Annotated in this window: 47 protein-coding genes (2 of these 47 only partly in view); 16 read left to right on the top strand and 31 right to left on the bottom strand. The window is 34.0% G+C overall.

Annotated features, from left to right (window positions below; genetic code table 11):
- The 7 genes from GBH57_RS03525 to GBH57_RS03495 form a co-directional block, all read right to left on the bottom strand.
- Positions 1-1,556 carry the 5' portion of an FG-GAP-like repeat-containing protein gene (locus tag GBH57_RS03525; protein WP_151672668.1) on the bottom strand. 55 nt of this gene lie to the left of the window's left edge, so 1,556 of the gene's 1,611 nt are visible here — the first part of the coding sequence; the start codon lies at positions 1,554-1,556; the stop codon falls past the left edge of the window.
- A gap of 20 nt (positions 1,557-1,576) precedes the next feature.
- Positions 1,577-2,983: an Ig-like domain-containing protein gene (locus tag GBH57_RS03520; protein WP_151672667.1), complete on the bottom strand. Its 1,407-nt coding sequence runs from the start codon at positions 2,981-2,983 to the stop codon at positions 1,577-1,579.
- Between the two features lie 95 nt (positions 2,984-3,078).
- Positions 3,079-3,492, bottom strand: coding sequence for a DoxX family membrane protein (locus GBH57_RS03515; RefSeq protein WP_151672666.1), 414 nt, complete (start codon positions 3,490-3,492; stop codon positions 3,079-3,081).
- Between the two features lie 64 nt (positions 3,493-3,556).
- Positions 3,557-4,546, bottom strand: coding sequence for an aspartate-semialdehyde dehydrogenase (locus tag GBH57_RS03510; protein ID WP_151672665.1), 990 nt, complete (start codon positions 4,544-4,546; stop codon positions 3,557-3,559).
- Between the two features lie 215 nt (positions 4,547-4,761).
- Entirely contained in the window at positions 4,762-5,163 is a 402-nt protein-coding gene (mscL, locus tag GBH57_RS03505; protein WP_151672664.1) for a large conductance mechanosensitive channel protein MscL, read from the bottom strand.
- Between the two features lie 80 nt (positions 5,164-5,243).
- Positions 5,244-6,353 carry an alanine racemase gene (alr, locus tag GBH57_RS03500; RefSeq protein WP_151672663.1) on the bottom strand — a complete coding sequence of 370 codons (1,110 nt, stop codon included), beginning with the start codon at positions 6,351-6,353 and terminating at the stop codon, positions 5,244-5,246.
- 4 nt (positions 6,354-6,357) lie between these two features.
- Entirely contained in the window at positions 6,358-7,017 is a 660-nt protein-coding gene (locus tag GBH57_RS03495) for a thymidine kinase (protein ID WP_151672662.1), read from the bottom strand.
- 145 nt (positions 7,018-7,162) lie between these two features.
- Between GBH57_RS03495 and GBH57_RS03490 the strand changes: the two genes are divergently transcribed.
- From GBH57_RS03490 to rsmI, 4 genes are read left to right on the top strand one after another with little or no spacing between them, the layout of a single operon-like run.
- Positions 7,163-7,960, top strand: a complete 798-nt coding sequence (locus GBH57_RS03490; RefSeq protein WP_151672661.1) for a DUF8457 domain-containing protein — start codon at positions 7,163-7,165, stop codon at positions 7,958-7,960.
- Positions 7,961-7,964: 4 nt separating this feature from the next.
- Complete coding sequence (locus tag GBH57_RS03485; RefSeq protein WP_151672660.1) at positions 7,965-8,321, top strand: DoxX family protein; 357 nt, start codon at positions 7,965-7,967, stop codon at positions 8,319-8,321.
- Complete coding sequence (locus tag GBH57_RS03480) at positions 8,321-8,554, top strand: hypothetical protein (protein WP_151672659.1); 234 nt, start codon at positions 8,321-8,323, stop codon at positions 8,552-8,554. The genes GBH57_RS03485 and GBH57_RS03480 overlap by 1 nt, the downstream gene beginning before the upstream one ends.
- A gap of 60 nt (positions 8,555-8,614) precedes the next feature.
- Positions 8,615-9,286 (top strand): 16S rRNA (cytidine(1402)-2'-O)-methyltransferase, encoded by a 672-nt coding sequence (gene rsmI, locus GBH57_RS03475; RefSeq protein ID WP_151672658.1) that lies wholly within the window; start codon positions 8,615-8,617, stop codon positions 9,284-9,286.
- Between the two features lie 8 nt (positions 9,287-9,294).
- On the opposite strand, the gene GBH57_RS03470 is transcribed toward rsmI, so the two are convergent.
- The 3 genes from GBH57_RS03470 to GBH57_RS03460 are packed head-to-tail and all read right to left on the bottom strand — an operon-like array spanning position 9,295 to position 13,033.
- Positions 9,295-11,598, bottom strand: coding sequence for a TonB-dependent receptor plug domain-containing protein (locus tag GBH57_RS03470; RefSeq protein ID WP_151672657.1), 2,304 nt, complete (start codon positions 11,596-11,598; stop codon positions 9,295-9,297).
- Positions 11,585-12,475 carry a FecR family protein gene (locus GBH57_RS03465; protein ID WP_151672656.1) on the bottom strand — a complete coding sequence of 297 codons (891 nt, stop codon included), beginning with the start codon at positions 12,473-12,475 and terminating at the stop codon, positions 11,585-11,587. Before GBH57_RS03465 ends, GBH57_RS03470 begins: the two co-directional genes overlap by 14 nt.
- Before the next feature lie 42 nt (positions 12,476-12,517).
- A complete protein-coding gene (locus GBH57_RS03460; RefSeq protein ID WP_151672655.1) occupies positions 12,518-13,033 on the bottom strand; it encodes an RNA polymerase sigma factor in 516 nt (171 codons plus the stop codon).
- 160 nt (positions 13,034-13,193) lie between these two features.
- On the opposite strand from GBH57_RS03460, the gene GBH57_RS03455 reads away from it, so the two are divergent.
- Positions 13,194-15,206, top strand: a complete 2,013-nt coding sequence (locus GBH57_RS03455) for a LamG domain-containing protein (RefSeq protein WP_151672654.1) — start codon at positions 13,194-13,196, stop codon at positions 15,204-15,206.
- A gap of 115 nt (positions 15,207-15,321) precedes the next feature.
- The gene (locus GBH57_RS03450) at positions 15,322-15,894 is read left to right on the top strand and encodes a uracil-DNA glycosylase family protein (RefSeq protein ID WP_151672653.1); all 573 of its coding nucleotides are present in this window, start codon (positions 15,322-15,324) and stop codon (positions 15,892-15,894) included.
- 90 nt (positions 15,895-15,984) lie between these two features.
- On the opposite strand, the gene GBH57_RS03445 is transcribed toward GBH57_RS03450, so the two are convergent.
- Positions 15,985-16,575: a carboxymuconolactone decarboxylase family protein gene (locus GBH57_RS03445; protein WP_151672652.1), complete on the bottom strand. Its 591-nt coding sequence runs from the start codon at positions 16,573-16,575 to the stop codon at positions 15,985-15,987.
- Positions 16,576-16,766: 191 nt separating this feature from the next.
- Between GBH57_RS03445 and recJ the strand changes: the two genes are divergently transcribed.
- A complete protein-coding gene (gene recJ / locus GBH57_RS03440; protein ID WP_151672651.1) occupies positions 16,767-18,458 on the top strand; it encodes a single-stranded-DNA-specific exonuclease RecJ in 1,692 nt (563 codons plus the stop codon).
- An 11-nt stretch (positions 18,459-18,469) separates the two neighbouring features.
- Here the strand turns inward: recJ and GBH57_RS03435 are convergent, their stop codons facing one another.
- Positions 18,470-19,228: a UDP-2,3-diacylglucosamine diphosphatase gene (locus tag GBH57_RS03435; protein ID WP_151672650.1), complete on the bottom strand. Its 759-nt coding sequence runs from the start codon at positions 19,226-19,228 to the stop codon at positions 18,470-18,472.
- A 215-nt stretch (positions 19,229-19,443) separates the two neighbouring features.
- On the opposite strand from GBH57_RS03435, the gene GBH57_RS03430 reads away from it, so the two are divergent.
- Complete coding sequence (locus tag GBH57_RS03430) at positions 19,444-22,368, top strand: GEVED domain-containing protein (protein WP_235904633.1); 2,925 nt, start codon at positions 19,444-19,446, stop codon at positions 22,366-22,368.
- Positions 22,369-22,430: 62 nt separating this feature from the next.
- On the opposite strand, the gene GBH57_RS03425 is transcribed toward GBH57_RS03430, so the two are convergent.
- The 5 genes from GBH57_RS03425 to GBH57_RS03405 form a co-directional block, all read right to left on the bottom strand.
- A complete protein-coding gene (locus tag GBH57_RS03425; RefSeq protein WP_151672649.1) occupies positions 22,431-22,880 on the bottom strand; it encodes a 6-pyruvoyl trahydropterin synthase family protein in 450 nt (149 codons plus the stop codon).
- A 379-nt stretch (positions 22,881-23,259) separates the two neighbouring features.
- Positions 23,260-23,637 carry a pyruvate kinase gene (locus tag GBH57_RS03420; protein WP_151672648.1) on the bottom strand — a complete coding sequence of 126 codons (378 nt, stop codon included), beginning with the start codon at positions 23,635-23,637 and terminating at the stop codon, positions 23,260-23,262.
- Between the two features lie 176 nt (positions 23,638-23,813).
- Entirely contained in the window at positions 23,814-25,970 is a 2,157-nt protein-coding gene (locus tag GBH57_RS03415) for a T9SS type A sorting domain-containing protein (protein WP_151672647.1), read from the bottom strand.
- 244 nt (positions 25,971-26,214) lie between these two features.
- Positions 26,215-27,558: an MATE family efflux transporter gene (locus GBH57_RS03410; protein WP_151672646.1), complete on the bottom strand. Its 1,344-nt coding sequence runs from the start codon at positions 27,556-27,558 to the stop codon at positions 26,215-26,217.
- 71 nt (positions 27,559-27,629) lie between these two features.
- Complete coding sequence (locus GBH57_RS03405) at positions 27,630-28,148, bottom strand: GNAT family N-acetyltransferase (RefSeq protein ID WP_151672645.1); 519 nt, start codon at positions 28,146-28,148, stop codon at positions 27,630-27,632.
- 44 nt (positions 28,149-28,192) lie between these two features.
- On the opposite strand from GBH57_RS03405, the gene GBH57_RS03400 reads away from it, so the two are divergent.
- Positions 28,193-28,990, top strand: coding sequence for a universal stress protein (locus GBH57_RS03400; protein WP_151672644.1), 798 nt, complete (start codon positions 28,193-28,195; stop codon positions 28,988-28,990).
- Positions 28,991-29,078: 88 nt separating this feature from the next.
- On the opposite strand, the gene GBH57_RS03395 is transcribed toward GBH57_RS03400, so the two are convergent.
- From GBH57_RS03395 to GBH57_RS03375, 5 genes are all read right to left on the bottom strand, one after another.
- The gene (locus tag GBH57_RS03395) at positions 29,079-29,921 is read right to left on the bottom strand and encodes an alpha/beta hydrolase family protein (RefSeq protein WP_151672643.1); all 843 of its coding nucleotides are present in this window, start codon (positions 29,919-29,921) and stop codon (positions 29,079-29,081) included.
- Positions 29,918-32,638, bottom strand: coding sequence for a PD-(D/E)XK nuclease family protein (locus GBH57_RS03390; RefSeq protein ID WP_151672642.1), 2,721 nt, complete (start codon positions 32,636-32,638; stop codon positions 29,918-29,920). Before GBH57_RS03390 ends, GBH57_RS03395 begins: the two co-directional genes overlap by 4 nt.
- 62 nt (positions 32,639-32,700) lie before the next feature.
- Positions 32,701-34,167, bottom strand: coding sequence for an OmpA family protein (locus tag GBH57_RS03385; protein ID WP_151672641.1), 1,467 nt, complete (start codon positions 34,165-34,167; stop codon positions 32,701-32,703).
- A 128-nt stretch (positions 34,168-34,295) separates the two neighbouring features.
- On the bottom strand, positions 34,296-35,489 hold the full coding sequence (gene kbl / locus GBH57_RS03380; protein ID WP_151672640.1) for a glycine C-acetyltransferase: 1,194 nt from the start codon (positions 35,487-35,489) through the stop codon (positions 34,296-34,298).
- A 32-nt stretch (positions 35,490-35,521) separates the two neighbouring features.
- Positions 35,522-38,680 carry a UvrD-helicase domain-containing protein gene (locus GBH57_RS03375; RefSeq protein WP_151672639.1) on the bottom strand — a complete coding sequence of 1,053 codons (3,159 nt, stop codon included), beginning with the start codon at positions 38,678-38,680 and terminating at the stop codon, positions 35,522-35,524.
- 152 nt (positions 38,681-38,832) lie between these two features.
- Here GBH57_RS03375 and GBH57_RS03370 point away from each other — a divergent pair, with 152 nt between their 5' ends.
- Positions 38,833-39,441: a superoxide dismutase gene (locus tag GBH57_RS03370; protein WP_151672638.1), complete on the top strand. Its 609-nt coding sequence runs from the start codon at positions 38,833-38,835 to the stop codon at positions 39,439-39,441.
- A gap of 479 nt (positions 39,442-39,920) precedes the next feature.
- Here the strand turns inward: GBH57_RS03370 and GBH57_RS03365 are convergent, their stop codons facing one another.
- Positions 39,921-41,819: an amidophosphoribosyltransferase gene (locus GBH57_RS03365; protein ID WP_151672637.1), complete on the bottom strand. Its 1,899-nt coding sequence runs from the start codon at positions 41,817-41,819 to the stop codon at positions 39,921-39,923.
- Positions 41,820-41,892: 73 nt separating this feature from the next.
- A complete protein-coding gene (locus GBH57_RS03360) occupies positions 41,893-42,816 on the bottom strand; it encodes a PfkB family carbohydrate kinase (protein ID WP_151672636.1) in 924 nt (307 codons plus the stop codon).
- 177 nt (positions 42,817-42,993) lie between these two features.
- On the opposite strand from GBH57_RS03360, the gene GBH57_RS03355 reads away from it, so the two are divergent.
- On the top strand, positions 42,994-44,643 hold the full coding sequence (locus GBH57_RS03355) for a hypothetical protein (RefSeq protein WP_151672635.1): 1,650 nt from the start codon (positions 42,994-42,996) through the stop codon (positions 44,641-44,643).
- 125 nt (positions 44,644-44,768) lie between these two features.
- Here GBH57_RS03355 and GBH57_RS03350 read toward each other — a convergent pair whose 3' ends face one another.
- From GBH57_RS03350 to purN, 4 genes are all read right to left on the bottom strand, one after another.
- On the bottom strand, positions 44,769-45,320 hold the full coding sequence (locus GBH57_RS03350; RefSeq protein ID WP_151672634.1) for a hypothetical protein: 552 nt from the start codon (positions 45,318-45,320) through the stop codon (positions 44,769-44,771).
- Between the two features lie 5 nt (positions 45,321-45,325).
- On the bottom strand, positions 45,326-47,125 hold the full coding sequence (locus GBH57_RS03345) for a PKD-like domain-containing protein (protein ID WP_151672633.1): 1,800 nt from the start codon (positions 47,123-47,125) through the stop codon (positions 45,326-45,328).
- Positions 47,126-47,303: 178 nt separating this feature from the next.
- Positions 47,304-47,948, bottom strand: a complete 645-nt coding sequence (locus GBH57_RS03340; RefSeq protein WP_151672632.1) for a ribonuclease H1 domain-containing protein — start codon at positions 47,946-47,948, stop codon at positions 47,304-47,306.
- Positions 47,949-47,950: 2 nt separating this feature from the next.
- Positions 47,951-48,523: a phosphoribosylglycinamide formyltransferase gene (gene purN, locus GBH57_RS03335; RefSeq protein ID WP_151672631.1), complete on the bottom strand. Its 573-nt coding sequence runs from the start codon at positions 48,521-48,523 to the stop codon at positions 47,951-47,953.
- 175 nt (positions 48,524-48,698) lie between these two features.
- On the opposite strand from purN, the gene GBH57_RS03330 reads away from it, so the two are divergent.
- The 5 genes from GBH57_RS03330 to pyk all read left to right on the top strand — a co-directional run bounded on the left by GBH57_RS03330 (position 48,699) and on the right by pyk (position 53,050).
- Positions 48,699-48,932: an acyl carrier protein gene (locus GBH57_RS03330; RefSeq protein ID WP_151672630.1), complete on the top strand. Its 234-nt coding sequence runs from the start codon at positions 48,699-48,701 to the stop codon at positions 48,930-48,932.
- A 12-nt stretch (positions 48,933-48,944) separates the two neighbouring features.
- A complete protein-coding gene (fabF, locus tag GBH57_RS03325; protein WP_151672629.1) occupies positions 48,945-50,198 on the top strand; it encodes a beta-ketoacyl-ACP synthase II in 1,254 nt (417 codons plus the stop codon).
- 9 nt (positions 50,199-50,207) lie between these two features.
- Entirely contained in the window at positions 50,208-50,948 is a 741-nt protein-coding gene (gene rnc / locus GBH57_RS03320; RefSeq protein ID WP_151672628.1) for a ribonuclease III, read from the top strand.
- A gap of 179 nt (positions 50,949-51,127) precedes the next feature.
- A complete protein-coding gene (locus GBH57_RS03315) occupies positions 51,128-51,619 on the top strand; it encodes an IPExxxVDY family protein (RefSeq protein ID WP_151672627.1) in 492 nt (163 codons plus the stop codon).
- Positions 51,620-53,050 (top strand): pyruvate kinase, encoded by a 1,431-nt coding sequence (gene pyk, locus GBH57_RS03310; RefSeq protein WP_151672626.1) that lies wholly within the window; start codon positions 51,620-51,622, stop codon positions 53,048-53,050. It begins immediately after the preceding gene.
- Positions 53,051-53,255: 205 nt separating this feature from the next.
- Here the strand turns inward: pyk and GBH57_RS03305 are convergent, their stop codons facing one another.
- From GBH57_RS03305 to GBH57_RS03295, 3 genes are all read right to left on the bottom strand, one after another.
- A complete protein-coding gene (locus tag GBH57_RS03305) occupies positions 53,256-54,905 on the bottom strand; it encodes a beta/gamma crystallin-related protein (protein ID WP_151672625.1) in 1,650 nt (549 codons plus the stop codon).
- Positions 54,906-55,050: 145 nt separating this feature from the next.
- Positions 55,051-55,794: a LytR/AlgR family response regulator transcription factor gene (locus GBH57_RS03300; protein WP_151672624.1), complete on the bottom strand. Its 744-nt coding sequence runs from the start codon at positions 55,792-55,794 to the stop codon at positions 55,051-55,053.
- A protein-coding gene (locus GBH57_RS03295) for a tetratricopeptide repeat-containing sensor histidine kinase (RefSeq protein WP_151672623.1) crosses the window boundary here: on the bottom strand, positions 55,794-57,671 show its 3' portion. Its footprint extends 69 nt past the window's final position; the window shows 1,878 of its 1,947 coding nt (coding positions 70-1,947); its start codon lies beyond the right edge, outside the window; its stop codon occupies positions 55,794-55,796. The genes GBH57_RS03300 and GBH57_RS03295 overlap by 1 nt, the downstream gene beginning before the upstream one ends.

Here is a 57,671-nt window from a genome sequence, read left to right as displayed (position 1 = left end):
ATAATTCTTAAAAGATATTGTCCAGATGCAAGTTGCGATACGTTAATTGAACCTCCATTAGAGATTTCACCGTGCATTACACGTCTTCCAGATAAGTCAAAAATGGTATAAATAGGATCAATATTATCTTCAATGTTAGTAATATTTAATTGGTCAACTGCAGGGTTAGGATAGATAATTACATCAACAGTTTGATTTTCATTAATACCTAAAATGCTTTCGCCTTCAGTAAAAGTGTGTGTTGTATTAGCTTCAACATCTTCAAATACATCAATTATTCCTGATGGCCAGTATATTGTAACTGTGTTTGCTTGTGTGTCTGCTCCTAATCCAAAGTGAGTATTTAATGTACTCATGTTACGAAATCCTTCACCGCTACGTACATCTCTAATTTGGTTGCCTGAGTCTGTAGTAATTTCAATTCTCGCCCCTATTCCGTCTAAATTACTTTGAACACCTTTTGTGTTTATTTTTAACCAGTTATTAGAGTTAGCGTTGTTAATACGGTAGAAACTGTTACCCATTGAGTCAATAAATCCATCATTGTTTAAATCTCCAAAACCACCATTTCCTATGTTTTCAGTTCCAATAGTAAAAGTTAAATCTCCATTTCCGTAAAGAATATATCCTCCCGAAACGATATCAGCATTACCATCGTTATCAAAGTCATATGTTTGGTTTTCGATATCAGTTGTATTAAAACCTGTTAGTCCAGAATCAGCAATTACGTTAGTGAAAGTACCATCACCATTGTTTTCCATAAGTCTGTGGAAACCATTGTTGAATGTGCTCGCTCCTATCCAAGCATCCATATCTCCATCATTATCATAATCTGCCCAAGCACTAGACCAAGTTTGCATATCATCTTCAAGATTCATAGAAGCACCCATTTCAGTAAATGTGCCATCACCATTATTTACGTGCATTTCATTGTCACGTCTAGCAGATTCTCCACCACATTTAGCGATAAATAAATCTACATCACGATCATTGTCAAAATCAACCCAAACAGAACCATAATGTCCTCCTGAAGGATAATCACCTAACCCACCTTGATTGTATGTGAAATTACCATCGCCGTCATTAATGTAATAAACGCTAGGTTCAACATCGTGACACACATAGGCATCTAAATGTCCGTCATTATTAATATCTACAAAATTTGAACGTTGTGAAAATACATATTCAGGCCCAGAAACTTCAGTAAAAGCTGTTCCTTCAGCATTCGCTCTCATAAATGTTACACCACTACCTCCACCGTAAAGTAGGTCTGTAAATCCATTACGATCATAATCTGCTGCTGCAAGACTCCAAGAAGGTGTATTGTTAGCATTTGTAGTTGTTACTTCACGTTCTTCAAAAGTCCCATCAGTTTGTTGAATAAACATTTGGATTTTATTTGTAGAAATTGAAATAATATCGTCTAAATTATCACCATTCATATCTACAATTCCACGATCTGTATAGTTTGTACCAATGGATTGTGTTGAAAAGGAAACTTGTGCACTGGCAGTAAATCCTGCTGTCATTGCCAGTAAAAATAGTAGTTTTTTCATTTTTTTTTGGTTTTAGTTAGTTAGTCGCAATCTTCGGTTAGTGAATTAATCCAGTCCTCCATTAAGGCAAGGCCTTCTGGATGAGCTAAACTTTGCCCAAATTGAGGCATTTTATATTGACCATCGCCTTCGACAGCCATTCTAAAGTAAATTATTGAATTATCTATATCCATAGGAGCAATTAGTTTTTGCCCTGTCAATCCTGGAATTGGAGTGTCTGCGTCAATACAAACGCCTAAGTTGTCTAAGTTGTTTGTGTCTGTATATGACAATCTAATACCTCTGTAATCTCCTTGACCACCATCTTGATGACAATTACCACAATTGATATCTATATAAGCTCTCATTCTTTCTTCTAAAGGAGCCGACATATCTGTCCAGTCTGCAACTGTTGTTATTGTTGATGGTAATGAATTTTCAAGGTATCCAAAATCAATCATTTTTTGTAATTGATTTTGGATACCATCTTCATAAACAATTTCCGAATTTATACTTTCAGGTTTGATCCCTAAAGGGGTAAAACTTCCTGTATTATGGCAAATAGTACATTGGCTCATTGCGGGAAATCTATAATTTACAAATCGAGTTTCACCGTTTCTAATCCATTCTGTTTCTTTAAAACCTCCATCTCCTGTTTTGTCTAAAAAAGCTTCAGTTTGATCGTCATTCCAAATGTATTCAGCAAATTCCCATCCGGAATCCATTTTTACCATAACTCTAGTTTCCATTATTCTAGTAGAATTATTTGGAAGAACAGCATCGTTAACTACGTTGTTGTAATAGAAAACTTTGATTAAAGCACTTCCTGTTGGAAAATCTAAAGATTTATTATCTGCAATATATGATGCTTTTTGTCCAGGCGGAATCCACAGATATCTGTCCTTTTCTGCGTAATCCGTAAAAAGAGGGGTGATAGGCTCGTATTTTAAAACACCATAGGCAGCTTGAACATCTGTAATATTTCCGCTAAAAAAATTATATTCTGAAAGGGTGTTATATGGAAAAGAACCCAAATCTAAAGTAACTGGAGTTTCATTAAAAACATCAATACTTACAGTTGCTGTTTTGCAATTTGTACCATCATTTAGGCAAATAGTATATTGAAAGCTATCTTGTCCAGTGAAATTTTGAGATGGATCGTAAGTAACAACGTCATCTCTTACATCATTTGTACTTTGGTTATTGTTTATTGTTGCAGCTCCATTTGTTGGTGCTGTAATAGTTAATATTCCATCTTGAGGAATATTAGTGTCATTGTTAAAAATATCAATTTCAACTGTAGATAATGTTGAAACCTGTACTACATCTTGTTGAGTTGTAATTTCTAACGGAACATATACTTCTCCACCGTTATCGTCTTCACTACAAGAGATAATTACACTTAAAAGTGCAATACTAGACAACAATAAAGAAAACTTATTTTTCATAATAATTTAAGAAAGAACATCAAATATAACATAAACGCTAAAAAACTAACACAATATACAGTTATTTAACAGCTATTGTGGTTTGAATGAGTGAATTATGAGAAAATTGACTTGTAAGAATCCCAATTTATGTAGATTAAATAGCCATTAACAATAGCAACTAGTAACGCAGGACCTATATTAGGCAGATTTACAAATAAATGGAATAGTACAATGTTTACAGAAATAGGCACTAACATAAGTAATGCTAAACGAGTCCATTTGTTTAAAATTAAGAGTAGACCAATTATTATTTCCGAGAGTCCTACTAAACCCATAATATATCCTTTTCCAGTTGACTCGCTTGCAGATGAAGCATGGTCTGAAAAACGTAAAGTGCTAAATAAATGTTCTGCCTCTGGATATCCAGTGAAATCAAAATCTGGCATAAACCAAAAAAACTTGTTTAAACCAAAGGCTAGTAACATTAGTCCTAAACCACTTCGAAGTGCTATATGAATTTTTTTCATCTATTTATTTTTGGGTTGTATGCCAAATTTAGACGAAAAAATGAAAACACCTTACATTGTTGATTTACAGTAACCTATTAACCAGTAAGTATTCTGCTATTTGAATGGCATTTGTAGCGGCTCCTTTACGAAGGTTATCACTCACAATCCACATATTTAGAGTATTAGGTTGAGTCATATCTCTACGAAGCCTACCTACAAAAACGTCATCTTTACCTTTCGCATAAATAGGCATTGGGTAAGTATTGGTATCTGGATTATCTTGAAGAACAATTCCTGGAGTATTATGTAATATGGTTCTAACCTCCTTTAGGTCGTAGTCATTTTCAAACTCCACATTTACAGATTCACTATGTCCACCAGCGGTAGGTATTCTAACTGCTGTTGCGGTAATTGAGAATGTACGATCGTCAAGTATTTTTTGTGGTTCCTGAGCTAGCTTTAATTCTTCTTTTGTATAACCATTTTCCATAAAAACATCGCAATGCGGGATGGCATTTCTGTTGATAGGATAAGGATACGCCATAGCCCCTTTTATGCCTTTAGTTTCGTTATCTAATTGACGAACTGCATGAACACCAGTTCCTGAAACAGACTGATAGGTAGAAACAATAACCCTTTTCATTTTATATTTATCGTGTAATGGAGATAATGCCATCACTAACTGTATAGTTGAGCAATTTGGGTTTGCTATAATTTTATCATCCTTCGTTAAAATTTTAGCGTTAATTTCTGGAACAATCAATTTGTATCCCTCTTTCATTCTCCAAGCAGAAGAGTTATCGATAACAGTTGTACCGTTTTCAGCAAACTTAGGAGCCCATTCTAATGAAGTTTCTCCACCAGCAGAAAAAATAGCAATATCAGGTTTAGCCGCAACAGCTTCTTTCATTCCTAAAATTTTATGCATCTTCCCTTTAAATACTAACTCACGCCCAATAGAACGCTTAGAGGCTACGGGAAGTAGTTCGGTTAAAGGAAAGTTACGCTCCTCAAGTATTTTCAACATTACTGTGCCAACCATTCCAGTGGCACCAATTACAGCTATCTTCATAGTACAACAATTATTTTTGTATAAAAATACTCCCATTTTTTGAAACCCCATTTGACTTGAACTCAAAAAAAGACCCCACTATCGAAAACGATAGTGGGGTTTAATTAATTAGGTAGTGTAGCGGTCCTAAGTATTATTTACTTTAGAGCTTCACTTTCTCAAAAAAACACTATCACACTTACATAGAGGAGTGTGATAGAGATTGACAATGTCAATTATTTTTTAAGTGAATCTCTAATTTCTTTAAGGATATCTAACTCACTTGGTCCTGCAGGTGCTGCCGGAGCTGGAGGAGTTTTTGTTTTGTTGTATGCTTTAACGATCATAAACAATACAAATCCTACAATGATTAAGTTGATGATAGCGTTTATCCACTTACCATACATAATTGCATTTTCAGCTTTAATTACTGCACCATCTGCGCCTACAACAGCATCATCTAATACTACTTTTAATTCAGCGAAATCAACACCGCCAGTGAAATGACCTACAATAGGCATCATAATATCACTAACAAATCCACCTACTACTAGACCTAGAGCTCCTGCAAGTAATACAGCTACTGCTAAATCGATGACGTTACCCGTCATTATAAAATCTTTAAATTCTTTTAACATTATTATTTGGTTTTATGATTATTGGACGGCAAGATAGTAATTTTTTGTTTTCTTTAACATATAAAGCCTGTCAGCAGAAACTATATTCGATGAACCACACGTTTTATCCGCTGAGAAATTGCAGTGATTAACTCATAAGGAATAGAGTTTATCTCATTAGATAGATTTTCGGCAGTTGAAACTGTTCCAAAAACAATAACTTCATCTCCTTCCTTACAATCAATATTAGTAACATCAACCATTATCATGTCCATACATACATTACCTTGAATAGGTGCTTTTTTATTATTTATGGTAACCCAACCAACACCATTCCCATAAGCCCTTGATATACCATCAGCATGACCTATTGGTAAAGTAGCTGTTCTCGTTTTAGACACAACTTTAAAGGCTCTGTTATAACCTAATGTATCACCAGGTTGAAGTTCGTGAATTTGCGAAATAACAGTTTTCAATGTTGCAACTGGTTGTAATTGCGCAGTAATAGTTTTATCATTACCAAAACCATATAACCCAATTCCAGATCGAACCAAATCGTATTGCGCTTCAGGATAATTGATAATTCCCGATGTATTTAACGTATGACGAAAAGGTTTATAAGGCAAAGCCGAAATAATAGTTTCCGAAATATTGCTAAACAATTTAAGTTGTCGCTCTGTAAATTCTTTCTCATTAGGATCCTCACTTGCGGCAAGATGAGAGAAAATAGAACGAACCTTAATATATGATTGAGAAGTAATTATTTTTAAAGCTTCAGATATTTCATTTTCCGAAAAGCCCAATCTATTTAAACCAGTATTAATTTTTAAATGTACAGGATAATCTGTTTGATTTTTTTGCTTTGCAAAAGACAAAAAACCTTCTAACATTTTCAATGAATATATACTAGGTTCTAGGCAACGCTCAATAATTACATTAAAGTTTGTAGGGAGTGGATGCAAAACTAAAATAGGACTTTTAATTCCGGCATTCCTTAATTCTACTCCTTCATTAGCATAGGCAACAGCAAAATATGCAACACCAAGTTTTTCAAGTTCTTTTGAAACCTCAACGGCATCACTTCCATAACCAAAAGCTTTAACCACAGCCATCATTTTAGTGGCAGCATGTAGCTTACTTTTTAAAAAATGGTAATTATGTGCAAGAGCACTTAAGTTAATTTCAAGTTGAGTTTCAAGCGCTTTAGACATCTTTTTATTGTGCTTGTTTTCCTAGAGAATCTTCTGTTTTACTGTTTAACTCTTCGTGAGATTGAACGTCTAATTTACGCACTTTTTCACGGAGCATTGCTTTATAAAATGCAGCACGACTTAATGGTTCGTATTCTTCAGTTTCTCCTAAAAGAACAAGGTCATCACTAGTAGATTTTCTGAAACTATAATTTGCAAGATTTCCTGTACGTGGGCAAACAGCGTGTACTTTTGTTACATATTCTGCAGTAGCCATTAAGGCTGGCATTGGTCCAAAAGGATTTCCTTTAAAATCCATATCTAAACCTGCGACAATTACACGAACACCTCTATTTGCAAGATCATTACAAACCTTTACTATTTCGGCATCAAAGAATTGTGCCTCATCGATACCAACAACGTCACATCCATCAGCTAAAATTGGAATATTAGCAGCAGCAGGAACAGGTGTTGATCTAATTTTATTTTTATCGTGAGAAACCACTTCTTCTTCATCATAACGCGTGTCTACAGATGGTTTAAAGATTTCTACTTTTTGGCGTGCAAACTTAGCACGTTTTAAACGTCTAAGTAATTCTTCAGTCTTACCTGAAAACATAGAACCACAAATCACTTCGATCCATCCGAATTGTTCTTTTTGGTTTACTGTATTTTCTAAAAACATATGGGATATTTTAGACGAAAATGTACTAACTTTCCGTTTTACTTCTGAATGCGTAAATTTATAAAAACAAATTTGCCCAACACTCATAAACTTTGATTTTATGAGGTACTAAAATTTAAAAGCCAATAAAAAAAAAGGAATTCTAATGAGACAAGCTATTGCAAAAGAAATCGATAAACTAGCAAAACAACTATTAATTGCAGATGGCGACTTTGATATCGCTAATCATAAAAAAACTATAGTCACTCTCTTTGAAAAACTTACTGTACTTGAATATTTAGAGAAGGACACTACCCAACAAGCAATAAAACAAGCTGCTGCTCTAGATTCAAAAAGTTACCGTGAGGAAAATTGGTTTAAAGAACCAGAAGCGGTTCCTGCACCAGAACATAAAGATGCACTTGTTGAACCTGTAATGGAAAAAATTAAAGATCTTGTGGCACAAATGCCTAAGGAATCACAAAAAGTTGATGACCTTTTAGAAGAAATACTTCCAGAAAAGAAATACATTAAAAATGATCTTGAAGAATTTGCTGCTCGATACCAAGAAACACCAACCTTTGAGCGTAAAGTACAAGAGGTAAAACCAAAAGAAGAGCCTATTCTAGAAAAAAGAGAACCAGCAAAGGGTATTGAGGCTCCATCATCAGAGCAAGATTTAGTAAAAGATAAGGGTATATCAGACAAACCAAAATCTCTTAATGATGCTATAAGTGGTTCGTTAAAACTAGGTTTAAATGACCGTATAGCATTTACAAAACATCTTTTTACAGGTAGTGCAGACGATTTACAACGTGTTCTCTCGCAAATAAACACTTTTACATCTTACAATGAAGCTAATAACTTTATCCAAAATCAAGTAAAACCAGACTATAATAATTGGGTTGATAAAGAGGAGTTTGAAGAGCGGTTTATGTTGTTGCTTGAAAAACGTTTCAATTAAGATTATGAAAACACAAAAAAGCATTTATTGGATAGCTACGGCATTTATGTGTGCGATGTTTTTATATTCCGCAGGAATGTATTTAACAAAACCAGAAATGGTTGCTGGCTTTTTTGAAGCGCTACATTACCCAACGTATTTAGTATACCCATTAGCGATTGCTAAAATACTTGGAGTGATTATGGTACTTTGGCGAAAAAGTAATTGGTTAACGGAGTGGGCATATGCAGGGTTCTTCTTTGATGTTGTTCTTGCTTTTTTTGCGCATCAACAAGCAGGGCATGATGTTACGCAAACCCTCGTAACAATGATATTAATTTTAGTTTCCTATTTCTTTGGAAAAATAGTGAGGTTCAATTAATGGTTAAACAATTTTCTAGGTTTTTAAATAAATTAATTGAACAAGTTCCCTTTGAAATAGGAGTTGTAATTATTGGTTTAGGTTTTATTTCTCTTGCATTAAGAATATTTTTCAAAGAATCTTGGAGAATGAAAAATCATAGTGTTTTATCTTGGAAAACGTTCGTTGACTCTTGGGCAGTAATAGTAATGCTGTTTATGATGGGATTTTCCATTTTATTTAAGGAATTTTGACAATGAATATTTAGACAAGAAAGAGTTCAAATTATAAATCACAAACTGATAGTATATTCTATGTCAAAACTATACCTAGTACCAACACCTATTGGAAACTTAAAAGACATGACTTTTCGTGCAGTTGAGGTTTTACAAGAAGTAGATTTAATTCTTGCAGAAGATACCCGAACTAGCGGGAAACTTTTAAAGCATTTTGAAATTACCACCCAAATGCATTCACATCATATGCATAATGAGCACAAAACTACAGAAGGAATTGTTGCTCGTATTAAAGGAGGGGAAACTGTCGCACTAATTAGTGATGCCGGAACTCCCGCAATTAGCGACCCTGGGTTTTTACTAACGCGTGCTTGCGTAGAAGCAGGTATTGAAGTAGATTGTCTTCCTGGAGCAACCGCATTTGTACCAGCTTTGGTCAACAGTGGTTTGCCAAATGACAAGTTTGTGTTTGAAGGATTTTTACCAGTTAAAAAAGGTCGTCAAACGCGCTTTTTAGCTTTAGCTGAAGAAACTAGAACGATAATTTTCTATGAGTCTCCTCATAAGTTGATAAAAACATTGGGGCAATTTGTGGAATATTTTGGGGAGGAACGCCAAGTTTCTGTTTCAAGAGAAATTACAAAACTGCATGAAGAAACAAAACGCGGTACAGCTGCTGAAGTTTTAGCGCACTACACTAACAAACCACCTAAAGGAGAAATTGTAATAATTGTTGCGGGAAAAAAATAGCGTAAAAGTTAAAAGTATAATCGCACACTTACATTTGGGGTTAAACCCAAAGATTCTTGTTCAAATTGAGATGCTACACCATCAATATTTGCGTAATATCTGTCTATAGTTTGTTTTTGATTTAAAACATTCCATATAGATAATCCTATAGTACTTTTTAAACTTTTTGAGATCTTTAAAGAATAATGTAAAGCTACATCGGTTCTAAAAAAAGAAGCTAATCGATCCCCGTTAGGACTATTAAATTGTAATTCGCTTGTAGAAACAGGACTTTGATTTTCAGATAAAACAGTTGTAGTTGGTATTCCTGTATGCCAATTAAAGCCTATTGCTACACTAAGTTTGTTGAAAGTGTAACTGTTATTAAATGTAATTGCATGACGCATATCTACACTGTTGTCAAATGCTTCACCGTTATTAAGTTCATCAAAAGTATAGGTGTTTTTACTTACTGAATACCCTAGCCAAGAGCGTAATGATTTGTAGCGTTTCTGAATTAAAAAATCAATTCCTTTTACTTGGTATTCTCCATTTGTATTTACAAACTGAAACTGATTTCTAAAGCCTTGAGATCTTGAGTTAATCCCTTTAACATTTTTAAAATAGCCCTCCACACTTATAAGCCATTTGTTGTAATTATAGGTGCTTCCTAATGATACTTGTTGGCTTTGTAGAATTGCAACATCGTCATTATTAGCAATAACCCACCTGCGTTTAATAATGCCTAAAAAATCATTTGATTGTTGAATAATTTGAGAAGTAGATTGGTGTTTTAATTCCCCTAAAAGATGTAATCTAAAGTTATCTAATAGTTGCCAACTTGCATTTAATCTAGGTTCTATAAACGTTTCAGAAAGTTTAGGATAAGTTGTAGCTCGAAACCCTACAGCAATATTTGTAGTTTCATTTTTACGGCTATACTCAGCATATATAGCGTGTACTCTTAAAACCGACTTAATAAAATTAAATAGAGGAGGAGCATTTACATTTACGGCATTTGTTACACCCGTTTCATTAAATTGATATCCAGCAAGTAGTTTTTGAGAAGTGGATAATGAGTAGGTGCCATCAAGTTTCAAACCCATGTCTAAAACTTCATTAAACTGGTCTAAACGCTGGTTGTTGTTGATGTCAAAATTAATTCCGCTTAATTTATAATTAGATAAATAGCCCGATATTTTTGTTTGAAATGAATTGTTCCATTGCCTTTTATATATCAAATTTCCAGCATTGTTTTGTTGCTTTAAACCACTCTCTAGTGTTTGATTTAACGTGCTATTTTCGGCTTGTTCTAAAAAGTTGAATTCATTGTTAATAGTAATAAACGAAGCGCTTATTTTATCTTTATCTGAAATATTATACAACAATTTTCCGCTAATGTCATAGAAGTAAAACTTTTGGTTGTCCATAACCGAACGATCTAAAGTATTTGTTTTATTAGTTACTTCAGTGTCTTGAAAAACACGATCAAAATAGCTTTTATAGGTAGCAGTTTCTAATACATCAGTTATTGAGCGTCTAGCCGAAAGATGAACTCCTAGTTTTTTAGTTATTGGTATTTCTAATTGTGAACTTCCTTGAAGTAAGTTAAAACCAGCGCTTCCTTTTAAAATGCTTGCAGGGTTTTGATCCAAAATCATATCAATAGTACCAGAAACACCATCTCCCATACTTGCTGAGGTTCCGTTTTTTGTTATGTTTATTTTGTTGATGTTGTAAGGGTCAAAAGCTGAAATCATTCCAAAGAAATGACCAGATTGGTACATTTTTATACCATCCCAAAGAATGAGGTTTTGATCGTTTGTTCCTCCTCTAATATTTAAGTTAGTTACAGACTCGTCTGTACTGCTAATTCCCGGGAGTGATTTTACACTTGCAAGAACATCGGGTTCACTTAGGCCAGGTATGATTTCAAATTCTCTAGGCTTAATGTCAACAGTTCCATTAGTTTTAAGGGTGATTCCTCTTGCTAAATATTGTGTAATCAAAACCTCGTCTAGTGCTTGGTTAGCAATTGGAGTGTCGCTTCTCTTTTGAATAGCAATGGTATTTTTAAGCACTAAAAAGGTAAGGGGAAGTTGTAATTCTAAATCAATTAACGACTCTTCGAGTTTTAAAGTTTCCGAAGGTATTTTAGCTTTTAGATCGCTAACATCGTCAACCATATATGAGAACGTTACGTTGTAACGGTTTTCTATAATTGCTAATACTTGGGGTAACGTAAAACGTTCCGTATTAACCTGTCCTGTAGCAGTCCAGGTTAATATGAAAAGCTGAAAAATAAAAAGTAGTTTGCTTTTATTTACGTTCAATTATTACATTTTTACCTGTTATTTTATAATCTAACTTTAAAGGTGTTGTTACAGCTTTTAATGCCTCTTCAAGATTATCGTTATTAAAGGCTCCTGTAAAAAGACGCTTACTTGCATCAACTTCATTTGTAATTGTAACACCATACTGGCGAGACAATTCGTCTAACACTTCGTTGTAAGGCACACCTCTAAAAACGTTTCTTCCTTCTGTCCAAGATGGCGCTTTTACTATTGGTAAATTACCAGAAGTAACTTGTTTTTGATAAATAGAAATATATTCACCTGGCTTTAAAATTACTTTTTTTAATGGATGTTCAACCTCAACAGATCCTTCGTAACAATGTACTTCGAAAAATTCGTTACGTTGTTTTACGTTGAACTGAGTACCTAAAACAGTAACCTTACCTTGAGTGGTATTTACTGTAAATTTTGAACCTTTTGACACACTAAAAAATGCTTCTCCTTCTAGCTGTGTAATTCTATTTTCATCCCAAGAACCTTCGTCAAAAATTAATGTTGAAGCTGCATTTAAAGTAACTTTAGTTTCGTCTGGCAAATTTACTTTTGCCATTTCTCCTATTTTAGTAGCAGTATTAATTGTTGAATCTGAATTAAAAAAATAGGTAATCCCTAAGGCAATTACTATTAGTGCTGCAAAGGGTAATAAGCGTTTTAACATTATATTGGGGTTTTTATTAGTTTTTAAATTAATATTATTTTTAAGGTTATTTGTTTCTAGTTTTGGTGCTTTAAAATTAGGCATTGCATTAGAAATTCGCTTTAATTCGGCGCTATCTTCTAAGGCTTCAAAAGCAATTTTCTCTTCGGAATTTAGTGTTCCTTCAAGCCATTTTTTTATTAAAATCTCTCTGTTCATACTATTAAAACAAGTTACTGAGGAAAATCCACAGGTAAGGGTTTAAATCTCTTTTATTTCTTTTCTTAATTTTAGAAGCGCACTGTAAATTCGTTTTTCAACGGCACTTACACTAATGTCTAATAGTGCTGCTATTTCTTTGTATCTTTTTCCTTCTGTTCTATTTAGCATAAACGCTACTCGTTCATTTTCAGTCAATGATGTTAATGCTTTTTGTAGTTTTTCTAAATATTGCGCTTCTTCTAAAAGAAATTCAGGGTTTATATTTGTGTGATTTTTTGGTTTAGTATCTACATAATTAAGAACTACTTTTTGATGTTTTACCTCATTAAGCATTAAATTATTTGCTGTGGTAAAGAGAAAACTTTTAGCTTTATCTGGTGGCACAGATTTACAGTTTTGCCATAATTTAATAAATGCATCCTGTACTTTATCTTGTGGATTAAGTAAAGAGCCATACCTATAGTGTAAAAACTTATGAATGTTTTCAGCATGTTTTCTGAAAATTGAATCAAATATAGTCTTCTCGCAACAGTGATTCGATAGGTTTTTTTTCATTGAGGGTAATTTACACCGCAAAGTTGTCATAAAACTTTTAAAATGTCAACTTGTGGATTTTTTAAAGTTAGTTGTTCTATAACTGAAGCGCTAAAAAAAATTGCTGATTTCGACAAAAAGATCAGTACTAACGAGAAAATATAATTAATAACTAACTGATATGAAAAAAATGACCCAACTACTAAAAAATAGTGCAGCCCTAGTTGCACTTCTAATAACAGTTTCACTCTTTTCGGTCTCTTGCCAGGAGGATAAAGTTATCGTACAAAATCCACCCCCAGAACAATCTATTGAACCAGGATCAGATCTTGTTAATCTAATGAGAAATGTATCTGAAAATGATGTTTCAGTAGATAATATTATTGACGGAACTGATTGTTCTTCAATTCAATTTCCATTTACAGTAATTGCAGGTGGAATAGAAGTAACAATAGATTCAATTGAAGATTTACTAATTATTCAACAATTAATAGATGATAATCAAGGTAACGGTAACATTGAAATACTATTTCCTATTACTATAATTTTACCTGATTACACAACAATAGTTATTGAAAGTCAAGAAGAATTTGATGTATTTATTGCCTCTTGTGACCCAAGTCCAAATGAGTGTGTAGATTTTGTATATCCTATTTCATTTTCAGTTTTTAACCTAGAGTTTGAACTTATTGAAACTGTAGTAATCACAAATGATTTTGAGCTATATTTCTTTTTACAAGATTTAGATGATAATAATGGAAATATAGTTAGTTTGAATTTTCCAGTTTCATTAGTATATGGAAACGGAAACACTATTGAAGTAACTACAAATGCTGAATTAGCAGTCGCTATAGAAGCAGGGCCAGATAATTGTGAAGTAATTGTAGACCCAGAAAACCCTTGCCCTGCAGCGGTTGTTGAAGCATATTTACTAGAGTGTTTCTGGTACCCAAGCTCTTATGGAGGTGTTACTGATAATGCATATGAATATTACCATTTTACTTTTTCTGAAAGCAACAATTTAGAAATGACTACTTCTAGTGCTTATAACATTGATGCACTTTGGAATGTATCTGAAGTTGATGGTAAAACCATAGTTCTTTTAGAAGCTGTTTTTCCAATTTTCGAACCATTTTTAGGAAATTGGGAGGTTTTAGAATGCTCTGAAGAACAACTTCTTTTAGAAAGAGAAGATGGTTTACAAATGGTGTTTTCAAGAGATTGTGATTATGACTTAGCACAATGTACAGGAAGTGGTTTAGGTATTTGTGATACCGATGGAGATGGATTTGTTTCAGTAGATTTTAACGAAATTATAGACCTTCATTTTACTTGTAATGATGCATTAGAATACTCTATTACTTTTCACGAAACCTATGCAGATGCTAATGCACTTCAAAATCAATTACCATCACCATATCAAACAACAGTACCTAACTCGCAAACATTTTATTATGCTATTACTGAAGTAGGTTCTCAAGAAGTACGCTATGTGGCGTCATTTCAAATCGATGCGGAAGATTGTGGTACAAGCTGTGAAAACCCGGGTGAATTAACTGATGGTCTAATAGTGTATATGCCTTTTGGGAACGAAATACACGAACTTGTGAGTGACGAAATATTAGGAATTGGTGGTCAATTTGTAGAAGATAGAGCAGGAAATGAAAATTGTGCAATTGGTTTTTCTCAAGGAGATGATCCAATATTTATTCCGGGAACACCAGAAAATGAAATCACAGGCGATTTTGCAATAAGCTTATGGTTTAAAATGCAAAATGATGCAGTTGGAGATTACGAGATTATATTCAGTACACAACAACATCAATCTGATGGATTAGAACTTGGAGTTTATGATTTGAACACACCATTATTTGTTACTCATAACCCTGAAATTAATTTATGGGATAATGATTGGAATCAAGAAGTGGACGTTGTGTGGACAAATACAGATTGGCATCACTTATTAATTACTCACGAAGGTGATGTAACAAAGATGTACAGAGACGGTATCCTTAGAAATGAAACAAATGAAGATGTTAACCTTGGTGGAGCTACTGACACAGGCTATATGATAAATGCCCAAAACTTTAGAGGGCACGTAGATGACCTTAGAGTTTATAACAGAGCACTAAGCCCTAACGAAGTATTTGTATTATTCAATTTAGAAGCAGAGTGTTATACCTGCTTAGATTAAGGTAGTTTTTGTTTAAGTTTTTTGAAAGAGAGGGTCGTTTTTAGGTTAGCGGCTCTCTTTTTTATTCTGAAATATTACAGTTTTACTATATTGTGATACATTAAAATAATTTCCACTGAAAAAGCTTTTATCCGAAATAAGAAACTGTGAAGTATGTTCAGACCATCTTCCATTTGGTCCAAGACCGATAATTGAAGCAGTACCTAATTCCAAAATAGTAATTATTGGGCAAGCACCCGGAACAAAAGTTCACGAAAGTGGAATCCCTTGGAACGATCAAAGCGGTAAAAAACTACGCGAGTGGTTAGGGGTAGATGAGGTTACTTTTTACAATCCTAAAAACTTTGCGCAACTCCCTATGGGGTTTTGTTATCCCGGAAAAGCTAAAACAGGCGACCTTCCTCCCCGAAAAGAGTGTGCACCATTATGGCACCCATCGGTATTATCAAGACTAAAGCATGTTGAACTCATATTACTAATAGGCTCCTATGCTTCAAATCAATACCTACCTAAAGACGGAAAAAAGCTAACACAAAGAGTCGAAAATTTTGAAGCCTATTTGCCTAAATTTTGGCCTTTGCCACACCCTTCGCCAACAAATAGATTTTGGCGCGCTAAAAACCCTTGGTTTGAGCAAAGTGTGGTTCCTTTAATACAGGAAAAGGTAGCGGCAATTTTAACGAAATAAAACACACTTAATTTCTAAATACAGCAATACAAAAAAACCTCTCTAGTTTTAAAGCTAAAGAGGTTTTTTTATAAGAATCGTGTTTGCTTTCTAAACGTGTTTCCCTTTTTCCCAACCGTGTTTTCCTAAATATTGGTCGCCACTCTCAACTGCACCTTCTTCTATTGAAGTCCCCATGGAGTCATTCCATCTATTTAAATATCCGAAAAGAGAAATAACGCCTAGCATTTCTACAATTTCACCTTCATCCCAGTATTTGTAAAGACGTTCTTTAATTTCTGCATCAACTGCATTTGGGACCATAGAGGCTTGTAAAGAAAAATCTAAAGCTGCACGTTCTGCTTCGTTAAATGCTGGGTGTGTGCGGTATTCCCAAATGTTGTCTAATTGCTCTTGTTCAGCACCATAACGTTCTGCAGCTCTAATGGCGTGAGCTTGGCAATAACGGCAGCCAGTTGCGTTACTACTTACCCAAGCAATCATTCTTTTTAAAGCGGAAGTTACACGGCCTTCATTTGCCATAACTGCTTTATTTAAGTTGATAAAAGCACGGCTAATAGCTGGCCTGCGTTGCATCGTTAAAACACTATTAGGACAAAACCCTAAAGTCTCATTAAAAAAATCTGCAAGTTCTTGAGTTGTTTCGTCGTGATCTGCGGAGAGTGGTGTTACTAATGGCATAAAGAGTTTATTGTATGTGATTTATTTTTTTAAGTCTAGATTTATGTAGAAAACTTACTTGATAAAGTATAAGAATGAGCTTTCGAAATTACATATTTGCAACTACTTACACTATTTCCTTTGTAAAGTTTCTAAAATAATTATGTAATCGACTTCAACATTGGATCTACTTTTTGTATTTTTCACCATCTATGCGCTGGAACCTTGCCCCTAAAATTTCCGAAGAAAAAATAAATGCTTTAGTCAATGAGTTAACTGTTGACAAAACGATTGCCACGTTGTTAGTGCAACGAGGTGTTGAAACCTTTCAACAAGCGAAAGACTTTTTTAGACCATCGCTTGACGATCTTCACGATCCTTTTTTAATGAAGGATATGGAACTTGCTGTTCAACGAATTGAAAAGGCAGTTTCTGAAGGGGAGAATATTCTTGTATATGGTGATTATGATGTTGATGGAACAACAAGTGTAGCTTTAATGTCTAGCTATTTAAAATCGTTTTACCCTAATGTAGCTACGTATATTCCAGATCGTTATGCTGAGGGTTATGGCGTTTCGTATAAAGGAATTGACTTTGCTGAGGATAATGATTTCAGTTTAATTATTGCACTCGATTGCGGTGTTAAAGCGATTGAAAAAGTTGCTTATGCTAGTGAAAAAGGTATCGATTTTATAATTTGTGATCACCACCGTCCAGGGGCTGAATTGCCTAAAGCAGTTGCTGTTTTAGACCCTAAAAGAGATGACTGTGAATATCCATTTAAGGAGCTTTGTGGTTGTGGAGTGGGATTTAAATTAATACAAGCTCTTGCTTCAAAAAAAGGACAAACTATTGACGACTTACTGTTGTATTTGGATTTAGTAGCGACAGCCATTGGTGCAGATATTGTTCCTATTACGGGTGAAAATAGAATTCTAGCATATTTCGGCTTAAAAGTAATAAATAGTAATCCTAGAACAGGCTACAAAGCTATTTTGAGACAAGTGAAAAAAGAAGTGTTGACCATTACGGATGTTGTTTTTATCATTGGCCCACGTATAAATGCTGCGGGAAGAATGAAACACGGAAACCACGCAGTAACACTTTTAGTTGAGACGGATATTAATAAAGCAGCTATTTGGGCTGCCGAAATTGAACAATTTAATCAAGATCGTCGCGAAGCAGACAAGCGCATTACAATTGAAGCTTTAAAACAAATTGAAACTAATAATGAGCAAGATTGCAAAACAACTGTTGTATTTCAAGAAGACTGGCACAAAGGTGTAATAGGTATTGTAGCTTCTAGATTGACAGAAACGTATTATAGACCCACGTTGGTCTTTACAAAAAGTGGTGATAAACTTGCCGCTTCTGCAAGGTCTGTGACAGGCTTTGATGTTTATAATGCACTAGAGGAGTGCAGTGAGTTTATTGAGCAATTTGGTGGTCATAAATATGCAGCAGGACTTACTTTAGACGAATCTAATTTTGAGAATTTTAAAAATAAGTTTGAGGAAGTTGTAGCAAATAGCATCGACCCTAAACTATTACAACCGGAACTAAATATCTCACTACAATTAGATTTAGCTGATATTACTCCGAAATTTTATAGAATTTTAAAACAGTTCGCGCCATTTGGACCAGGGAATGCAACTCCTGTTTTTATGACAAGTAATTTAACCGAAACTGGCTACGGAAAATGTGTAGGAGAAGACAAAACTCACTTGCGTATTACTGTTAAACAAGGGATACAACAGTTTGTGTGTATAGGTTTTGGTATGGGTGATAAAAAGGACATTGCCTGTTCAGGACAACCCTTCAAGGCTGCTTACGTAATTGATGAAAACGAATGGCAAGGAAATGTTAGTTTACAGCTTAGATTGAAAGATATCGCAGAACAATAAGCTTTTGAATATTATTCCTCAAACGTTTTAAGTTCAAAATCGCTTCCGTCAAAAACTCCGTAGGTATATTGAGTAATCCAATCACCAAGGTTATAATATGTTGCGTTTTCGCCTACTTCAATTTTCATGTTTAAATGACGGTGACCAAAAACAAAGTAGTCGTAGTGTTTTTTTTCTAATTTACGTTTTGCATATAAAGCTAGCCACTCATTAGCTTCTCCAAGAAATTTTTTGTCATCATCTCCAGAAATTAATTTGTTTTTTACAGAGAGGTATTGTGCAAGGCGCATCCCCATTTCTGGGTGAAACCATCTAAAAAGCCATTTAAAAACAGGATTTGTAAACACTTTTTTCATGCGTTTGTATCCTTTGTCTCCAGGTCCTTTTCCGTCACCGTGGCCTATTAAAAACACTTTGTTATTAAACGTAAATTCCTTTACATCACGAAAAGTACTAATACCTAATTCTGTTTCGAAATAGTCTTTCATCCACAGGTCATGGTTCCCTACAAAAAAGTAAATCGGAATTCCGCTGTCACTAATTTCAGCTAGTTTACCAAGAGCTCTTACAAACCCTTTAGGCACTACGGTTTTATATTCAAACCAAAAGTCGAATAAATCTCCAAGTAAAAAAATAGCTGCTGCATCTTCTTTAATTTCATCGAGCCAGCGCACAAACTTTTTTTCACGCGGCAAACTCAATTCCGAAGTAGGAGCACCTAGGTGATTGTCACTTGAAAAATATATTTTTTTTCCTTGAGGGATTTGCATTGTGTAAAGATAGTAATTCTAGTTTTCAGTTAGAGATTGGAGTACTATAAAACTACATGATAGTTTTAGTTTCTATCTTAGTAACGTACTGCTTTTTCAGATGTGTAATACCAATGAATCCTACTCATGTAGTAGATTTTTATGAGTTTTTTATAGTATAAACTCTTTGTAAAACCTTGTAGATTAACCTTATATTGCAGTAAAATATTATAACTATGAAACTGAATCAACTTTTATTATTAGGGATTGCATTAGTTGTAAGCAATGTGTTTGCACAACAATCATTCCCGCCTGACCAAGTAATTACGGGTACTCTGTTAGGGAAAACAGGTGCTCTTAGAGATTTTGCAACTATGGGGCCAGATGAGTTTAATGACCCAAAAACTCATACAATGATTCCTAATATATCAACTACGCAGCCACAATTAAACCCAACAAGTACGGTAATCCAAAACTTGCAAACGGAACAAGGTAGAGTTGTAACAATGCCGCCATTACAAAACTTTGTGGGAGCATCTGCATCTGAGTCTGGAGCTTTTCCACCAGATCCTACGGGAGCAGTGGGGCCTAATCATTATGTACACTCGGTAAATTCATTAGTTAAAATTTTCGATAAAACAGGAGGGTTATTAGTTGGTCCTGTAAATTTAGGGGCATTTTTAGGTAGCACAAGTTTTGGAGACCCTATTGTACTTTATGATCAATTAGCAGATAGATGGATTGTGAGTGGTTTTGGAAATCTTCAAGTTAGTAACGACTTACTTTTTGGAGTTTCAGAAACTAGTGATCCAACGGGAGCTTATAATGTATATTCTTACACATTTAGTTCTTTGCCAGATTACCCACACTACTCAGTATGGCACGATGGGTATTATGGTACAATTAATTTAGGTGGTTTTAGCTCATTAGGAGTTGTAATGGAAAGAGATGTAATGATAGCGGGTGGTCCAGACCCTCAAATATTGATGTTTTCTTTACCAGGAATTGTAGATAATCCTAACCAAGTTAAAAGTCCTGCTGCAGCTAATTTATTAGGTACAACAGTAGATACATCTTTACCAGGTTATATTACGTACTTACAAGATGATGCTTGGGGTGGTATTGGTTTTGACCATTTAAAAGTATGGGAAATTTCAGTAGACTGGGATGATATTAATAACTCAGTAATTTCATCTCCTCAAGAAATACCAACAGATCCATTTGATGCAGGAGAGCTTTTTGGTGATGGAAACGGTGCAATTAGACAACCAGGTACGAGTCAACGTTTAGCAGGTCATGGAGGTATTATATCTTATGCAGCTAACTATCGTCCATTTGATGATCATAATTCATGGCTTGTAACATTCAACACATTTATTGATAATAATGAAACTGGAGGAATTAGATGGATTGAACTAAGAAATGATGATACTACTACTGACTGGAGTATTTTTCAAGAAGGTACGTTTTCAATTGCAGATGGACATAGTCGTTTAATGAGTAGTGCTGCTATTGATGCCGCAGGAAACATTGGGATGGCCTATACAACAGCAAGTGAAACACTGCCGGTATCTTTACGCTATACAGGTCGTTTTAATGATGACCCACTTGGGCAAATGACAGTAGCCGAAACAGTAATTATTGATGGTCCAGGAATTAGAAATAATGCTAACCGTTATGGTGATTATTCGCATATGACAATGGACCCTGATAATTTTACTTTTTGGTTTACGTCAGATTACTTTTCATCAACCAACCAATGGAGAACTCAAATTGCTTCTTTTCAATTATCAGGAGGTTTTGGTGTAGATGTTGGACCTAACAATATCACAACTCCAGTAAATGGAGCATTAACAGCTACTGAAACAGTAACGGTATCTATAAGAAACTTTGGATTAGATGTACAAAACACAATTCCTTTAGAGCTTAGGTTAGATGGAGTTTTAGTTGCTTCAGAAACATTTACAGGAACAATTAATTCAAACGAATTAGGGATCTATACTTTTGCTCAAACAGTTGATTTGTCAACACCGGGACAAACGTATACTCTTGAAGTAACTACTGGACTATTAGCAGATGAGTTTCTTCCAAACAATGTTTTTTCTAAAGAAGTAACGCACCTGTTTTCAAATGATATAGGGGCAATCGAAATCACTGCGCCAGAAAATGGCTCTAGTTTAGGTACTGAAGTTATATCTGTAAATCTTAGAAATTTTGGAGTAGCTCCACAAACTGGATTTGATGTTCAGTATAGTGTAAATGGCGCTACAGCAGTAACAGAAACTTTTGTAGGAACTATTAATTCAGAAGAAGAAGTTATCTATGATTTTACAACACCTTTTGATTTTTCAACTCTTGGAACGTATAATATTGTTGTAAGAACGTTATTGGCTGGAGATCTAGATGCAACCAATGATGAAACATCTCTTGATGTAGAAAATGTTCTTTGTTCACCAAGTTCAGATTGTACTTTAGGTGATGGGTTTAGACTTGTTCAAATTGCTGAAATTAACAATCCTTCAGATTGTGAGGGATACGGAGATTTCACAACTCAAATTGCAAACTTAGGTGAAGGATCAAGTAACAGTATTACTTTTACAACTGAATACGGAGATCAAAATGTAAAAGTTTGGATTGATTTCAATGATGATTTAGATTTTACTACAGATGAAATAGTTGTTCCTAATTTTGTAATTGCAGCTGGCCAAGCCGCAGGTTCATATACAGAAACAACTACATTGACTGTACCAGCAGGAGCTGCATTTGGCGAACACAGAATGCGTGTTAAAAGTAACTGGCAAGCAGAAGTAGATGATGATCCATGTGTTGAATCACAATATGGTGAAACAGAAGATTACACTGCAAATATTGGCGTATTAGGGACTGAAGACTTTGAGGTTGCTAATGGAGACCTTGTTATTACAACACTTGTTAATAAGCAATTTGAGGTGACTTTAAACACTCAATTTGACGGAAGTGTATTTTTAGGAGTTTACAATATTTTAGGTCAAGAAATGGGCTTTAATAAAAGAATACCTAAAGAGAATGGTATCTATAAGTTAAACCTTGACATGTCAAGCGTTTCTAGTGGAGTATATCTTCTTAAAGTAGGAGGGCAAACTACTACTAGTTATAAAACTGCAAGGATTATAGTTCAATAGTCTGAGCAAATAAATTAAATAAAAAAGAGCAGGTATTACCTGCTCTTTTTTTGTTTTATATTTTAGTTATCGCTAGCATACCATTCGGCAAAACTAGTTGCGGTTTCTTGTAGACGTAGTGAATGTAAGTTGATGTTTTGTGGTAAGCGTTGTTTTATTTTTTCGGCAAAATCAATCACCATCATTTCGCTGGTGGGTTGATAGTTTACTAATAAAACTTGATGACCACGGTCACTTAACTCTTTAGCAAGTTCAACGTGCGGAGTGTTTTTATTAAATACTGTAGCGTGGTCAAAAACGTCGACAATTTCTTCTTTTACAATCTTTTTCAGATCGCTAAAATCTATAACCATTCCATATTTTGCATTATCTTTTTCAGAAATAGGAGTTCCTATTACTGTTACGGATAACTTATAACTATGCCCATGTACATTACGGCATTTTCCGTCATAGCCATATAAGGCGTGTCCGGTTTCAAATGAAAATTGTTTGGTGATGCGTATGTTACTCATAGCGCAAAGATAGCTTACTTATCTTTATTTTTTCTACGCTTTTCCATATCCTTGAAATAACGATAGTTTTTATATTTTTTTACAAGAAGTACAATAATGACAATAAGGCCAAGAATCATTATGCCTCCTTGACCGTTGAGGTATTCGAAAAGCTTCATTTGTAGTATTCGCTATGCGATAGTGTTATTAATAATAAAGGTTTGGGTGATTTTTGACGAAAGAAGTTTTAAGTACTTTCAAAACTATCTTATTTTCGATTTTTAAATTTATTGTAAATGACCACAACCACCACTAAAATTGCCAAAATCAAAAATAATCCGGGTCCTCCAATAAACTCTAATACTTCCATAGTTTTTTATTTTATAGGATAATAATATAATTATTTAATGGCTTCAAGAGCTGCTATTTGTTGTGTTTCTGAAACTTTATAGGCATTGTAAATTGCTCTTTTTTCTTCTAGGCTAAATTCTTTTTGTTCAAACCAATCGTGAATAGCAATTTTTTCATTTTCTATTTGAGCTTTTCTAATAACATCAACAGTCATTAAATGCCAATGATTGCTTTTGTCCCTATTTACAGAATAACCTATAGGCTCAATAAAAGATGTTTTTGGTTGATTAATAAGTTTCACTCCATTTTTTAAAACTGCAAGCGTAATTGTTAGTTCTACCACTTCGGAAAAACTGTAGCGCATAAAATCGTCAAAACCTTGTTGCTTGACATTGTACATTTTATCGCCTATTTCAAGTTGTCTCATATCTGAACCCAAATTTCAAAAAAAATATAAGTTTAACAAGTACTTTTTTATAATGTTATCAACGTGGCTATGTGCAGTTTTTTAAACCGATTAGAATGCTGTAAATTAACTATTATTGTATAGAAAAGCCCCAACTTTCGTCGAGGCCTTCAAAACTTAACTTAAAACCAATAAACTTACTTTTTAATAAATCTTGTTGTCGATTTATTTCCTTCTATGTCAATAATGTTAACAAGGTACATTCCACTTGTAAGATCTTCGATATTTAAAATTTCAGAATTTGTAGTTAGTACTTCTTGTCCTAATAAGTTATAAATTACAACTGAAGCGATATCAAATGTTCCTTCAATATTGATTTGAGAAGTTGCTGGGTTTGGGTATAATTTAAATGTAGCTTCATTAAAATTATTTGTCCCTAAAATTTCGTCAACTGTAAGTTCAAAAGAACAACTAGCTGTATTTCCACTAGCATCTGTAACATCAATCTCAATAGTATAAGTACCCACAGCAACCATTGAACCAGGGAGTGGATCTTGCACAACTGAATAAGTACAGTTATCTGATACAGTTGCATCTCCAGTTGCAATATAATCTGGAACTGTAAACATTTCTCCTTGATTAATCATTACTGTTATTGGAGCTGGGCACACAATTGTTGGATCTTCAGCATCTACCACAGTTACTATTGCAGAACAAGTATCTACAGCACCATCATCATCAGTTACTGTTAGAGTTACTGTGTTGTCACCTAGCTCGTTACAAGTAAATGTAGTAACATCAATAGAAAGGGTTATTGTTCCATCAGTATCTAGAGAGCCATTATCAATATCTGCAGCAGTAATAGTTGCATTTCCATTGCTATCTAATGTTGCCGTGAATGCTTGACATTGTGCCGTTGGAGCACTATTTGTATCTATAGATAATAACCAACTAATAGCGTTTGTAATGATTAAAGCACCATCAGAAGTAGTATCCCAAAAGTCATCACGTGCATCAATAGATGGTGGATAGAAATTTAGAAAAGCTCTTTTTACTAATGATGGTCCCATGTCTTCATTAACAATTATTAATGGAGCACCATTTGTATATTCTGCAATTACAGTTGCTCCAGCAGCTATTGTTCCTCCGGTATTATGAAATGAAGCAGTACCACCATCAAACGTATTTACACCACTAAGAGTAGGGTGACTAGGGTTGTTAATAGTTCCAATTCCTAAATTAGCTCCATTAGCTTGTCCAGATACAGAGTATAATTCATATGAAGTGAAGCCTCCAGTAATAGGAACATTAGGAGTAAATGTTGCATCAAGAATAGCACCACCACCATCAGCATATTGAGCTAAAACATTTCCAAACGCTACAGGGTCTGCTGCTCCAGCATCTGTAAAGATAAATACAGCATCATAGTTTTGTAATTCAGCAAGTGTTGGAGTTCCTGCACTTGTTAGAAAAGTATCTGCTTGAAAATCTCCAGAAGATTCAACTTTAAGTTCAACATCTAATAACCAATCTGGATTTCCTGGAGCACCAGCGATTAGCACATTAGCACCTCCAGCAAAAGCAGTCCAATTTAAAGCGTTTGCCATAAGAATATCTCCATCTGAAGTTATATTCCAAAAATCATCACGTGCATCAAATGACGGAGGATAAAAATTTAAGAAAGCAGTTCTAGTTAATGCTGGGCCAACATTTTCTTTAACGATAATTAAAGGAGCTCCAGTTGTGTATTCTGCAACTACAGATGCTCCAGCGGCGATAGTTCCACCAGTGTTATGAAATGAAGCTGTACCACCATCAAATGACGAAACACCATTAAGAGTAGGGTGGCTAGGTTCATATATAGTACCTATTCCAAGATTGGTTCCATTTCCTTGACCAGAATTAGTATATAAGTCATAGGCTGTGAAATTTCCTGTAATAGGAACATTAGCTGTAAATGTAGCATTAACTACTCCACCACCAGCTTCAATATATGATGCAAGATTATTTCCAAGTCCTACAGGATCTAAAGCACTAGCATCTGTAAAAACCAATACAGAATCATATGCCAATAATTGAGCTAATGTTGGTGTAGCACCTGTTGTTAAAAATGTGTCTGCATTAACTAGACCTGTGTTGTCTAATTTAGCTTCAACATCGTCTAGCCAAGCTGGATTTCCAGGAGCTCCTAATACTAGAACAGAAGAAACACTGCTAGTACTTGAGACTACTTTGTTTTGAATTCCTTGATTGGATTGATTGTTTGATAAATTTACTCCTGTGCCTTGGGCAAACATAGAGGTACAAAAAAGTGTTGTAATGAGGTAGAGACCTTTTAGGGTAATAGTTTTCATAATTTAATTTGTTTAGTTAATTTGAGGCAAATATAACGCACTATAAGCTAGTTGTTTGTGAGTTATTTACCCTAAATAATAGGGGTAAACACCCCTTTTTTAAACTTTTGAAAGCTTTAAAAAATTATATGAATCAATTATAACAAATGAATAGTTGAATATACTCTTCCAACTAAAATATGAATGAGATTTATGCGAATTATAGTTTTAGAGTATCTACGTTTAAGTAGTTGAAGGCACCTACTTATTTTTGATTTGAGGAAATTAACGGAATATATTTATTTCTATACTTAATTACTAAAGCAAGACCTCTCCAAGCAACCCAAACAATTAGGGCAGTCCAGATCCCGTATAATTCCCATCCTAAATATTTAGTGATAAATAGAACAGGAACGAATCCTAAAAATGTAGAAGCCAGTAGGACATTACGTAAATAGCCCATTTCCCCTAACCCTTTAAAAATAGAATCTAATGTAAAAGCAATTGCATTGAAGGGTAACGATACTAAGACTAAGAAAAATATACTAGAATAAATACCTAAAACTTTAGGGTCTTTGTTATAAATCCATCCTAATTGTTCGTAGAATATTACTCCAATTATAATGAGACCAGTTGCAACAATTAGATTGTATTTTAAAACTCGTTTAGTCAATTGCCATAGCGAGTTGAAATTATTTTCTCCCATGAGTTTTCCACCTAGAATATTTCCGGCTGCGCCGTAGCCATCCAAAAAGAATGCTGTAAATAACCAAATATTTAAAGCAATAGTATGAGCCGCAACGACTTCTGTTCCTAAACCGGCTGCTTCTCTTGTAGATAAAATTAATGCAACATTTAAAGCAACTGACCTTAAAAATAAATTTGCACTCATAGAAACTAATCTCTTTATTTCGGGATGTAGCGGAAATTTTAATCGGAGAGATACTGCTGTCTTTTTCAATAATAGTACAAGCGATAGTAAGGCCATTACACCTTGTGCAATTAAACTCGCCCAAGCAGCACCAACCACTCCCATTGCTTCTACATAACCATTTAACCCATAAACAAAAAGAAAATCAAGTCCTATATTTACAGCCGCACCTATTGCAGCAATAATCATAGGCCAAAAAGTATTTTGCAAACCTCTGAAAATTCCAAATACTGCAAATGTGAATAACGTTAAAGGAAACCCCCAAACTCTAATATCGTAGTAAGCAATACTAAAATCTAGTATTAAACCTTTAGCATTTAAAAGGGAGAATATTTCTTCTACAAAAAAATATGTGGAGATTAAAACAACAATGCTAATTATTACATTAAAATATACGGCTTGAGCAGGAAAGCTTTTTAAGTCTTCAATTTTACCTGCGCCTAAATTTTGAGAGATAATTGCAGAAATGGCACTTCGAGTTTGTCCTAATATCCATATTAGTGCAGATAAAAAAGCTCCCACAATTCCTACTGATGCTAATGCTTCTGTACCATACCCAGGGATATTTCCCACAACGGCAGCATCTGTACTAGATAAAACAGGCTCAGCAATACCTGCTATTATTGCTGGAATTGCTAATTGTTGAATACGTTTAAAGGAGATATCAGTAGCTGTCATTGGTGTTGCAAAGCTACACTTTGAAAAATTAATTATAGCTTAATAAAACCATTATTGACTTCTGAATTCTATTATAATATTAGCTCATAACAGTAAAATGGAGCCTCACTTTGTTTTGGAAAATAAATAGTTCCCAAACGTTTGTAACTACGTTTTTCATAAAATTTTTGATTAGCAGTATTTAAACTAAAGGTGTCTAGCCTAAGGGATGTAGCTTTTTGTTGCTTAGCGAAATTTTCAGCAAAATCCATCAACTGCTTTGCGTGTCCTTTTCGTTGGTTTTTTGGGTGTATAGCTAAACGATGAATGTAGTAGTTAAGACCATCCTCAGTTAGCCAATCAATTTCATTGTATTCGTTATCTTTAATTGTAGAAATAGTTATACAACCTATTAAAGTTTCGGCTTTGCCTAATTCTTCATCAGCTACAAGTACATAGAGTTCATTATTTTTTAAATCGGTTTCAAATGCTGCTTTATTTGGGTAGTATTCATTCCATTGATAGATGTTTTGTTCAATCAAGCTCTTTGCACAAGCACGAGTAATTGTAATAATTTTATCAATTTCTGAAGGTTTCGCATTGCGTATCATTTATATAAACTAATTTTGTAGCAGTTTAAAGATAGTTATTTGATATGAAAAATATTTTAGTTCCAGTTGGTTCGTCAAAAAGTGCAGTTAGTAATTTACAATATGCTATTGACCTTGCGAAAGAGGTAGATGCAAATGTGTATGTGATTTCGATTTTTAAAGAAGTCTCTAAAGTAGGTGGTCTCACTAAGGTAAACGCTATCATGAAAGAGGATTCACAAAACCGTATTGCTGAGGTTATGGCGGCTGTGGACACTAAAGATGTTACTGTTGTATCGCACCCAATTAAAGGGGATGTTGTTGAGGGAGTAAAACGTTTTAACAAACATATACCCGTAGATTTAATGGTGATTTCGCCACGTAGCAATAGTGTTCGTGATGAGGTTTATTTAGGTAAGACTTCTGGTAAATTAATTAAAAACACAAATGTACCTGTACTTGTTGTGCCAGAAGGGGAAGTATTTTCGATTCCAAAATATGTAATGATGGCTTTTAAAAATGGCCAATTTAAAAAGAAAAGTAATCTTGAACCATTGACAACTTTAGTAGAAAAGTTTAATATGGATTTAAATATTCTTCACGTAGAAACACCTCAAAGTACTCCTGAAATGTTAGAGGTGAGTAATAAGCTTCTAAAAATTAAAAAGTCTTATTTGAAAACTGAGAATGCAACTACATTCCAAGGAATTGTAGAACATTTTCAACAAATGAATCCAGATATGATTTGCGTTGTACGTCGTAAAAGAGGTTTCTTTAATAAATTATGGGAGAAGAATGTAATCCTTAAAGAAGAATTTTATACTTCAAAGCCACTTCTTGTATTAGGAGTTCAGGATAAATAATATTTTAACAGCGAATACGCTATTATATAAAAAGAGGACAAACCAATAAGTATTGATTTGTCCTCTTTTCTTTTTCGATAAACCTCTATTACTTTTTAATAAAGGAGATTGTTTTATGAACCACTTCTTTTAAATGATTTGGAAGTACATTTTCGTTCCAAGGATGGCTGGCGCCAAACACGTGATTTGAGTTATTGATAATAACCAATTCACTATTCTTATTCCAATTGTGAAGATTCTGTGCTTCTTTAATTTTTACGGAAAAGTCATTGTCTCCATGAATTATTAACCAAGGTTTATCAATTGCTTTAGCTGCTCTACTTATTGTAAGTTGGTCTTCGTTGTCGATAAAGTTTGTGTAAAACTGCCAGTCGTGTGGCATTTGTTGATTTGTTCTGCCATTCTTCACATAAAACCTTCCGGTTTTTTTCCATTGTTGAAACATCTCTGTTCCTTTATTGAATCTTGACTTATAATCACTAACTCCAGCCCAAGTAATAACCTTTGAAATTCGTGAGTCTTCTTCGGCTTTTATAAGTGCGATACCACCTCCACGGCTGTGGCCTATTACTGAAATGTTTTTAATATTAGCTTCGCCTTCGTATTTTTTAGAAGTTCTTAAAAAGGTAATAACTCTATCTAAATCTTCTAGTTCTAGTGAGTAGTTGTTTTTAGCGAAAGCTTCTAAATCATTAAATTTTTCTGGATTTTTTAGTGTTGCGCCATTGTGCGAAAAATTAAATTTTACAAAAAAGCATCCAGCTTCAGCAAATGACTTGGCTACTAGATCCCAAGCTCCCCAGTCTTTAAAACCTTTATATCCGTGACAAAATAATACGATAGGTTTTGGTATTTGAGTTTCAGTATAAAAACAATCGAATAGAATGGGTTTAAGGCCTTCCTTTAAAACATTATTTTTAGTTATTATCATATTTCTTTTTCTATAAAGGGTATTTCAGGATTGCATATTTCGGCAATTAATAAAATTAACTGTTTTTTAAATTTTGTTAGTACATCGGTTGATATCAGCGTGTCAATTTTACCCCTAGAAGATGCTTTTGTTCCAAAAGGAATAAAGCCACTTTTTAAGTTTTTGAATGATATTATTCCTGCAGTAGCATTTTCGAATTCTTGTTTGTTAAAGTACATCGATGCGTAAGCTAATACTTGATATGCTTTACTTTGGTCATAAGTGTCATTTAGCGATTCCCACTCTGTAATAGTCACGTTTTTTTGATCTACTTTACCTGTCTTGTAATCTATGATTCTCAATTGGCCGTTATACAAATCTACACGGTCAACAGTTCCTCCTAGTTTTACTGGGTACCCTAAATGTGGAACATCGAGGGCTATTTCCATACGTTGCTCTAGTTGTACTATTTTAATAGATTGACCGTTAGTAAGTTCTTGTATTTCAAAGTTGATGAAATTAGCGATGTATTGTTTCGCAACTTCGAAAATTAACAGGTTTTTACCTTTACTAAAATCTCCACCATTAAATTCATTTTTAAACTGTTTAATTACCTCTTTTTCAATTAATTTCTTTGTTGATTTTAGCCCTTCAATAGTTAGAAATTTGTTTATGAATGGTTGATATAGGTTTTCAAGTGCGTTGTGAACAATGGTTCCCATGGTATTAGCGGCAACGGTTTCCTCAACCTCATCAAGATCTTTAATTTCTAATACCTTTCGGTAGTAAAAATCAATTGGATTTCTCACATAGGATGTTAATGATGAAGGAGAAAACCCATTTCTTGCAATTTCTTTTAATCTCTCTAAAACCGCGGGTGACTTTTCATAAGTTTTTAAAGTAGTAGGTTTTAGTTTAATTTCAGGAGCAAGCACTGAGTAAGAATAGTTATGTCCTTTGCAGGGAGCAGTTTCTAGTTGTGTTATAAATCTACTTTTTTCTCCGGTATTTAATCCTTCAGACTGTGTATTGTAAAGCAGAGTTATGTTTTTTGCTCTTTGAATGAGATGTGTAAAGTGGTAGGTATATATAGCGTCTTTCTCAGTATAACGAGGCAGTTTGTATTGTGATTTCAAATCATAGGTGATAAATGAAGCGTTTGATTTACCCGCAGGAAGCGTTCCTTCGTTTACTGAGGTGATGATAATATTTTCGAAATCTAAGACTCTCGACTCTAGCACCCCCATAATTTGTAAACCTTGGTAGGCATCACCTTGATAATCTAGTGTAGTACTATCTATTAATTCGGAGTATAAAGATGTAACTGTTTTAAGGCTTTCTAAATATGCATATCGTTCTTGCAAAGCCGAAATTTTAATGAATATAGTATGTACTTCAAATAAAGCTAAGGACTGTAATTCACTAATCTCTTTAATATTTTTAGCGATATCAATTATTTGAACACAAGATGAAATTGCCTCATTATTTGTTTTCCAAGGTCTAAAACAAAGTTTCAATATTTCTTTTGAGCTTTCATCTGCCTTTTTAAGAAGTTCCGTTACATCTAAGTGGGTTGTATTGTCTTTGTGTAATGACGTAATAATAGTTTGTGACGCTGGAATTAATAAAGAAGCCAAAGGGTGTCTTAAAAGTCCTATAACATCTTTATAGTAGTAGTGTGGTAGTTTTTTACTTTGAACTTCTAGTAAGAGTTCAAAAAATCTAGCCGCTGGAGTATGTTTTAAAGGGACTCCCATCGTAATATTTACATTTTCTATATTGGGAGGTAATGAGTGTAATAGTGGAATGAGTAATGATTCATCAGCTAATACAATAGCAGTCTTGTCTAATATTTCTTTACTTGAATTTGCTAAAATATCTCCAACATGTTTTAGTTGGTCGATATTTTTTTGAGCAGAAACTATATTTATGTTTTTAGGTTTTTCAAATGTATTACCTACAAAATTGAATGGATGCTCTTTATAATGTTTCCAGTCCTTTCTATAAGCTCTAAGAAACATGCTTGCACTGTGTTGGTAATCATCTAAAAAGTATGCATCTATATCCCAAATAATCTCATTATTTTCATTTTCTAATAGTTCCTGAACAATAGTTTGTTCAGCAGTATTTAATGCATTGAAACCTATAAATACATGTTTTTTACTGGGACTTGCCTCTAAATAATGTTCAACATCTTCAGCAGCTTTTCTATAAACCAATCCTTGATACCCTAAATCATCCTTTAAAAGAGATGAGCTCAAACAATTATAAAACTCGTTTAAACTATTCCAAAATGACAAGTAGTTTTTTATTAATTCTGTTTTTTCATCTTTTACATACCAGTGATTTATTTCTTGTATGTCTCCTAAATAATTGAAAAATGGAGTAGTATCTAGAAGGTATCTATCTATTTCATTGAAGTCTCCCAAAAGTGTACTTGCCCAGCCACTATAGCTTTCAAATGATTCTTTTTCTTGAATACTATCGATGGTTAGATATGCTTCATAACTTTTAAATAGAAGCGATGTATTATCGACAATTTTTAAATTAGCAATCTGTTCAATGAACGTTTCAATACTAATTATTTTAGGAGCTAAAAATGTAGTGTCAGCTTTTTGCTTAAGATAATTCTTAATAAAACCTCCAGCTCTTTTACTAGGAAGAATTAACGTAAGATCAGCTAGATCTTCGTGCTTGTTTTTTAGGTGTTTGAGAGTTTCCTCGAGAAAAGATATCATAACCTAAAAATAAAAAAAGCCTCCTTAATAAGGAGGCTTTTCTAAATATATATTTGAAGTGCTTATTTTCTTAAAGAAATTTCAACACGTCTGTTTTGTTGTCTTCCAGCTTTCGTTTTATTGTCAGCGATTGGACGACTTTCACCGTAACCAATTGAAGATAATCTGTTAGCAGACATTCCAATTGTAGTTAAGTAAGTTCTTACAGATGCAGCTCTGTTATTAGATAATTTGTTATTAGTAGCTTCGCTACCTTGGCTATCTGTATGACCTTCAATTAAGAAAGAAGCATCAGGATATTCTTTCATAATATCAGCGATATTTTGAAGTACTCCGTAAGACTCTTGACGGATAGTAGATTTTCCTGTATCGAATAAAATAGTTTTAGAGTAATCATTTAATTGCTTGATGATTTCAACAGTAACTTGAGGAGCAGCTTCTGGACAACCATTGTTGCTAGCAACACCTACTTCATTAGGACATTTATCATCTTTGTCTAATATACCATCACCATCAGTGTCTGCCCAAGGACAACCATTGTTAGCTTTAGGACCAGCTTCGTTAGGACAAGCATCATCAGCATCAGTGATACCATCACCGTCAGCATCTGGACAACCATTCATTGAAGCAAGACCTGCGATTGTAGGACAAGCATCTTGTGGATCAGCAATACCATCACCATCAGTATCAGGACAACCGTTGAATTCAGCAACACCAGGAGTGTTAGGACAAGCATCTTGTCTGTCTTCGATTCCATCTAAATCTGTATCAGGACAACCATTAAATTGAGCTAAACCTGGAGTTTCAGGACATTCATCATTAACATCGTATACTCCGTCACCGTCAGTATCTTTTCCACCAAACTTAAATAATACACCTGCAGAATGTTGGAAGTGCTTTACTCCGTAATCTTCGAATGCGTGCTTGTAAGTAGACTGTAAGTTGAAAGCTAAGTTTTCAGCTAACCAAAATTTAACACCAGCAATTCCGTTTGCAGTACCAAATCCTATGTCATCAATCCAAGTATAACCCCCACCAATACCGATAGAAGGATCAAACCATCCACCAGGACCGTTGATTAAATCTCTTAAGCTATATGTAATTTGACCATCTAAGCCGTAGTAAGTTAATTCTGTACCGCTGTAAAGTGCACTACCAGCAACAGCTACACCGTTTACATCTACAGCATCTGTAGCAATTTCTTGAGCTGGAACATCACCGAACTTTTCAATTCTGTTAATTGTACCTACACCTGTAAAAGAGAAACCACTACCAATGTAGCGTCCAACAGATAATTTAGACACTGAAGGAAGAATGTTCCAGTGGTCATTTACGTTAAAATATTCCTCAAAAAGCTCTCCGTTTTGAAGGTCTGAAGAATTTTGGCCGTCTCTAAGACCTGTAGGGAATGTATCAACTGCGTTGATACCTACCTCGATAGCCCAAGGGTTGTTCTCGTCTTGAGCATTGGCTACGCCCACTACTAGAAATACTAGGGCAGCAACTAAAATACTGTTAAGATGTTTCATATTCGATTGTTTAATTTTTAAGTGTTAATTGAAGCAAAAGTAAGTTGTTAAAGTTTATTAACAAAAGCAAATCTATTAAAATTTTATTAAATACAAAGGCTGACGCCAATTATATACTACTAAGTTACTTAAATAACTTCTAGTTTCTTACCTACTTTTATAAATGCATTTATAGCTTTATCTAAGTGTTCTTTCGTATGGGCAGCAGAAAGTTGCACTCTAATACGAGCTTTATCCTTAGGTACTACTGGATAAAAGAATCCAATTACATAGATACCCTCCTTAAGTAATTCGTTAGCCATATTTTGTGATAACTTAGCATCATATAGCATAACGGGTACAATTGCCGAGTCACCATCAACAATATCAAAGCCTGCATCTTTCATACCTTTTTTGAAATATGCTGTGTTTTCTTCTAATTGATCTCTTAGCGTTGTATCTGTATCTAACATTTCAAAAACTTTAATAGAAGCACCAACTATAGCTGGAGCTAAAGAATTTGAAAATAAATAAGGTCTAGAACGTTGACGTAAAAGCTCAACTATTTCTTTTTTACCTGTTGTATAACCTCCCATAGCACCACCAAGTGCTTTTCCAAGAGTTCCAGTAATAATGTCTATGCGACCCATTACACGCTTTTCTTCTAATGTCCCTCTTCCTGTTTCACCTATAAATCCTGCTGCGTGACACTCATCTATCATCACTAAAGCATCATACTTATCAGCTAAATCACATATTTCATCTAGAGAGGCAACAATACCATCCATTGAGAATACGCCGTCAGTAACAATAATTTTAAAACGAGCTCCATTAGCATTAGCAGCAATTAATTGCTCTTCTAATTCAGCCATATTGTTATTTGCATATCTATATCTTGCAGCTTTACAAAGTCTAACTCCGTCAATAATAGAAGCGTGGTTTAAAGAGTCACTAATTATTGCATCTTCTTTACCTAATAATGGTTCAAAAACGCCTCCATTAGCATCAAATGCAGCGGCATATAATATAGTGTCCTCAGTTTGGTAATAATTTGCTATTTTTTCTTCAAGTTCTTTATGAATGTCTTGTGTTCCACAAATAAACCTAACAGATGACATACCAAAACCATGTGTGTCCATAGCGTCCTTTGCAGCTTGAATAACATCTGGATGTGAAGACAATCCTAAATAGTTGTTTGCACAAAAATTTATAACTGTTTCTCCAGTGTTAATAGTAATTTCAGCTCCTTGAGGAGATGTAATAATACGTTCACTTTTAAAGAGTCCGTTGTCTTTAATTTCTTGTATTTCTTTCTGTAGATGTTCTTGTATCTTTCCGTACATAGTGGTAGTTATAATTTTTATAAAGGTCAAATTTATACTTTATTCACAACAATTTCTTCGTTTGTGTAAATCAATATTTTCTCTTCTATTTTATAGCCTATTTCTATTAAGGCATTAGCGTAGCCATTTATTTGATCTTCATGATCGTAGCTAGGCACTCCTGTTTTATAATCAACAATAGTGATGCTTTTGTTTTCTTCTGAAATATTCAATCGATCAGGCCTTAGGACAAAACCTTCTTTAGTAATAATATCACGCTCATTTTCTACAGTTGTTGTAGTTTCGAATAAATGAGATATGTCTTTATGAGTCATCACTTGGTTTACGGCATTTTCTAAAGCCGTAATTCTTTCTTCAGGTATTGTGGCGCTTCGTCTCATCTTTTCAAAAATAAGTTTTTCGTCTCCATGATATTTAATAAGTTCCATAGTATCGTGAAATAAATTACCTTCGTTGATGGCATCTTGTGCAACTGTTCCCCATAGTTGAGCAGGACTTGTTATTATATGTAGTCCATGTGTTGAGGGTTCACTAGATATAAATTTTGGGTGAATTGCCTCAAGGGTATTTTCCTTTGACAATTTTTGTTTCTCTTTAAAATTTCCGAAGGAATATTCACTTTTACTTTCTTGCCATAAGTCGTTTTCTACTAAAAATAGTTTAAATAATTGACTGTATGATGTGGGGTGATCTTTAAAATTACTAGGAGTTTCTGTTAAGATGTATAATTGCTCAACTGCTCGAGTAAGGGTAACGTATAGCAAATTGAAATTGTCGAGTTCTAAAGTGTTGCGGTGGGTTTGATACATCTGCTCACCTTCTTCTCCCATTTGCTCAAGTTTACTGCTATATGGCACTAATGTTTCGTCAAAAACGGTACTCAAATCATCTGGTACACTCACCCATTTTGATGCGTGTCTGTCTTCGTATAGTTTAATTTCGGCAAAAGGGAAAATCACTACAGGAAACTCAAGTCCTTTAGATTTATGAATTGTCATAAACTTCACACCGTTGGTACCTTCACCCATAGCAACAGAGGCTTTTTCTCTTTTTTGTTCCCAGTAATCTAGAAAGCCTTGCTTATCTGCTAATGGTTTTTGTTCATATTCGAATACGAAATCCATAAATCCATATAGGTATGCATCTGCAACCGACTCTAAGTTATAAGCGCAAACAAGATATTCTATACTTTCGTATAATGACCGTTCGTTAATTTTCTTTTCTGAAATATGAATATTAAAATCACTTAGTCCATTAGTAAAATTACTCATATCTCCAGCAAGTAAACGTTTGAAAAAGGTGTACTTTTCTTCTAAAATATTAAGATGGTCGTGTAAAAAGTCAAGTAACTGTACTTTAGTTTCTGAATCATCTGGCTGAATTGTTAACTTAATTGTGTTAACCAAACATTGAACAAAAGGAGAGTTTTGAAGCAATAACGTTTCGTTCGAAATTACATTTATTCCGTGATCCATTAGTGCTTTGCTAAGAAGCACACCTTCGCTTTTACGTCTTGTAAGCACACAAATGTCGCTGTAGTTGAAACCATTTAAACAAAGTTTTTCTACAGTTTCTATAATTTTAGTAGCATATTGTGCGCCGCGATCTTCTTTTTTCTTCTCGTCAAAAAAGGAAAGTTCTACAAATCCTTCATGAGTAGCGACTTTTTCTTGTTCGTTTCCTGTAATATATAATGACTCGTGACTTGGATTGCCAAAATATTTTGCAGCATAAGTAAAAAATTTATTGTTAAAGTTTACGATTTCGGCAAAACTTCTAAAGTTTTTAGGGAGGTTTTCAATTTCAGCAGTATGTGTTGGGAAAATAGTTTCTCCTTCAATTAAGCTTAAAAACTGTTCAGGATCTCCACCTCTCCAGCGATATATAGATTGCTTTACATCACCAACTAAAAGTAGAGAGCCATCTTTTTTTAAGGCACTTTGTGAAAGTGTATTGTCAATTAATGGCACTAAATTTTGCCATTGCATTTGCGATGTGTCTTGAAATTCATCAATGAAAAAATGTTTGTATCGTTCCCCTAAACGTTCATAAATAAATGGCGCGGGTTGGTTTTTAATTTCATCGTGTATTAAAGCATTAAATTGAAGTATTGGAATAATGTTTTGACTCTCTTTAATATGTTCAATTTCCTGTGCAACTAAATGAATGACACTTAATGGTGTTAAGTTTTTTAGTACCATAGTTAAAAATTGAATTTGGATTACAATTTCTTTGGACGCTTGAACTAGCTCTATAAATACAGGTACATTTTCATCTATAATTGCCGCTTCATTTGGATTGGATTTTAAAAATGTTCCAGTGTACATAGGTTTTTCTCCCATGTTGTTAATCCAAGCGGCATTGTAATCAATTACGCCATATTCACCTTGAGTTAGTCTATTAATAAAGGTAATAAATGAACCTCGACTAAAGCTTTTTTCATTTAAACTATGTGTTTCGAGAATTGATTTTGTGTGCTCAATTTTTTTAAGAATAACAGATTCTAATTGTGCCTTCTTTTTTTGTATGTCTTTTTTAAAATCTCTGAAATCTTTAAGAGATTTTCCCTTAAGTTTTTCAAGATGTGGTGTTTCAGTTTCTTTAGTTAGTAAGTTTGCAGTGTCGAGAATATCCTTTGTAATGTCCCAGGATTTATCGTCATCTGCTTTTTCCATAGCATATTCTATCAGTATTTTAGTGATTTCCTCATCTTCTCCAATTTTACTAATTAGGCTATCAACTGCTTCAGATAAAAGTGCATTACTGTCTAATTCAACTTCAAAATTTGACGGTAGATTTAAATCTCGTGCAAACGTTCTAATTAATCTGTGGTTAAAACTATCAATAGTTTCTACACTAAATGCGGCATAATTATGCAGGAGTGTTTTTAAAATAGCTCTACTATGTTTTTGAATAGAAGGGATGTCCCGCTTTAAAATTTCGGCTATATCTAGCATCATTTGTGGTGGGTGGGCAATAGCTTCGTCTGCAGAAAAATCAACTAAGCTTTCTACAATTCGCTCTTTCATCTCATTTACTGCTTTGTTAGTAAAGGTAAGTGCGAGCAAGCTATTAAAATAGTCGTTTTTGTCGCGTTGTAATAAGAGGGTTAAATATTCGCGAACAAGGGTATATGTTTTACCACTTCCGGCAGCGGCATCATAAATAAGAAATGGAGCAGAGGTTTTCAATAGTAAGATTTTGCACTAAATTAGTCAAAACCTAGCGTATAAGCTAAAGCAATAGCGCTATAAAAATCTTATAAATATTATAACACTTTTAAGCCTATAGATTTATTAACTTTGAAGTTGCAAATAAGTATTAACTCTAAAACCAAAATATTATGGCTTTTGAATTACCGAAATTACCATACGCATATGATGCGCTTGAACCAAATATAGATGCTAGAACAATGGAAATCCACCATACTAAGCATCACAATGGATATACTACAAAGCTAAATGCAGCTATTGAAGGAACAGATAATGAAGGAAAAACTATTGAAAATATCTTAGGAAACTTAGATATGGACAATAAAGCTGTTAGAAATAACGGAGGTGGTTTTTATAATCACTCACTTTTTTGGGAGATAATGTCTCCAAATGGTGGCGGTGAACCAAGTGGTGAACTTGCTGATGCAATTAAAAGTTCATTTGGAAGTTTTTCTGATTTTAAAGAGAAATTCTCTAACGCAGCTAAAGGTCAATTTGGATCTGGTTGGGCTTTTTTATGTGTACAAAAAGACGGAACTTTAGACATATGTGGATGTCCTAATCAAGACAACCCACTTATGCCAGGTGTAGGTTGTGGAGGAACTCCTATTTTAGGTCTTGATGTTTGGGAACATGCATATTACTTAAACTACCAAAACAGACGCCCGGATTACGTTGAGTCATTTTTCAATGTAATTAATTGGGAAGAAGTAGGGTCTCGTTTTTTGAAAAATAAATAAGATTCTTTATTGCCTAGGCAACGAGTACAAATTTAAAACCCTCAAGCTATTTAAATAGTTTGAGGGTTTTTTAATCTGAAATTTTAATATTTTAGTATTGCCAAAATATCATTAATTTTAGTGATGATCTAGTGTTAGCGATTCCGAGAATTTTGCGCATAAAAAAAGACAAACAAGTTGTTCGTCTTTTTTTGCCCCAAATCTACCATGAACTTAACCTACTTATGCTATGGTATAGTTCAAATATAATATAAAGGTATTTTCTAAAAAGTATGTTTTAGATAAAGAGTGTTTATATTCGTTTAAGTGTAAAAGTGTTTTCGTTTACAGCTGGATTGGACAAGATTATGCGTAAAAATTAACATAATTATATCTTAAAATATTAATTTACAGTTAGCTAGCGAGCAATAAAAAAGATGGGGAGCCCCATCTTTTTTATTATATAACATTTTAAAATAATCTCCAATAATAAGTTTTTATTAATAAGCTCTTTCAGGATTTCCTTCGTAAAAGTTAACGTATGCTTTGTTTACAACTCTGTTACCACCTTTGGTAGGATAGTCTCCGGTAAAATACCAATCTCCTAAATTATCAGGGCAAGCCTTATGTAAATCTGCCACACTTTGGAAAATTAATTTCACTTTAGTTTTTACAGTTGGCTCAGTAATTATTTCAGCAATTTTGTCTGAAATCTCTTCATCTGTAAATGGAGCGTAAAGTTCTTTAACGTGGTTTACAACTTCAGAATCATCAAGTTCTAATTGTTTTACACACTTATGATAAATTTCTTCAATTATTTGATCTGTACCTCGTTCTTTATGTAGTTCTAAAGCAGCATTAAAAGCTACTAAAGCTTCTAAGCGTGCCATGTCGATACCGTAGCAGTCTGGATATCTAATTTGTGGTGCAGATGATACTACTACAATTTGTTTAGGCTTAAGCCTGTCCATCATTTTAATAATACTTTTCTTTAGAGTGGTACCTCTAACAATACTATCATCTATAATTACAAGGTTGTCTGTAGGTTTTACAACACCATAAGTGACATCATATACGTGAGCTACTAAATCATCTCTACTACTGTCGTCTGTAATAAAAGTACGGAGTTTAACATCTTTAATTGCTATTTTCTCTGTACGTATTTTATGAGCCTGTATTTCTGCTAAACGTTCTGGAGTTAAATTTCCGGCTTCTTTTAAAATAGCTTCGTTTTTTTGTTTGTTCAGCTCATTTTGAGCTGCATCTAGCATTCCGTAGAATGATGTTTCGGCAGTGTTAGGGATAAATGAGAAGACACTATTTTCAGTATCGTGATCAATTTCCTTTAAAACTTTAGGCATTATTAATCTTCCTAACTCTTTTCGTTCTTGGTATATTTCGGCATCGCTTCCTCTAGAGAAATAGATACGCTCAAAAGAGCAAGATTTACGTTCTAAAGGCTCAAGAATTTCTTGCATTTTCATAGAACCATCCTTCTTCATTAGTAAAGCGTGACCAGGATCAATTTCTTTTACATCTTCAAATTTCACATTGAAAACTGTCTGGATTACCGGGCGTTCACTTGCTACTACTATAACTTCGTCATCTTTATAATAATATGCAGGTCTAATTCCGGCAGGATCGCGAAGTACAAATGCATCACCGTGTCCTAATAGGCCAGCCATAGCATAACCACCATCCCAGTTTTTAGCAGATTTCTTTAAAATTTTAGCCATATCAAGCTTTTCAGCAATAAAAGGAGAAGCTTCTTGCTTTGTCATCCCTTTTTTCTTTGCTTGCTTGTATAGTTTAGCAACATCTCTATCTAAGAAATGTCCTATTTTTTCCATTACAGTAATCGTGTCTGCCTTTTCCTTTGGGTGCATCCCTAAATGGATAAGGTTGTCGAACAGCTCTGTAGTATTTGTCATATTGAAATTACCAGCAATAATTAAATTACGGTGCATCCAGTTATTTTGACGTAAAAAAGGGTGAACAGTTTCAACACTATTTCCTCCAAAAGTTCCATAGCGTACGTGGCCTAAAAACAACTCGCCTATATATGGAATGTGCTTTTTTTGTGCAGCAACATCGTCTTTTAGTTCTGGATTATTTGTTATTTCGGTATTGATGCGCTCATTGATCTGAGCAAAAATATCTTGTATTGGTTGTGACTTATTTGAGCGTACACGACTTATATATCTATCACCAGGATCTACATCGAGTTTAATGCTGGCAAAACCGGCACCGTCTTGACCACGGTTGTGTTGCTTTTCCATCATTAGGTACATTTTATTAACACCATAAAAGGCTGTACCATATTTTTCTTTATAATATTCTAAAGGTTTTAATAGTCGAACTAGGGCAATTCCACATTCGTGTTTTAAAGCATCACTCATAGCGGTTATTTAGCTAAGGATTATTTTAATAAAAATTTAAACTAAAAACGCCCCGAAAAGTCAGGGCGCATATTTATGATAATTCTATATCGTATTGTGTCAGGCTCTTAAATTGCTCTAAGCGCTCTCGAACTTCAGTGTCATTTAAATCTTGCATTCTTTCTGTACCAAATTTTTCAACACAGAAACTAGCTAAGCAGGAGCCATACACAATAGCGCGTTTCATATTTTCAAAACTATAGTCACCACTTTTTGCTAGATATCCAGTAAAACCTCCAGCAAAAGTATCACCAGCTCCAGTTGGATCAAAAACTTCAGCTAATGGAAGTGCCGGTGCGTAGAACATTTCATCTTTATGAAAAATTAGCGCTCCGTGCTCTCCTTTTTTAATAACCACATATTGTGGTCCCATTTCCATAATTTTTTTCGATGCATTAACTAACGAATATTCACCAGAAAGTTGGCGAGCCTCTTCGTCGTTAATTGTAATAACGTCAACTTTGGCAATAACCTTTTTTAGATCGTCTAAAGCGATGTCCATCCAGAAGTTCATAGTATCAAGTACGACTAGTTTTGGATCGTTCATTTGGTTAATTACGCCCATTTGCACCATAGGGTGTAAATTTCCTAGCATAACAACTTCAGCATCTTTATAGGCTTGTGGGACTACTGGGTTAAATGTTTCTAATACATTCAGTTCAGTAATTAAAGTGTCTCTAGTGTTCATATCGTTATGATATTTACCACTCCAGAAAAACGTTTTTCCGTCTGTTACAATTTCTAAACCTTCCACATCCATCTTTTTAGATGAAAGCATGTCAATATATTCTTGAGGGAAATCACCACCAACTACACTTACTATTGCGCCATCAACATCAAAGTTAGAGGCTGATAAACCTATATATGTAGCAGCACCACCAAGTATTTTATCTGTTTTTCCAAAAGGAGTTTCAATGGCATCGAAAGCGACGGTTCCTACAATTACTAATTTGCTCATATTTTTTGCCCGAAAACACGGGGATTTTAAAGCCCGTTTACACGGAAATTTTATTGTTTTAAAGGACTGCAAATCTAAGGAAATAAATATGATTTTATTCCATTAGCTTTTTGAAAAAAATGCGCTTTTGGTGAGATAAAAAATAAGATACCTTTGTATGCACCAAATTTACTTATTTTGAAAACTAAATCCTACCATAGTTTATTGATAGTCATTTTGTTAACTATTCCTGTTTGTATAAAAGCACAAGAGGAAACCCCATTAACATTTCATCATAAAACCTATACTAAAGGAGGTTCAATAGTTGTTGGAAATACCATTTTAGGGAAACATAAGTCGAAGTCTTTTGATCATGAAAAAACCAGCAACGATGTTGTTGATATGGTCTACGTAGACGTTGATAACGAGTCTAGTACCTTTAGTTCAAGTAGCGCAGAAATTAATTTACCAAAAGGTACAACACGTATTTTATATGCTGAATTGTATTGGAGTGGATTATACCCCGCCGAAAAATCAACCATGCGCATGGGAGCTCGACGAGCAATTTATAAGAAAAAAGGAGGAAGAGAAGCGGCTGTAAATGAAATAAAAGTAAAATGGGGAGATGCTCCATACATAGACATTAAAGGGGATATTGTTTTTGATGCTAAGGGAAAAAGCACATTTAAAAGAGATTCGCCTTATGTGTGCAGAGCAAATATTACAAACTATTTAAATGATGCTAATTTAAACTCCGGAAATTTTACTGCGGCAAATATTCGTGCAGTTCGAGGTAAACTAGAAGGAGGAAGCGCAGCAGGCTGGCACTTATATATGATATACGAAAACCCCAATAATTCGCCTAAATATTTTACTACGTTCGATGGTTTTAGACAAGTAGCAAAAGACCCTGTAGAAATTACTTTCAATGATTTCAAAACCAAAACTCAAGGACAGATAGAATCTACTTTAGTGATGGCAACGTTAGAAGGTGATACAAATATTAAAAACGACCAATTTGCCTTCTACAGTGCTAAAGAGGACAAATATGTAACGTTGCAGACGCCAAACCGAGATAATACTAACTTTTTTAATAGTTCCATTACCATAAATTCTGAAATGTTCTTAAACCGAACTCCGGCAAGTACAAACACCTTAGGATTCGACTTGCTTAAAATGAAATTAGATGATGGTCTAATTGCTAATAATGCCGAAGAAGCACGCATACGATTTAAAAGTAAAGCAGATAGGTTCTATGTTTATTTCACCGCATTTGAAACTGAGATAGAAGAAACTTTAATGCTTAAAAAAAATCCTGAAGCAATAGCAACGGTTAATAATATCCCTGCTGAAAATATACAAGTAAAGGATATAGAAGCTTTAGTAATTAAAGAAGTTATGCCAAGAGTTGAAAAAGAAGAACTTGTTGCTGATGCTACATTTGTTAATGACGAGCATAAAATTGAAGCTCCAGTAAAAGTGGTGGAAACTACACTAAAAGTTGAATCGCCTGAAAGGGTATATATTAAAAGTACTCCAGTAGTAAGCAATGCAGTGCCTAAAAAAGTTAAAAAGAAATCACGAATAAAAAAACTAACAGTTAGGGGCGTAGATTCAGGGTATTATTTAATTACAAATGTTTTTTCGAAAGAGAAATATGCTTCAAATTGGACCCAAAAATTGTTAGATGAGGGTTATGCCCCTGAGCGATTTGTAAATCCTAGAAACGGATGGATTTATATCTATCTTATGAAAACCGATGATCTTGCTGAGATAAAAAAAGAGCGAAATAGATTAAGAACTAAAGAGCTATTTAAGGAAGCGTGGATAGGAGGAATAAACAGATAAACTTATTTCCTGCCAAAATCGGCTGGTATTTCACCCCATGCTTTTGTTTCCCATTTTAAATAAAGTCTCAAACAAAAAACCGCCGTTTCTGAATTTATCGAAACGGCGGTCTTAAAATGTATGTTTTAGATATTCAAAGTTACATAAGCATGTTTGTCGAACCCATCATACGGAACGCCATCCATGTCATAAGTTTGTATCTCCACATCATTAATGAAAAGTCTAAAGAAACTTTTGTCACTCTCATTTAAACCTCCTTTAAATTTGAGCGTATCAAGAGTGCCGTCAGGATATTTTAAGTATGCATAGTAATCTTCAATAGTTAAATTGTTTTCATCTAAACGACTGAGGGAAATGCTATATGTGTCATAACTTTCCGTACAATTACCTGGGCACTCTGGGCCGTAAATATCTAGTTTGCTTATATCTGATAAATATTCTACTTTTCCGAGACCAGTCCATAAAATCTCTCCATTTGGAGGTACTAGTTCTCCATTTTCTAATACAAGAGTAGAGGAAATTTCAATACTATTATCATCAGGGATTGCGCCATCTTGATTTAAAATACTAAATGATAATCTACCATTTAAAAAATACCCGTCATTAGTTTCATTGTCGTCTTTATTACAACTCAAAATTATAGTTGCAAAAAGAAAAATATAAATTGCATTTTTCATAGTTTCTATTTTTTAATGATTAGTTTTTTAAAGAAATTCATGTTTTTGCTTCTAAATTTAAAAATGTATATACCTTCTTTCCAGTTAGAGGTGTCAATTTCTTTATTTTGATATATCTCATCATTATTTCTAACGACAACTCCATTAATATCATAAATTTCTAGAGTATAGTTGTCGTTATTGTCAATATTAATATTTACACTATAATTTGCGGGATTGGGAAATAAAAAAGTACTTGTTTCTAAATTTTTATTATTTAATGATGTTCTATCGTCATTGCCACCATTGTCAACGCATGGAGGGTCTCCTGGTCCAGGGTTATAGATGTCAACAGTATAACCTGCGCTAGTATTGAAATTACAATAATTAGTAATGTTAACGGTAACGTTAGATTGATAACTAGGGTCTGGAGCAATTTCAATGACCGCGCTATTGGTTCCTTGTCCAAAAATAATTGTTCCACTGCTTACTGTCCAGTTGTAGGTAGCGCCACTAAGATATTGAGTGGAATAGGTGTGATTAGTGTTTGGACAGACATCAGTTACTCCGTCAACTTCTATTAAGTAGATACCCTCAATAGTTTTCTTAGTCTCTTTATGCCCACAGTTGGTATTAACGCTTACATAACCATTATTGTTATTATTTGCTTGTACAGTGATAGTATTAGTTCCTTGACCACTTAATATAGTGTAATTAGATGAAGTACTCCAAGAAAAAGCAGTAACATTTTGACTACTTATTGCTTGATAAGTAGCTGTGCTTCCTGAACATAAAAAATCATTCCCTGTAATATTAATTGTAGGATGATTTGGGTTCATTAAGTTAATGTAAAGTAACATTTTACCTATTTGCAATGGAGACAAAGTATTCAAACATGCCTGCGGAGCCTGTCCCATGATATTAGCAACCTCTGGCACCCAAACTTGGTTCCAATTATCGGTATGATTCGCCGTATATAAACATCCGCTGGTTTGACCAAATAAATTAGGGTCTGCCGGCGTATCACATAAAAAATCACCATTTACATTACATTTTAGTTCATTATAAGTCCATACACATCCCGCCCCCTGTCTTTTAGTACGACTTACAGATTCCTGATGACAATCACCACAACCGCCATTATCAGTATGACTTGTTGACCTTCCTGGGTAATGTGTATGAAATAAACCGAAAGCGTGACCAATTTCGTGTGACAAAATGGGTGTTTTATCAGCATTAGTCAAACCGCTATCTCTTAATGCCAATGAATACTTATTACTGCTTAAGGGGCTAAACGGAAAATTCGCTTTTCCTGCCCAATCATTGCCACTACTTACATTACTGTCAATTACAAAGTGAATATTAAGAGCATTTTCCATGCGATTTGTAGTAGTATAATCAGAGTGATATTGGTCTCCATTATTAGCATACTGGCTATTATTTATTTCAGTTATATCACATAAAAGATAAAAATGAATATTTGTAAACGACAATAATTGATTTACACCATTTATGATCTGTGTAACATTGTTTTGTGTAAGATTGCCAGACCCATTGTCATTCCTATATATCCATGCTTTTATTGGAACTTTAGTAATTTTAGGGATTGCGGCTTTCTTTTGTTGCCTTCCAATATCACCGATATATTGTCCTGCGTCATCTAGGTTATAAAGATAGTCCGATGGTATTTCATAGCCATGTTCATTTAAAATATCAATAAGTGCCTCACTATTTAAGTAAGACAAATCATTTAGATATGCATTTTCTATAGGTTCTGAGTTACAACTAACGCGTTCTTGTGCAATTACATTGGTTTTAGAAAACAAGAGGAGCACTAAGATTATTAATGAAAAGGCTGTAACCGGGGGGGGGGGTAAATTTTTTCATAAAATTAAGTGTTTAAGATTATGGGGAGCATAGCTAAACTACAAATAAATAGTAATCCAACTATACTAAATTATATAATTAACATATTGTAGTGTTGTAATTTAGATATAGACGAGATTATTTTCTGCCAAAATCGGCTGGTATTTCTCCCCATGCTTTAGTTTCCCATTTCACTATGTTTGTTTGGTAACTATTAGTTTTTAGCCAAGACTCCGCACGTTTTACAAGTTCAAGTAATTCTTTGTTTTCTGGTGTCCAAGTTACTTTAGAATTACACGTTTTCTTCTTTACCCAACCCATGGCAATACGGGAGTCAGTATAAAGTATGCGATCACTGTTGTGTTTTTTTAAAAATGCTAAACCGTGTACTAAGGCTAAAAACTCTCCTATATTATTAGTTCCTCTTTTAAAAGGACCTTGATGGAACAATTGTTTTTTAGTTTGTGTATCAACGCCCCTGTACTCCATTATCCCTGGGTTACCACTAGATGCAGCATCAACTGAAATAGAATACATATTAGGGTCTCCATATGCTGCTTTTTCTGCAGCGGTGAGCATTTTCTTCTTTTTTGAAGTGCCTTTACCTTTATAGTCCTTATAATTTTTATTAAAAGCTATTTTGGCTTCTTTTAGGCTTAAAAAACTCATGTACTGTGCGCCTGCAATACCTTTAATTGCTTTCTGGCATTTAGACCATTTATCGTAAATTCCTGCAGGATTTCCAAACCAGACTACATAGTATTTTTGTTTTTTATTACTCATTATTACTCTTCGGTCAATAGTTCTTCAATAATTTTTGGGAGCCATTCGTATTCTAGTTCATGAACTAAAGAGGCAACATCTTCTGCAGTGTCTAAAAACGTAACTGGAGTTGCTGCTTGGAATATTATTGCACCTTCGTCGTAGTTTTCGTTGACAAAATGAATGGTAATTCCTGTTTCTGTCTCTTTATTTGCTACTACTGCTTCGTGAACATGGTGTCCGTACATCCCTTTTCCACCATATTTTGGTAAAAGTGCTGGGTGAATGTTAATCACTTTGTTTGGGAATGCTTCAATAATATGCTGCGGAAATTTTAAGAGAAAACCAGCAAGCACAATTAAATCAGGCTTAAGTGATTTTAATGTTGCGAGCACACCTTCGGGGTTTAAAATTTCGGCTTTGCTAAATGATGCTGCTTCTATTTGTAGGGCTTTGGCACGCTCTAATACTTTGGCATCCTTCTTGTTAGATAGGACATAGATAACCTCAGCAATTTCTTTGTGCTGAAAGTATTTTATCACGTTTTGAGTATTGGTACCGCTACCCGAAGCAAAAATTACTATACGCTTCTTCATAAAAAAGGCTCTGAGATTTCTAAGAGTTATTCAAATAATAAAAACAAAAGTAAGGCAAAGGGTTTTGACTCTGACTAAAAATGTTTAAATTGAATTCACATTTTATTTTTTAAATGGTGTTTTAAGTTAAAATATTTTATTTTTGCCACTTAATTAAATTTTAAAAACAAAAATTATGTCAGACATTGCATCAAGAGTAAAAGCTATCATCGTAGACAAATTAGGTGTAGACGAGAACGAAGTAGTGAACGAAGCAAGCTTCACTAACGACTTAGGCGCAGACTCACTAGATACAGTAGAGCTTATTATGGAATTTGAAAAAGAATTTGATATTCAAATACCAGACGATCAAGCAGAAAATATTGCGACCGTAGGTCAAGCAGTTTCATATATTGAAGAAAATAAATAAGAAAACTTATTTATGGAATTAAAGCGAGTTGTAGTTACAGGCCTAGGAGCCCTTACGCCTATTGGAAATAACATTTCAGAATACTGGGATGGTTTAAAGAATGGTAGAAGTGGCTGTGCGCCTATAACATATTTTGATGCTGAAAAGTTCAAAACTAGGTTCGCTTGTGAAATTAAAAATTTTGATCCATTACAACATTTTGATCGTAAAGAGGCCCGCAAGTTAGACCGCTTTGCTCAATACGCCCTCGTCTCAAGTGACGAAGCGATTAAAGACGCAGGTATCGACTTAGATACTGTTGACAAATTTCGTGTAGGTGTTATTTGGGGAGCAGGTATTGGGGGAATCGAAACGTTTCAAAATGAAGTGAAAAACTTTGCAGAAGGGGATGGAACACCACGTTTCAACCCCTTCTTTATTCCAAAAATGATTGCAGATATTGCTCCAGGTAATATTTCTATTAAACATGGATTTATGGGACCTAATTATACAACGGTCTCAGCGTGTGCATCATCAGCAAATGCAATGATTGATGCTCTTAATTATATTAGACTAAATCACTGTGACATTATTGTTACAGGTGGAAGTGAAGCTGCGGTAACGCAAGCAGGTGTGGGTGGCTTTAATGCTATGCACGCACTATCTACTCGTAATGAAAGTCCAGAAACTGCTTCAAGACCTTTTGATGCAACTCGTGATGGGTTTGTACTAGGTGAAGGAGCGGGAGCTTTAATATTAGAAGAATACGAGCACGCAAAAGCTCGTGGTGCAAAAATTTATGCCGAAGTTATAGGTGGTGGAATGTCTAGTGATGCTTATCACATGACTGCTCCGCATCCTGATGGAATAGGTGTAGAGCGTGTAATGCATAATTGTTTACGCGATGCTGGTATTGATGCTAGCGAAGTGGATGCAATTAATACACATGGTACTTCAACACCACTTGGTGATGTTGCAGAATTAAAGGCAATTAGTAAGGTTTTTGGTGCTCATGCAAATGATATTAACATTAACTCTACTAAGTCAATGACGGGTCACTTACTTGGTGCTGCCGGTGCTATAGAAGCAATTGCTTCTATATTATCAATGCAACATAATTTAGTCCCGCCTACGATAAACCACACAACGGTTGATGAAAACATTGATCCTTCTTTAAATTTAACTTTAAATAAAGCACAAGAAAGAGAAGTGAATATTGCTATGAGTAATACATTTGGCTTTGGAGGCCATAATGCTTGTGTGCTTTTCAGAAAATTGATTGAATAAGGATAATTAATGGCTTCATTTAAAAACATATTTAATTCTCGTGCTCCTAAGGACGAGGATTTTTTTTTAGCACTAAATAAGCTACTTGGGTTTAAACCAAAAAATATTGCTATTTACGAAGAAGCTTTTACACATAGGTCAACAAATGAAAAATCTGCTGAAGGACATGCTCAAAACTATGAGCGTATGGAGTTTTTAGGCGATGCTATGTTAAGTTCTGTAATTGCTGCACATTTATTTAATGAAGTTCCGGGAGGAAATGAAGGTTATCTAACTAAAATGCGCTCTAAAGTAGTAAGTAGAGAACATTTAAATGAATTAGGACGAGACTTGCAGCTAATAAATCATGTTAAGACAACTATTCCTATTAGCCAGTTTGGAGGAAATATACACGGTAATGTGTTTGAAGCATTAGTAGGTGCAATATTTCTTGATCGCGGATATAAATACTGCGAAAAATTTATAAATAAAAGGGTAATCAAGCCCTATGTAGATATTGAAAAACTTGAAGGTAAAATAATAAGTTATAAGAGTCTATTTATCGAGTGGTGTCAAAAACATAAAATGCAATTTAAATTTGCAGTTTATGAAGACACAGGTAACGACACTTTAAAACACTTTGCAGTAAAACTACATCTTGATGATAAAATTGTAGGTAAAGCCCGTGCAACTTCTAAGAAGAAAGCTGAAGAAACCGCTGCTAAAAGAGCATATTACAAACTCCAAACGGAGATTGAGAAAGATTTTTAAATCGCCTAGTTTTAATAAAATTACTTTCAGATTATCTTTGATTTAAAGCATAATCTGCAAATTTCTGTGTCAAATTAGCCATTTACGACTACTATTTGGTTAAGTTTTACAAAAATTTGATATTCTCTTTACTTGAAACTATCAAAACTATCGTTAACTTTATCAGTTGTAATAAACAGATGGGAACACATAAACTAATTCTTGATGATGACTTTGCAGAAGATTTTTCTTTGATTGCAATTCATTGCAGTGAAGAATCGTATAAATTAGCATATTTGTTAAACCAATTTGTGGGATTAAAGTTGAGAAGAGAGGCTTTAGATCTTGAATATTCTAATAATGGATTAGAAATAACTTTTCCTTTATTTGGGTTTAATGACGTTATGAAATATACTACATATTATTTAGTAGCGAACAAATGTAAATCTCAAGTAGCTAAATTAGCTAGTAGTGGAGGTTTGTTTGGAGATTTATCTCAAGAAGAAACAGTAACAACTATACTTATACCAGAATATAAACAAGTTGATTTTTTTCTAAAAATCCAATCTGATTATGACCAAGTTGCAACGCGAAACCTAATCGCAAATATCAACGATATTAAGCAAGTAATATCTGCTTATGACGTTCAAACAGAAAATTTAAAGAGTAAGAATAATTTAATATTTGACTAAATGCCGAATCAAAAGAAAACGAAGATAGTAGCAACTCTAGGACCAGCAACTGCTGATAGAGAAGTAATGAAGCAAATGATAATTGAGGGCGTAAATGTCTTTAGAGTCAATTTTTCACATGCGAACTACGAAAATGTAGAAAAAACAATTAAAGTAATACGTGAGCTAGGAAAAGAACTAAATACGACTACTGCAATATTAGCAGATCTTCAAGGTCCTAAACTACGCGTTGGGATGATGAAAGAAGAAGTAATTGTTCATCCAGGTGACACTATTTCTTTTTGCACAGGTGAAGAATTTGAAGGAGATAGTAAAAAGGTTTACATGAATTATGATAATTTCCCTAAAGATGTTAAAAAAGGGGAACGAGTACTTCTTGATGATGGTAAACTTATGTTTGAGGTTTTAAAAACAGATGGTAAATCTGAAGTTAAAACAAAAGTAATCCAAGGTGGCCCTTTAAGATCAAGAAAGGGAGTTAACCTTCCAAATACTAATATTTCTTTACCAGCATTAACCCAAAAGGATAAAAACGATGCAATATTTGCTATTTCGCAAGATGTAGATTGGATCGCACTTTCATTTGTACGTCACGCAGAAGATTTAAAAGAACTTCAAGCTTTAATTGAAGCTCATACAGAGCATAAAATTCCTATTATAGCTAAAATTGAAAAGCCTGAAGCAGTAGCGAACATTGATAAAATTGTAGCATATTGTGACGGACTTATGGTAGCGCGTGGTGATTTAGGTGTAGAAGTTCCTGCAGAGGAAGTTCCTTTAATTCAGAAAAACCTTGTGCTAACAGCAAAACGAGCAAGAATACCTGTAATTATTGCTACTCAAATGATGGAGACAATGATTACATCATTAACTCCTACAAGAGCTGAGGTAAATGATGTTGCTAACTCAGTGATGGATGGTGCAGATGCTGTAATGTTAAGTGGTGAAACTAGTGTTGGTAAATATCCTATACAGGTCATTCAAAAAATGGCAAACATTTGTAAGCAAGTTGAAAATAGTGAGCTTATACATGTTCCGCAAGAGCCACCACATGTTCGTACAAATAGATATATTACTAAGTCTATCTGCTATCATGCAGCTACTATGGCAAATGAAATTGATGCAAAAGCAATTTGTACATTAACAAATAGTGGCTATACGGCTTTTCAAATTTCAGCATGGAGGCCAGACGCACATATTTTAGTATTTACAAGTAACCACCGCATACTTTCAAGACTTAATTTATTATGGGGTGTTAAAGCATTTTTCTACGATAAATATGTGAGCACTGATGAAACTGTTGAAGATGTTAACGTGATTGCAAGAGACCGTGGTTTCGTGAAATCAGGAGATTATTTAATCAACCTTGCTGCAATGCCTATTGTAGATAAAGGAATGGTGAATACCTTAAGAGTTTCATTAGTTAAATAGCTCTCTATTCAAAATTGAAATATTCAAATTAGAATAAAGCCCTCTTATCTAAATATAGGAGGGCTTTATTATATTAAAATTTCAGAAAAACGTTAATACACCCTTAAGTAACATATAATCAAAACATTTGTTGATTCGTAATTATCCATAAATAGTTAAAAAAGGATGTATTATTTGGTTAGAAAAGCATAGTTGTTCTGTAAAGTTAATAATCTGTTATTGTGTATATTTTAAATGGACTTGTATTATTGTTGTCGCTATAAAGAATTTCTTTGGATTTAAAATTTAGCCAGATTTTAACACCTTCCCTTTGTTGATCTTTTAAATAAATAGAATTTTCATCTTTACTTATTTCAGCATAATAAAACTTTGTATTTCCATTTTTATCAATTTCTTTCCAATTACTACCATCTTTTTTATAAAAGCCAATAATATTTCCATTTCCATCACAAAATTCAATTTCGCTCACATAATCTAATCTATTATTAGAGTTATATGTTTGATTCTCATCTGTGGTATCTGGCTTAGGATCACCCTGATCAGGGTTACTGCCAGCTGTGTCAGGATTCGGGTTCCCTTGTTGGTTTGAAGTATCTGTATCATTGCTAGGATCATTGCAACCAGGAAGTAGTGAAGCGTTTACATACGCCTTATCACTTTTTTTGATGATTACTTTTCCAGTAACAATTCTAGGAATTCCTCCTTTAATAAATACTCCGTCTTTATCTATAGGCATATATTTACGCTCTACTGTATATTGAATAGTTACAGGAGTAACAACCATTTCTCCTTGACCTGAACAACCAGGAGGTATGGATATAGGAGCAGCGAGCTCAAAACATTCTTCCTTTACAATTGTTTTTGAGGTACCTTCTGTAATGGTTTGTTCAAAACTAGCAGCAATTTCCGTCTCAACTTTGCCAGATGCTACTCCTTCTACTCCTACCGTAAAGCCTGTAGTAACAGCAATACTTAATCCTGTTGCTGTAGCTATATCAATAGTTTCTGTTGCACTTGCCTGTTGGCAAGAAGTAACCTTGATCTCTGGAACAAAATCTTTTAATAAATTTTCGTTTTTCCCAAGAAATGCAACCTCTACTGTTTCTTCAGTTGCTTCATTTAAAAGTATCTTATCTTTAAAGTAAACGCCCTCTAATGCATATTGCAAATTTAAAATTTCTATAGAAGAAATATTATTGTCTAATCCCCAATCAGCTAGATTATACTCACCTTCTTTAAACGGATTATCTTCATTATTCCTTCCTCCCCAATCTCTGTAATCGTAGGCAACTACACTTAATTGTCCTACCACTATTAATTTACTGTAGCAGTCATAACACACCATACTATTATTATCTACTTTTTCTGCTCCAAAACCTTGAAAAACCTGATGAGTATAAATATTACCAGTATCGTTTAAAAAATAGGCAACAGGAGCATCATTAGGGATGTTTTCTATTTTAATGGCTCTTGCTAGGTCATTCCACCCATTTAAGTGTGAATAATTACCTGGATATAAAGTGATTTTTCTATTTTGATATCCCTCAGTCTCATAAAGAATAACTCTTTTTCCTAAGGGTACTGTAATACTTGTCGTTATATTATTAAAGTTGCTTAAATTGGGAGTGTTTTGGGTAATTAGTTTTTGAGCTCCATTAAATTTATCGTGTTCAAAAAGTACTACTTTGTTAACCGTATTATTATGTGGATTGCTATTAAGTATAGGTCCTGGTATAATATTTTGTGCCACTATAGGTATAGTAAAAGCAAAAAACAGCAAGCATATTAATAGTACTTCGGAAATATGAAGGATTGAATTTCTTTCCTTCTGTTGGTTTATAAATAGTGTTTTCATAATTAAAAAAATTAGTTATTAAATGGATAATGTCTTTGTTAGACATAGCTAAATAATCTATAATCAATTAGTTGGAAAACAGATTTAGGACGAGTGATATCTTTTATTGTCCCAATGGTTCACTATACTTATTAAGTGAATAAGCCTAAATGGTATTAAGCCTTTGTAGTAATTGTTCTTTATAGGGTTTACTAATAGGAATCATTTTTTTAGAAATGACAACATGCGTGCTACCCAACTCATTTATATGAGATAGGTTTATAATAAACGATCTATGAATTCTCATAAAGTGTTTACTTGGTAGTTTCTTTTCAATGTCTTTAAGAGTTATCACTAAGACATATTCTTTTGCTTGCGTAAAAATGCGGCAGTAGTTTCTTTCGGCTTCTATATAAAAAATATTTTTTATGGCAACCTTCACCATATTATTGAGATGTCTAACAAAAATACAATCATCTAACACGTATGGAGTGGTAGGTATTTCCGAAGTGGTGTCATCTATTTTTATTGCAGATTTTTTTTGACTTATCAGCAATTCTATTGTGCGCTGTAAATCCAATTTTTTAAAAGGTTTGGCAATAAATGCAAAAGGGTGTGTTTCTTTAGCTCTATTAAAACTTTCCTCGTCGTTATTTGCTGTCAAGTAAATGACAGGGACATCACAAAATTGCTGCATTTGCCGTACCGTCTCAACGCCATCTATTGTGCCTTTTAGGTTAATATCCATTAATACAATATCTGGTGTGTTTTCTTTTAATAGCACTAAAGCCTCCTCACCACGAGGAACGAGTCCCATCACTTCATAGCCTAAGTTGCTAAGTATTAAAGATATATTTGCCGCAATAATCATCTCGTCTTCTACAATAAGTATATTAATTTTATTGTCCATTATGCTGCGGTACTAAGTTTAAAATGAAAGATATACGATGTGCCTAAGTCATGAGACTCTTCCATATTTCCATTTAATTGCTGAGTTAACAATTGAATGAGTTGAGTGCCAAATCCTGTCCCTTTTGAAGCAACGTCTTTTTCTTTCCCTACGCCATTATCAGTAAATATAAGGGATAATGTACCATTATTTGTTTTTGATAATCCAATTTTTATAACGCCTTTTTCATTATTAGGAAACGCATACTTTAATGTATTGGTCAATAACTCATTTACTATTAACCCAATGGGTACTGCCGTATCTACATCAAGATCAAGATTAGACATAGCACATTCAATTTTTACTTTTTCTTCTTTACCAAAAGAGTCTAAAACACCTTCTCCAAGATTTAAAAAATAATCTTTCATTTCAATAGAACCTAAATTGTCTCCTTGATATAATTTTTGATGGATAATCCCCATAGACTGCACGCGATTTTGGCTCGCAATCATCGCGTCTTTTGCGGCAGAATCTTGCAATTGCGCAGATTGTAATGAGATGAGACCTTTTACCATCTCAAGATTGTTTTTAACACGATGGTGTATTTCTCTAAGTAGTAATTCGTTCTCAGCATTTTTCTGAAATATCATCGTCGAAGCTTTTTTGTTTTTTCTGAAAAAATAGAGAAGTGTAAACAAGAAAACAAGAAGAATACCTACCACGCCAATTATTAAATACTGCACTCTGTTTTTTTGTGTTAAAAGTTTTTCCTGTGCTGCAATCGCTTCGTCCTTTTTTTCCGTTTCATATTTTACAATCATTTCAGATTGTAACTGTTCTATTTTTGCTTGAGTTAATTCTGTTTCGTATTCTGAAGCTTTATCCCTAAACTCAATTGCTTTAGGATAGTCACCTAACTTTTCATAACACTGAGAAAGGGTTAAATATAACTCTGATGCTCGGTCTATTTTAGAATGTTCTTTACCTTTAATACCAGCAATTAAATGTGGTAAAGCTTCTTTATATTTCTGCTGTAAAAAGAGGATTTTCCCTATATTGTATCTAAAAAAATCTCCGTTTTCTTTACCATCTAAAGCAATATTATCTTCCCAAGCTTTTTTGTAATAAAATAATGCTTTGTCTAGCATTCCTTGGTCTACATAGATATCACCTTTTGTTTCATAGCTAGCTACAAGTAAACTTTCATTTTGTTCAAAATCTCTAGTAGAAGAAAACGCAATACTTTGGTCAACAAACTCCATTGCTTTTGTATAATCCTTAAGCATTTTATAAGCTTCACTAATATACCACAATGCTGATGCGGCAGATAAGTATTCTTCATTTTTTAATAGTGAGGGATAGCTTAATGTAGCATACTCAATGACTTTTGCTGGCTCCTTTGTAGATAAATATAAAGCAGCGATTTGAACTTGAGATTCTGCTAACCCAAGTTCATTATCAGTTTTTTCAAAATAATAAGCAGCCTTTAAATTGGCTTCTTCAGATTTCTTAGACTCATTATTATTTAGATAATCCATGGCTAACCCTAAATAAGTTTCATGAACAGCATCTAAATTACCGCTCTTCATATAATTTGCAACTGCTTTTTCTGAATGAAAAATGATAGAATCGGAGTGATATTTTGTATTATTTAAATAATGCCAATGTGATATGTAATTATGTATTCGTCCAGCATTGTAAAAATCTTTATTTTTTTTAGCAAGTTTTAGTAATTGTTTTGAAGTTGTTTCAAAGTCATTTTTACGATTTAATACACTTTGTCTAAGTGAATCAACAGCATCATCAAGGCTAACTTTACTTTGATTAAACGAAAGTTCTTTAGAACTTGAAAAACTTTGCGCGATACTATTGATGTTCCCGAAAACAAACACACTTAT

Origin of the sequence: Patiriisocius marinus, from assembly GCF_008974325.1 — a bacterium.
GTDB classification, from domain to species: domain Bacteria; phylum Bacteroidota; class Bacteroidia; order Flavobacteriales; family Flavobacteriaceae; genus Patiriisocius; species Patiriisocius marinus.
The sequence above is the reverse complement of the archived record's forward strand: the minus strand, read 5'-3'. Positions and strand labels throughout refer to the sequence as shown.

What these genes read in the sequence shown, in the direction of transcription:
- GBH57_RS03520 (WP_151672667.1), bottom strand. Translation starts at nt 2,983, where the DNA reads ATGAAAAATAAGTTTTCTTTATTGTTGTCTAGTATTGCACTTTTAAGT.
- GBH57_RS03515 (WP_151672666.1), bottom strand. Translation starts at nt 3,492, where the DNA reads ATGAAAAAAATTCATATAGCACTTCGAAGTGGTTTAGGACTAATGTTA.
- GBH57_RS03510 (WP_151672665.1), bottom strand. Translation starts at nt 4,546, where the DNA reads ATGAAGATAGCTGTAATTGGTGCCACTGGAATGGTTGGCACAGTAATG.
- mscL (WP_151672664.1), bottom strand. Translation starts at nt 5,163, where the DNA reads ATGTTAAAAGAATTTAAAGATTTTATAATGACGGGTAACGTCATCGAT.
- alr (WP_151672663.1), bottom strand. Translation starts at nt 6,353, where the DNA reads ATGTCTAAAGCGCTTGAAACTCAACTTGAAATTAACTTAAGTGCTCTT.
- GBH57_RS03495 (WP_151672662.1), bottom strand. Translation starts at nt 7,017, where the DNA reads ATGTTTTTAGAAAATACAGTAAACCAAAAAGAACAATTCGGATGGATC.
- GBH57_RS03490 (WP_151672661.1), top strand. Translation starts at nt 7,163, where the DNA reads ATGAGACAAGCTATTGCAAAAGAAATCGATAAACTAGCAAAACAACTA.
- GBH57_RS03485 (WP_151672660.1), top strand. Translation starts at nt 7,965, where the DNA reads ATGAAAACACAAAAAAGCATTTATTGGATAGCTACGGCATTTATGTGT.
- GBH57_RS03480 (WP_151672659.1), top strand. Translation starts at nt 8,321, where the DNA reads ATGGTTAAACAATTTTCTAGGTTTTTAAATAAATTAATTGAACAAGTT.
- rsmI (WP_151672658.1), top strand. Translation starts at nt 8,615, where the DNA reads ATGTCAAAACTATACCTAGTACCAACACCTATTGGAAACTTAAAAGAC.
- GBH57_RS03465 (WP_151672656.1), bottom strand. Translation starts at nt 12,475, where the DNA reads ATGAACAGAGAGATTTTAATAAAAAAATGGCTTGAAGGAACACTAAAT.
- GBH57_RS03460 (WP_151672655.1), bottom strand. Translation starts at nt 13,033, where the DNA reads ATGAAAAAAAACCTATCGAATCACTGTTGCGAGAAGACTATATTTGAT.
- GBH57_RS03455 (WP_151672654.1), top strand. Translation starts at nt 13,194, where the DNA reads ATGAAAAAAATGACCCAACTACTAAAAAATAGTGCAGCCCTAGTTGCA.
- GBH57_RS03445 (WP_151672652.1), bottom strand. Translation starts at nt 16,575, where the DNA reads ATGCCATTAGTAACACCACTCTCCGCAGATCACGACGAAACAACTCAA.
- recJ (WP_151672651.1), top strand. Translation starts at nt 16,767, where the DNA reads ATGCGCTGGAACCTTGCCCCTAAAATTTCCGAAGAAAAAATAAATGCT.
- GBH57_RS03435 (WP_151672650.1), bottom strand. Translation starts at nt 19,228, where the DNA reads ATGCAAATCCCTCAAGGAAAAAAAATATATTTTTCAAGTGACAATCAC.
- GBH57_RS03430 (WP_235904633.1), top strand. Translation starts at nt 19,444, where the DNA reads ATGAAACTGAATCAACTTTTATTATTAGGGATTGCATTAGTTGTAAGC.
- GBH57_RS03425 (WP_151672649.1), bottom strand. Translation starts at nt 22,880, where the DNA reads ATGAGTAACATACGCATCACCAAACAATTTTCATTTGAAACCGGACAC.
- GBH57_RS03420 (WP_151672648.1), bottom strand. Translation starts at nt 23,637, where the DNA reads ATGAGACAACTTGAAATAGGCGATAAAATGTACAATGTCAAGCAACAA.
- GBH57_RS03415 (WP_151672647.1), bottom strand. Translation starts at nt 25,970, where the DNA reads ATGAAAACTATTACCCTAAAAGGTCTCTACCTCATTACAACACTTTTT.
- GBH57_RS03410 (WP_151672646.1), bottom strand. Translation starts at nt 27,558, where the DNA reads ATGACAGCTACTGATATCTCCTTTAAACGTATTCAACAATTAGCAATT.
- GBH57_RS03405 (WP_151672645.1), bottom strand. Translation starts at nt 28,148, where the DNA reads ATGATACGCAATGCGAAACCTTCAGAAATTGATAAAATTATTACAATT.
- GBH57_RS03400 (WP_151672644.1), top strand. Translation starts at nt 28,193, where the DNA reads ATGAAAAATATTTTAGTTCCAGTTGGTTCGTCAAAAAGTGCAGTTAGT.
- GBH57_RS03395 (WP_151672643.1), bottom strand. Translation starts at nt 29,921, where the DNA reads ATGATAATAACTAAAAATAATGTTTTAAAGGAAGGCCTTAAACCCATT.
- GBH57_RS03390 (WP_151672642.1), bottom strand. Translation starts at nt 32,638, where the DNA reads ATGATATCTTTTCTCGAGGAAACTCTCAAACACCTAAAAAACAAGCAC.
- GBH57_RS03385 (WP_151672641.1), bottom strand. Translation starts at nt 34,167, where the DNA reads ATGAAACATCTTAACAGTATTTTAGTTGCTGCCCTAGTATTTCTAGTA.
- kbl (WP_151672640.1), bottom strand. Translation starts at nt 35,489, where the DNA reads ATGTACGGAAAGATACAAGAACATCTACAGAAAGAAATACAAGAAATT.
- GBH57_RS03370 (WP_151672638.1), top strand. Translation starts at nt 38,833, where the DNA reads ATGGCTTTTGAATTACCGAAATTACCATACGCATATGATGCGCTTGAA.
- GBH57_RS03365 (WP_151672637.1), bottom strand. Translation starts at nt 41,819, where the DNA reads ATGAGTGATGCTTTAAAACACGAATGTGGAATTGCCCTAGTTCGACTA.
- GBH57_RS03360 (WP_151672636.1), bottom strand. Translation starts at nt 42,816, where the DNA reads ATGAGCAAATTAGTAATTGTAGGAACCGTCGCTTTCGATGCCATTGAA.
- GBH57_RS03350 (WP_151672634.1), bottom strand. Translation starts at nt 45,320, where the DNA reads ATGAAAAATGCAATTTATATTTTTCTTTTTGCAACTATAATTTTGAGT.
- GBH57_RS03340 (WP_151672632.1), bottom strand. Translation starts at nt 47,948, where the DNA reads ATGAGTAATAAAAAACAAAAATACTATGTAGTCTGGTTTGGAAATCCT.
- purN (WP_151672631.1), bottom strand. Translation starts at nt 48,523, where the DNA reads ATGAAGAAGCGTATAGTAATTTTTGCTTCGGGTAGCGGTACCAATACT.
- GBH57_RS03330 (WP_151672630.1), top strand. Translation starts at nt 48,699, where the DNA reads ATGTCAGACATTGCATCAAGAGTAAAAGCTATCATCGTAGACAAATTA.
- fabF (WP_151672629.1), top strand. Translation starts at nt 48,945, where the DNA reads ATGGAATTAAAGCGAGTTGTAGTTACAGGCCTAGGAGCCCTTACGCCT.
- rnc (WP_151672628.1), top strand. Translation starts at nt 50,208, where the DNA reads ATGGCTTCATTTAAAAACATATTTAATTCTCGTGCTCCTAAGGACGAG.
- GBH57_RS03315 (WP_151672627.1), top strand. Translation starts at nt 51,128, where the DNA reads ATGGGAACACATAAACTAATTCTTGATGATGACTTTGCAGAAGATTTT.
- pyk (WP_151672626.1), top strand. Translation starts at nt 51,620, where the DNA reads ATGCCGAATCAAAAGAAAACGAAGATAGTAGCAACTCTAGGACCAGCA.
- GBH57_RS03305 (WP_151672625.1), bottom strand. Translation starts at nt 54,905, where the DNA reads ATGAAAACACTATTTATAAACCAACAGAAGGAAAGAAATTCAATCCTT.
- GBH57_RS03300 (WP_151672624.1), bottom strand. Translation starts at nt 55,794, where the DNA reads ATGGACAATAAAATTAATATACTTATTGTAGAAGACGAGATGATTATT.